Annotated in this window: 45 protein-coding genes and 1 pseudogene (2 of these 46 cut by a window edge); 29 read left to right on the forward strand and 17 right to left on the reverse strand. The window is 60.9% G+C overall.

Annotation, left to right across the window (positions count from 1 at the left end):
• Window positions 1-510, forward strand: the end of a protein-coding gene (locus CD175_RS08400) for an alpha/beta hydrolase family protein (RefSeq protein WP_104448493.1). 543 nt of this gene lie to the left of the window's left edge; 510 of the gene's 1,053 nt are visible here — the last part of the coding sequence; its start codon lies off the left edge, out of view; the stop codon is at window positions 508-510.
• 142 nt (window positions 511-652) lie between these two features.
• Here CD175_RS08400 and CD175_RS08405 read toward each other — a convergent pair whose 3' ends face one another.
• Window positions 653-1,453, reverse strand: a complete 801-nt coding sequence (locus CD175_RS08405) for a GNAT family N-acetyltransferase (RefSeq protein ID WP_104448494.1) — start codon at window positions 1,451-1,453, stop codon at window positions 653-655.
• A 141-nt stretch (window positions 1,454-1,594) separates the two neighbouring features.
• The gene (locus CD175_RS08410; protein WP_104448495.1) at window positions 1,595-3,025 is read right to left on the reverse strand and encodes an aldehyde dehydrogenase family protein; all 1,431 of its coding nucleotides are present in this window, start codon (window positions 3,023-3,025) and stop codon (window positions 1,595-1,597) included.
• A gap of 124 nt (window positions 3,026-3,149) precedes the next feature.
• On the opposite strand from CD175_RS08410, the gene CD175_RS08415 reads away from it, so the two are divergent.
• Window positions 3,150-4,052 (forward strand): LysR family transcriptional regulator, encoded by a 903-nt coding sequence (locus CD175_RS08415; RefSeq protein ID WP_167399508.1) that lies wholly within the window; start codon window positions 3,150-3,152, stop codon window positions 4,050-4,052.
• An 831-nt stretch (window positions 4,053-4,883) separates the two neighbouring features.
• Window positions 4,884-5,372, forward strand: coding sequence for a GNAT family N-acetyltransferase (locus CD175_RS08425; RefSeq protein ID WP_104448498.1), 489 nt, complete (start codon window positions 4,884-4,886; stop codon window positions 5,370-5,372).
• 162 nt (window positions 5,373-5,534) lie between these two features.
• Here CD175_RS08425 and CD175_RS08430 read toward each other — a convergent pair whose 3' ends face one another.
• A complete protein-coding gene (locus CD175_RS08430) occupies window positions 5,535-5,885 on the reverse strand; it encodes a BON domain-containing protein (protein WP_104448499.1) in 351 nt (116 codons plus the stop codon).
• Between the two features lie 387 nt (window positions 5,886-6,272).
• On the opposite strand from CD175_RS08430, the gene CD175_RS08435 reads away from it, so the two are divergent.
• The 4 genes from CD175_RS08435 (at window position 6,273) to CD175_RS08450 (ending at window position 10,265) form a co-directional block, all read left to right on the forward strand.
• Window positions 6,273-6,731, forward strand: coding sequence for a hypothetical protein (locus CD175_RS08435; RefSeq protein ID WP_104448500.1), 459 nt, complete (start codon window positions 6,273-6,275; stop codon window positions 6,729-6,731).
• A 316-nt stretch (window positions 6,732-7,047) separates the two neighbouring features.
• A complete protein-coding gene (locus tag CD175_RS08440; protein ID WP_104448501.1) occupies window positions 7,048-8,670 on the forward strand; it encodes a DUF1254 domain-containing protein in 1,623 nt (540 codons plus the stop codon).
• 644 nt (window positions 8,671-9,314) lie between these two features.
• Entirely contained in the window at window positions 9,315-9,968 is a 654-nt protein-coding gene (locus tag CD175_RS08445; RefSeq protein WP_104448502.1) for a hypothetical protein, read from the forward strand.
• 90 nt (window positions 9,969-10,058) lie between these two features.
• A complete protein-coding gene (locus CD175_RS08450; protein ID WP_007971248.1) occupies window positions 10,059-10,265 on the forward strand; it encodes a co-regulatory protein PtrA N-terminal domain-containing protein in 207 nt (68 codons plus the stop codon).
• A 589-nt stretch (window positions 10,266-10,854) separates the two neighbouring features.
• On the opposite strand, the gene CD175_RS31875 is transcribed toward CD175_RS08450, so the two are convergent.
• The 7 genes from CD175_RS31875 to CD175_RS08490 all read right to left on the reverse strand — a co-directional run bounded on the left by CD175_RS31875 (window position 10,855) and on the right by CD175_RS08490 (window position 17,602).
• Window positions 10,855-11,484, reverse strand: a complete 630-nt coding sequence (locus CD175_RS31875; protein WP_167399509.1) for a hypothetical protein — start codon at window positions 11,482-11,484, stop codon at window positions 10,855-10,857.
• A gap of 400 nt (window positions 11,485-11,884) precedes the next feature.
• Entirely contained in the window at window positions 11,885-12,634 is a 750-nt protein-coding gene (locus CD175_RS08465; protein WP_104448504.1) for a hypothetical protein, read from the reverse strand.
• Between the two features lie 102 nt (window positions 12,635-12,736).
• Entirely contained in the window at window positions 12,737-14,374 is a 1,638-nt protein-coding gene (locus CD175_RS08470) for a DUF5666 domain-containing protein (protein ID WP_104448505.1), read from the reverse strand.
• Window positions 14,371-15,213, reverse strand: coding sequence for a DUF6502 family protein (locus tag CD175_RS08475; protein ID WP_104448506.1), 843 nt, complete (start codon window positions 15,211-15,213; stop codon window positions 14,371-14,373). The genes CD175_RS08470 and CD175_RS08475 overlap by 4 nt, the downstream gene beginning before the upstream one ends.
• A 130-nt stretch (window positions 15,214-15,343) precedes the next feature.
• Window positions 15,344-16,054 carry a hypothetical protein gene (locus CD175_RS31880; protein WP_276309732.1) on the reverse strand — a complete coding sequence of 237 codons (711 nt, stop codon included), beginning with the start codon at window positions 16,052-16,054 and terminating at the stop codon, window positions 15,344-15,346.
• A gap of 423 nt (window positions 16,055-16,477) precedes the next feature.
• A complete protein-coding gene (locus tag CD175_RS08485; RefSeq protein ID WP_104448507.1) occupies window positions 16,478-16,912 on the reverse strand; it encodes a YMGG-like glycine zipper-containing protein in 435 nt (144 codons plus the stop codon).
• Window positions 16,913-17,011: 99 nt separating this feature from the next.
• Window positions 17,012-17,602, reverse strand: a complete 591-nt coding sequence (locus CD175_RS08490) for a CGNR zinc finger domain-containing protein (RefSeq protein ID WP_104448508.1) — start codon at window positions 17,600-17,602, stop codon at window positions 17,012-17,014.
• 129 nt (window positions 17,603-17,731) lie between these two features.
• Between CD175_RS08490 and CD175_RS08495 the strand changes: the two genes are divergently transcribed.
• From CD175_RS08495 to CD175_RS08510, 4 genes and pseudogenes are all read left to right on the forward strand, one after another.
• Window positions 17,732-18,613 carry an alpha/beta fold hydrolase gene (locus CD175_RS08495; RefSeq protein WP_104448509.1) on the forward strand — a complete coding sequence of 294 codons (882 nt, stop codon included), beginning with the start codon at window positions 17,732-17,734 and terminating at the stop codon, window positions 18,611-18,613.
• 15 nt (window positions 18,614-18,628) lie between these two features.
• Window positions 18,629-18,824 (forward strand): annotated as a pseudogene (locus tag CD175_RS08500) (aldolase); the annotation flags it as partial.
• A gap of 37 nt (window positions 18,825-18,861) precedes the next feature.
• On the forward strand, window positions 18,862-19,665 hold the full coding sequence (otnI, locus tag CD175_RS08505; RefSeq protein ID WP_104448510.1) for a 2-oxo-tetronate isomerase: 804 nt from the start codon (window positions 18,862-18,864) through the stop codon (window positions 19,663-19,665).
• A gap of 36 nt (window positions 19,666-19,701) precedes the next feature.
• Window positions 19,702-20,157: a VOC family protein gene (locus CD175_RS08510; protein ID WP_104448511.1), complete on the forward strand. Its 456-nt coding sequence runs from the start codon at window positions 19,702-19,704 to the stop codon at window positions 20,155-20,157.
• A gap of 116 nt (window positions 20,158-20,273) precedes the next feature.
• On the opposite strand, the gene CD175_RS08515 is transcribed toward CD175_RS08510, so the two are convergent.
• The gene (locus CD175_RS08515; protein ID WP_205886327.1) at window positions 20,274-21,224 is read right to left on the reverse strand and encodes a LysR family transcriptional regulator; all 951 of its coding nucleotides are present in this window, start codon (window positions 21,222-21,224) and stop codon (window positions 20,274-20,276) included.
• 406 nt (window positions 21,225-21,630) lie between these two features.
• Here CD175_RS08515 and CD175_RS08520 point away from each other — a divergent pair, with 406 nt between their 5' ends.
• The 12 genes from CD175_RS08520 (at window position 21,631) to CD175_RS08575 (ending at window position 36,652) form a co-directional block, all read left to right on the forward strand.
• Entirely contained in the window at window positions 21,631-21,960 is a 330-nt protein-coding gene (locus tag CD175_RS08520; RefSeq protein WP_008050941.1) for a DUF485 domain-containing protein, read from the forward strand.
• Complete coding sequence (locus tag CD175_RS08525; RefSeq protein WP_104448513.1) at window positions 21,957-23,606, forward strand: cation acetate symporter; 1,650 nt, start codon at window positions 21,957-21,959, stop codon at window positions 23,604-23,606. The genes CD175_RS08520 and CD175_RS08525 overlap by 4 nt, the downstream gene beginning before the upstream one ends.
• 173 nt (window positions 23,607-23,779) lie before the next feature.
• On the forward strand, window positions 23,780-25,030 hold the full coding sequence (locus tag CD175_RS08530; protein ID WP_104448514.1) for an OprD family porin: 1,251 nt from the start codon (window positions 23,780-23,782) through the stop codon (window positions 25,028-25,030).
• Window positions 25,031-25,316: 286 nt separating this feature from the next.
• Complete coding sequence (locus tag CD175_RS08535; RefSeq protein WP_104448515.1) at window positions 25,317-27,020, forward strand: AMP-binding protein; 1,704 nt, start codon at window positions 25,317-25,319, stop codon at window positions 27,018-27,020.
• Between the two features lie 103 nt (window positions 27,021-27,123).
• Window positions 27,124-28,632, forward strand: coding sequence for a CoA-acylating methylmalonate-semialdehyde dehydrogenase (locus tag CD175_RS08540; RefSeq protein WP_104448516.1), 1,509 nt, complete (start codon window positions 27,124-27,126; stop codon window positions 28,630-28,632).
• A gap of 89 nt (window positions 28,633-28,721) precedes the next feature.
• The gene (gene mmsB / locus CD175_RS08545; RefSeq protein ID WP_104448517.1) at window positions 28,722-29,612 is read left to right on the forward strand and encodes a 3-hydroxyisobutyrate dehydrogenase; all 891 of its coding nucleotides are present in this window, start codon (window positions 28,722-28,724) and stop codon (window positions 29,610-29,612) included.
• Window positions 29,613-29,614: 2 nt separating this feature from the next.
• On the forward strand, window positions 29,615-30,703 hold the full coding sequence (locus CD175_RS08550) for an enoyl-CoA hydratase/isomerase family protein (protein ID WP_104448518.1): 1,089 nt from the start codon (window positions 29,615-29,617) through the stop codon (window positions 30,701-30,703).
• 18 nt (window positions 30,704-30,721) lie between these two features.
• Entirely contained in the window at window positions 30,722-31,873 is a 1,152-nt protein-coding gene (locus CD175_RS08555; protein WP_104448519.1) for an acyl-CoA dehydrogenase family protein, read from the forward strand.
• 66 nt (window positions 31,874-31,939) lie between these two features.
• Window positions 31,940-33,568 carry a methyl-accepting chemotaxis protein gene (locus tag CD175_RS08560; protein ID WP_104448520.1) on the forward strand — a complete coding sequence of 543 codons (1,629 nt, stop codon included), beginning with the start codon at window positions 31,940-31,942 and terminating at the stop codon, window positions 33,566-33,568.
• Complete coding sequence (locus CD175_RS08565; RefSeq protein ID WP_104448521.1) at window positions 33,565-34,257, forward strand: TetR/AcrR family transcriptional regulator; 693 nt, start codon at window positions 33,565-33,567, stop codon at window positions 34,255-34,257. The genes CD175_RS08560 and CD175_RS08565 overlap by 4 nt, the downstream gene beginning before the upstream one ends.
• Window positions 34,258-34,435: 178 nt before the next feature.
• A complete protein-coding gene (gene acmB / locus CD175_RS08570; RefSeq protein ID WP_104448522.1) occupies window positions 34,436-35,620 on the forward strand; it encodes a methyl acetate hydrolase AcmB in 1,185 nt (394 codons plus the stop codon).
• 108 nt (window positions 35,621-35,728) lie between these two features.
• On the forward strand, window positions 35,729-36,652 hold the full coding sequence (locus CD175_RS08575; RefSeq protein ID WP_104448523.1) for a transporter: 924 nt from the start codon (window positions 35,729-35,731) through the stop codon (window positions 36,650-36,652).
• 68 nt (window positions 36,653-36,720) lie between these two features.
• On the opposite strand, the gene CD175_RS08580 is transcribed toward CD175_RS08575, so the two are convergent.
• From CD175_RS08580 to CD175_RS08595, 4 genes are all read right to left on the reverse strand, one after another.
• The gene (locus CD175_RS08580) at window positions 36,721-37,749 is read right to left on the reverse strand and encodes an AraC family transcriptional regulator (RefSeq protein ID WP_104448524.1); all 1,029 of its coding nucleotides are present in this window, start codon (window positions 37,747-37,749) and stop codon (window positions 36,721-36,723) included.
• A 54-nt stretch (window positions 37,750-37,803) separates the two neighbouring features.
• Window positions 37,804-38,760 carry a LysR family transcriptional regulator gene (locus CD175_RS08585; protein WP_104448525.1) on the reverse strand — a complete coding sequence of 319 codons (957 nt, stop codon included), beginning with the start codon at window positions 38,758-38,760 and terminating at the stop codon, window positions 37,804-37,806.
• An 85-nt stretch (window positions 38,761-38,845) separates the two neighbouring features.
• Window positions 38,846-40,618 (reverse strand): acyl-CoA dehydrogenase C-terminal domain-containing protein, encoded by a 1,773-nt coding sequence (locus CD175_RS08590; protein ID WP_104448526.1) that lies wholly within the window; start codon window positions 40,616-40,618, stop codon window positions 38,846-38,848.
• A 118-nt stretch (window positions 40,619-40,736) separates the two neighbouring features.
• The gene (locus CD175_RS08595) at window positions 40,737-42,359 is read right to left on the reverse strand and encodes an acyl-CoA synthetase (RefSeq protein ID WP_104448527.1); all 1,623 of its coding nucleotides are present in this window, start codon (window positions 42,357-42,359) and stop codon (window positions 40,737-40,739) included.
• Window positions 42,360-42,589: 230 nt separating this feature from the next.
• Here CD175_RS08595 and CD175_RS08600 point away from each other — a divergent pair, with 230 nt between their 5' ends.
• The 3 genes from CD175_RS08600 (at window position 42,590) to CD175_RS08610 (ending at window position 54,629) form a co-directional block, all read left to right on the forward strand.
• Window positions 42,590-44,860, forward strand: a complete 2,271-nt coding sequence (locus CD175_RS08600) for a PAS domain-containing sensor histidine kinase (RefSeq protein WP_104448528.1) — start codon at window positions 42,590-42,592, stop codon at window positions 44,858-44,860.
• 10 nt (window positions 44,861-44,870) lie between these two features.
• On the forward strand, window positions 44,871-45,506 hold the full coding sequence (locus CD175_RS08605) for a response regulator transcription factor (protein WP_104448529.1): 636 nt from the start codon (window positions 44,871-44,873) through the stop codon (window positions 45,504-45,506).
• Between the two features lie 450 nt (window positions 45,507-45,956).
• Window positions 45,957-54,629, forward strand: a complete 8,673-nt coding sequence (locus CD175_RS08610; RefSeq protein WP_104448530.1) for a glycoside hydrolase family 94 protein — start codon at window positions 45,957-45,959, stop codon at window positions 54,627-54,629.
• Between the two features lie 27 nt (window positions 54,630-54,656).
• On the opposite strand, the gene CD175_RS08615 is transcribed toward CD175_RS08610, so the two are convergent.
• Entirely contained in the window at window positions 54,657-54,836 is a 180-nt protein-coding gene (locus tag CD175_RS08615) for a hypothetical protein (RefSeq protein WP_104448844.1), read from the reverse strand.
• Between the two features lie 148 nt (window positions 54,837-54,984).
• Between CD175_RS08615 and CD175_RS08620 the strand changes: the two genes are divergently transcribed.
• Window positions 54,985-55,707 (forward strand): Crp/Fnr family transcriptional regulator, encoded by a 723-nt coding sequence (locus CD175_RS08620; RefSeq protein ID WP_104448531.1) that lies wholly within the window; start codon window positions 54,985-54,987, stop codon window positions 55,705-55,707.
• 132 nt (window positions 55,708-55,839) lie between these two features.
• Here CD175_RS08620 and CD175_RS08625 read toward each other — a convergent pair whose 3' ends face one another.
• On the reverse strand, window positions 55,840-56,487 hold the full coding sequence (locus CD175_RS08625) for a glutathione S-transferase family protein (protein WP_205886324.1): 648 nt from the start codon (window positions 56,485-56,487) through the stop codon (window positions 55,840-55,842).
• 113 nt (window positions 56,488-56,600) lie between these two features.
• Here CD175_RS08625 and CD175_RS08630 point away from each other — a divergent pair, with 113 nt between their 5' ends.
• Together CD175_RS08630 and CD175_RS08635 are read left to right on the forward strand one after the other, a co-directional pair.
• Window positions 56,601-57,167, forward strand: a complete 567-nt coding sequence (locus tag CD175_RS08630; RefSeq protein WP_104448533.1) for a TetR/AcrR family transcriptional regulator — start codon at window positions 56,601-56,603, stop codon at window positions 57,165-57,167.
• Window positions 57,168-57,521: 354 nt separating this feature from the next.
• Window positions 57,522-57,671 carry the 5' portion of a sensor histidine kinase gene (locus CD175_RS08635; protein WP_104448534.1) on the forward strand. Its footprint extends 975 nt past the window's final position, so only the first 150 of its 1,125 coding nucleotides appear in the window; the start codon lies at window positions 57,522-57,524; the stop codon falls past the right edge of the window.

A 57,671-nucleotide genomic window follows, 5' to 3' on the forward strand; every position in this document is an offset into this window, starting at 1 on the left:
GACCTGTTTGCCCGTGACTGCAAACTCCATCCGCAGTTATCCAGTTGCACCAATTATCAAAAGATCAACCCTGAGAGTACTCCGGCATTAAAGGCTGGTCTGGCCGGCGATTTGCGCGATCAACGCGTCACCGCTGTGGTTTCTCTGGACCTGGGACTCTCGCGCGGGATGACAGATGAGAGCCTTGCGGCACTGCCGGTGCCGGTGCTGGTTATCGCTGCCGGCGCACCATCGGTGGAACTGCCTGCTCAGTTGGAGTCCGCCAACCTGGCCACACGCCTGCCCCAAGCGTCCAGCCGCTATGTCGAGATCAGTGACGCCAGCCATTTCAGCTTCTTGCCGATTTGCAAACCAGGTGCAGTGGCATTGCTCGAAGAGGACATTCCTGGCGATGGCATCATTTGCGGGGATGGCGACAATGCTCGCCCGCGCGAAGTAATCCAACAGCAGGTTACGTCACTGATCACCGAGTTTTTGACGCAGTCCGCGAACAACAAAGTGGAGCTCTAGGATGGCTGGCACTCGGCAACTCAGCAGACCTGAAATTTGCGTAGGAACGCAATTTTTGTGTCGAATCCAGCCACCTATTACGATCAAAAACGTTTTTACACAGCCTCGGCCAGAATCGGACGGTCATACTCAGCCGTTTATCTCAGCTATCGGTCAGGCGGTATAGTGCTTGGGCATGGGATGCCGTTAACCCGGCACGTTCCAGATTTCGGCGGCTTTGGGAGTTGGCCAGCGCGGTCGAAGCGACCCAGTGGCAGCCATGCTTCTTAGCTTGCTCTACTCGGTGAGAAATCAGTCCTCCGTGGTAGCCATAGCCCCGGGCATCCTTTCGGGTTGCAGCCGTTCCAAGGTAGGCAATGCCATTGCTGGCCAAGTACATCGAAGCCCCTGCTACCACTGTCCCTTCCGCTTTCAAGACGTAGATTTTCAGACGTCCGTTAGGCGTCTGCCCTGCAAAGGAAGCCTGATTCAGCAGCCGATGTTCCGGCTTGGTATGAAAGCCGCCCGCGTGCACATCTGCGAATAAAGCCAGAGTTTTCGACGTGACCTCTTCAATTTCGAATGAGTGACGACTCAAAACCACCTTTTCAATGGCACAAGCGAATTGCAAGTGAGTCCACCCCCTCAAACGCTCAAGCCGTGCTTCGCCCACAAAAGCGTATTGCTCCAGCGCCGAAGGTTTTCCGATAAGAGGGGTTACGGTCGAATGCTCCGCTGACTCAGTCAGCAATTTCAACACTGCTAGCGGATCGCCGACGATGTCACCGTAGATGCGGTTGAACATTGGACTTGGCGATGCGTTAACTTGAAAGCATGGAAAGTCTGCGTTGAAAAAAACACGTGCGCCATAAGGATTTCCGCTTACCCCTGCCAGGTTCTCAACACGCGAACGTAAATACTCGCTTTCTGCGGCTTCAATCTCATGAGCCAGTTCAACATCCATGTTCGTCGTCCTTTTTGAAGATTTCCGAGAGAGGTGAAGCGCATCGAACAATACGCTTGCGTCCAAGTACGCACCAGTGACTGGCTCAGCTTCACTGTCTGCCATTCCCGCCCAGTGCTCCCAGACAGGAACCCGACCCGGTCATTTCAACGGTTCATACGTGATCAACGTCTTCGGCTCCAGATATGCGCTCATCCCCCACCTCCCCATTTCGCGCCCAAGGCCTGAATGCTTGAATCCACCGAAAGGGGCACGCGGTTCGTGGGTCAGGGTGTTGATGAGCACGCGTCCCGAATCGATCTGACGGGCGACGTTCATACAGCGTTCGGAACTCTTTCCCAGCACCAGGGCGCTCAGCCCATAGTCCGTGTCGTTGGCAATGCGGATCGCATCAGCATCACCCTCGTAGGGGATGATAGTCAGCACGGGGCCGAAGATTTCCTCACGCGCGATGCGCATCCGGTTGTTGGCATCAGTGAAGATCGTGGGCTTCACGAACCATCCGGCGTGCAAGCCTTCCGGGCGACCTTCGCCACCCGCCAGCAACCTTGCGCCTTCTTCCTGGCCGATACGGATGTAGCGCTGCACCCGTTCCCATTGTTTCTGGCTCACCATCGGGCCGATGTCGGTGTCGGCGTTGCGCGGATCGCCCGATTGAACCTGTGAGACGCTCTCCTTCGCAATCCGCTCGAACTCTGCCAGCCGGCTGCGCGGCACAAGGATGCGAGTACCCGCAATGCAAGCCTGGCCGCTGTTGAGAAATCCGGCTTGCAGCACCAACGGCATGACCGCCTGGAAATCCGCATCGTCAAGCACCACGGTGGGCGACTTGCCGCCGAGTTCGAGCGTCACGCGCTTCATGGTGTCGGCACCGGTTTTTACCAGATGCTGGCCGACAGCGGACGAACCCGTGAAAGAGATCTTGGCAACGTCAGGATGACGGGCGATTTCCTCGCCGACCACATCGCCCCGTCCGTTGACGATATTGAATACACCCGGTGGCAGCCCCGCCTCGTGCAACGCCCTGACCACGACCTGCGTCTGCAACGCGCTTATCTCACTTGGCTTGATGACGGCGGTGCAGCCTGCCGCCAGCGCGGTGGCCAGCTTGTTACAGATGAAGCCCGCATTGCTGTTCCAGGGTGTGATCAGACCGCTAACGCCCACGGGCGTCAGAATGACCCTGGCAATGCCGACCTGTTCCTCGAAATCGAACGCCTCCAGTGCATCGATTGCTTGCGCAATCACGTCAGCCGGATAAGTCGCCATCCAGCGGCCGCGGACCGCAGGTGCGCCGTACTCCACGAGGATGGCTTCCAGCAGTTCTTCCTCCCTGGCCGCCACGGCCCGGTGCACGCGTTGCAGTGCCGCTATACGCTCCTCCCGACTGCTACGAGACCACGCCGGGAACGCAGCCTTGGCGGCTGCGATGGCACGCTGTGCGTCCAGTGCATCGCCCAGCCGAACCTGACCGATGACTTCCTCGGTGCTCGGGTTATGAAGGTCGAACCATTCCTGACCGTGTGGAATGACGAACTCGCCGTTGATGTAGATGTGTTCAATGCGTTGCATGGCGACTCCTCGCTCAAAATGACTCGCCTGAATCGAGCCTCTGTGATGCGAAGTCTAAGAGGGGATCATTGTTCCGATAAGCTATCCTTTGGCTTATGAAACATCCGTATTTTTAGGACAATCCATGCACAGAACAGGAATGACCGAGCTGGAAGTGGTTCTGGCCGTTGCGCGCCGCAGCAGTTTTCGTGGCGCAGCACAGGAGTTGGGCATGTCCACCACCGCCGTGAGCAGCGCGGTGGCCGGCCTGGAAGCGCGCCTGAAGGTGCGCCTGTTCAATCGCTCCACGCGCAGCGTTGCCCTCACCGACATCGGGCAACGCTATGTGGAACGCATCGCCCCTGCGTTGGCACAGATCAAAAGTGCCGGCGAAGAGGCCAGCGTCGGCCCCGACGAACCCAGCGGCACACTGCGCATCAATGCACCGCATGGCGCGGCCTGCCTGCTGCTGGAGCCGCTCTTCAAGCAGTACGCTCAGCGCTATCCCGAGGTGCGCATCGACATCGTCAGCGAATCAAGCATGATCGACATCGTCGCCGGAGGCTTCGACGCAGGGATTCGCCTGGCAGAGTCCGTGCCGCAAGACATGATTGCCGTGGCACTGTCAGGTGACATCCGGATGCTCGTGGTGGCAACGCCCGAGTACCTCGAACGCCACGGCGTGCCCGAGCACCCGCGAGACCTACTGACCCACCAGAGCATCGGCATGCGCATGGCCCACGGAGGCCTCTACCATTGGGAATTGGAGCGCGACGGCCAGAAGCTGCAGATGGATCTGCCGGTGCGCTTGGCCTCCAACGAGCTGCCGGCCATCAAACAGGCCGTGTTGTTGGGCCTTGGCATCGGTTTCATTTCCGAGTGGTTCATCCACGAAGAACTGGCAAGCGGCGCCCTGGTGCCAGTGCTGATGCCGTGGTGCCCGTCGTTTGGCGGATTGAGGCTTTACTACTCGGGCCATCGCTTCGTGCCGGCGCGATTGCGCGCGCTGATTGAACTGGTGCACGAGTTGCGGCCCACTGTGGTTTGATCATGTTTCGCCCCTTATATCGTCGAAATCGTATCTGGAATACCCCGTGGAAACACGCCACCTGTGTCGCTTGCTCCAGGGAACAGCCGAGTGTGATTTCGCAGTCGAGCCACTCATTCTCATACTTGAGGCCGCCGTCGAACTGGCGCCGATTCCGGGGAATGATTTCTGCTGGTCGTATTGGGCTGATGAGTTCAAGACGAAAAGGGGGACAGCACACCGTTGTGGCGTTCATTCGTCCCGGTTTTATGGTGGTTATGCACAAGGGGCGTTCGAGCCTGCCGGGCTCCTCGCGTCCTGGTCTACCAACCTGTGAATGCTGCCACCCTTCGGCCAAAAGTTGCCCATTAGAATGGACCGCTTCCGGCCAATAACAGTCGTTCGGCAGTTGAATCAAGGATGCTTGCCCATCAAATGCCCACGCGCTTCGGGGCTCTCGTTCGGTTGCAGTCATCACTTTTAGACAAAAAAATCCCGCACCAGTCGGGACTCATGGCTAAGCTGCACGCTCTACGCATGGAGGCATTTATGAAGTACACAACAGTTTTACTGGCTGTCGCTTTGCTCGGTGGCTGCTCTTCGTACAATGAGCGCGGCACCGGCGAAGGCGGGAGAGAAATGAGCAACAAGGGCTACACCGTCCGCTGTGACGCGACACCCGCCAATCAGCCAGGCTGCTACACGCCGCCGCCATCGTGGACCTGGTGGCCCTCAGACAGTATCAAATTCAAGTTGGGCGCGAACTGACACGCCCCTTCGCAACTCAGGATGACCCTGCGCCAGCCTTGGGGCTCAGCTAGAGTACTGATTCATGGAGCTTAGAGACGAGCAATGAAACTGAACCACAGGCCAGTGAAGGCTAGCGACGTAAAAATGATCTGCGGCTTTCCTCAGAACGCTCAAGAGTTGTATTTCATGTTTCCGAAGGCGCACTTCCCGCTAACGGAAACGCAGTTGAATACCGCGATCTCCCAACGCTTCGACTCTACCGTCGTGGAGATCAATGGGACTGTCGTTGGGTTTGCCAATTTCTATCGAGCTGAACGCAATGGCGTTTGCTGTATCGGCAATGTCATCGTCTCGCCGAGCGCCCGGGGCGAAGGAGTGGCCACGTTTATCGTGGAAACGATGACCGGTTTGGCATTCGAGCGTTACGCAGCCAACGAGGTGCAGATTTCCTGTTTCAACGAAAACACGGCAGGGCTGCTGCTCTACCCCAAGCTTGGATTTGTGCCTTATGCCATTGAGGAGCGACCTGCTTTGGGAAACGGCCGATCGGCCCTCATACACATGACGCGCAGCAGAAGCTCGATCGGTTGAATACACGGTCGTTACCCTGGATGACAGGCAGAAAACGGCCTAAGCAGCCAGTCGGAAATGTCCACGAAACCATGGGCGTTTCACTCTGGGGCACACAGGCATTCAGCTTCCCTGCGCTCTCGGTTCCCGACTGGGAGCGCGGCGCCTACAAAGTTGCCATTGTCATTTGTCGTCCATCTTTGTTGACGATTGTGGACGGCGCTCAGTGCTCTCTTCGGCGTTGGGTGCTTCTGGAAAACTCCCTGGCGTGAACACATGGGTCTGCAGGTCGCTGGCATCGACTTCGGCGACACCATGAACCGAACGGGCCAGATCCATGACCTGTTCACACTGTCTATGAGTGTTGACGCGGCCGCTTAACCCCACTATGCCCGCATGGGTCTTGACATTGATATGCAGGCTAAGGGTCGGATCGGAAAATGCCAGGGTCGACTTCACCTTGGCGGTAATCCATGCATCGTGAACGGCCATTTCCAGACCATGAGAGTAATGCTGGAAGGAGTGAATTTTCATGGCTGAACCCTCTCTCGAGTAATCAGACGTATTGTCCATCCCTTTTGCTGTGCTGCCCTCTGCCTGTCAGGTGAACGCTAACTATGGATACCTGATTCGTCTTGGAGCGCTCGCCACACAAACATTGACAGACATTAATTATAGTACGGCCGTTGCCTGCGGTCAGAGCGCTGTCCCCGTGAACGTCCGCCCTGGTCGCTTTGTGCCAGGCGCAATACCTGCAGAGCCTCCAGACAGTCCGTGCTTGGCCGATTACTACCTGTCACCACCTTCGGCTTTGGGTCCATTTCAGCCGGTGGAACATTTGAGTGGCCGGGCCAGCCAATCATGCGTTCTATTCAGGCCCCTGCTAGCATCCCCCCTCCAAAAACGATTGAGCTACTCCTCATGCTACGGATTGCAGCCACGTCTTTATTTGCCATGCTCATCTCCCAGCCGGTCCTGGCGAAACAAGTCTTCCAATGTGCAGGCGCGACCGTGACCATTGCCGTCGATGCAACCACACCCCGGCGTTCCACAGAGGGTGCTGACGTCATACTGAGTGTGGAAAAAGGTCCCCGGTCAACGCTTCTGCGTTACAGCAACTTCGATTTCATTGGCGGAACATGCGACACGGACAGGAACGGTTCTCCCCGAATCGTCTATCAGGCTGTCTGTAGCGGTTCCGGTTGCTTTGATTTGTCGAACTGGGGTGTCATCGACCCGGACACTCTGCAGGCATTGCTCGTTCCCGCAAATGACAGCCTGGAGGCTGCTGAACGTTTACTCGGCCACCCTCCCGTTCTCGCTGGCGACAAGATGAGCGTCAGCCGTGAAGCCCATGAACCGGGATTACCCACACCCTAGAATGATTCTGTCTGGCGGCTATCGGCCGGTTGCCCCCCTTCGAGACAGGCAACAATCGACCAACAGTTGACGCTGGCTGGAGCGATGGCAAATGTGCACCTATGCTTGGGTCGGCTGGAAGAACTGATCGAGCATTCCGTGCTGCTCCGTCACCTGCGCGCAATATCCGCCAAAGGTCATCCGGGCGTATCAGTTTCAGCAGACCTCCGATGATCTGGAACCAGGCTGTGGTTTGCCTGGCTTTCGAAAGTCTTTGCGCCATGCCCTTCCTCAGTTTGAGTCATCAATACTTCAAACTTCCCCCCGGGAGACACCCATGGCGCACCTTCTCAAACCCATCGCCGTACTCACGTCCTTTTTTACCCTGATGTTGCCGGTGCTGACCTCGGCGCAGGCGGCCACCGACATTCCACCCGCCGTCAAGACGCCGGACCGTGTAGAGACCCGAATCGGCGTGCTGGAATTCAAGGATGGCGCGCCCAGCGCCGAAACCGCTCGGAATGTCTACGACACACTGGCGTTCACACGGGGTGTCGATGCCTTCGTGAACAGTTTTTCCGGCGCCTCGGCCTATGCGATTCGCGAGGGTTTCCACAGCATTGGCGCTGAAGACAACTCGGTGGTGATCTTCTCCGAGCTGATGGACTCCAACTCGCTCTTTCTCACGGCCAACGCCGATACTATCTACACGGTAGCCACGCTCGACCTGACGAAAGGACCACTGGTGGTTGAGGTGCCACCCAAGGCCCTCGGCACGCTCAATGACATGTGGTTTGGCTGGATCATCGACATCGGCGCGCCCGGACCTGATCGCGGTGAAGGGGGTAAATACCTGATTCTGCCGCCCGACTACGAGGGTCCTGTTCCTGATGGCGGTTACTTTGTCGGCCGCTCCAAAACCAACCATGTCCTCTACGCCGTTCGCGCCTTTATGGAGAACAACGACCCGAAACCTGCCGTTGATCTCATCAAGGAGAAACTGAAGATCTACCCCTACACACCGGGTGGCCACGGCACCAGCATTGCCACGGCACTCGAAGGCAAAATCCGCTTGGAGCCCATCCCCCCGATACCGCCAACGAAATTCATCGAGGGCAGTGGCAAGTCCTTCAACACCATCCCGCCTAACGATTTCTCCTACTTCGAGATGCTCGACAAGCTTGTACAGCTGGAACCCGCCACCTCGTTCAGCCCGGAGCTCATGGGGCAATTGGCGGCCATTGGTATCGTAAAGGGCAAACCCTTTGCTCCGGACGAGCGAATGAAGAAAATCCTCAGCGACGCGGCAGCCGTGGGTAACGCCGCTGGACGAGCGCTGAACTGGCGTGGCGCCGAGTATCCCGGCTGGGCCTATTACCCGAACTCGATGTGGGCCAACATGTTGTGGCAAGGCGGTTTCAATTTTGAAACACCGCCGCCGTTGATCACCAAGGAAGGCTTGTTCAAGGCATTGCCACCGACTGGCGCGCGCACGCTTGATTCGCGCACGGCCTTCTACTACGGCTACACCATGGATTCGCCGGGCATGATCATGCGCCTGCCCAACGTGGGCTCGCAGTACCTCATGGGTTTCACTGACGCCGACAAGAATCCCTTCGATGGCGCAAAGACCTATAAGGTGACCCTGCCACCCAAGATCCCTGCGGCGAAATTCTGGTCCTTCACCGTCTACGACAACCAGACGCGCTCCATGCTCCAGACACCACAGCGCTACCCCCGTGCCGGCAGTCAAACCTACCCGTCACCGGCGGCCGTCGAAAACGCGGATGGCTCCATGACCATCTACTTCGGCCCTTCCAAACCTGCGGACGCCAAAGCCGGCAACTGGATACAAACCATGCCGGACAAGGGCTGGTTCATGCTCCTGCGCCTCTACAGCCCCCTTGAGTCGTTCTTCACGAAAGAGTGGCGCCCGAGCGAGGTCGAACTGGTTCGGTGAGATAAACACAGTACGGTCAGCACTACTTCCCAGTCGGTGCTGACCGCCCTGTTAATGCCGACGCAATCAACTGTCCGGAATGTGCTTTTTTCGAGGGAAAAATGGCAGTGCATTGACCTGGTTTTTTACCCCGACCAGGGCTTTTTTGATGGCCGATTGGCTTATAACCCCCGATTTTTACCCTGGAATATGGAAAAAAAGACGAAAAAATCGACGGGGCTTTCATACGCCTCCCGACTCGCCGAAAGCCAGTCATGGTGCTGGCTGCGCCCTCCAGTGATGGCAATGTGCGACCAGTTTCGGCACTGCCGTTGGTCAGCAAAATTGATCAAAAAATGAACGCAGACGGCTTTTTTCGTTCAGAATACGCAACAAGTCACACGGGCTCCGATGCTCAGCTGACTCAAGAAGCGGAAGTTAAACCTCATATAGACGCCCAGTGCGAATGAGGTTTTTTGTTACCTGAAAATGGAACTAACCGAATGATCAAAAGTTCATTCGCTAAACTCGCTTTTTTCTTCGCAGCAAAATGCCGCAAGATTAAATAATAGAAATTGCTGGATCCTGACTGCAGTCAGCAACGGATAAATTCAACTAGCCGTGCTGAAGTCATGTTGATCCACTAAGAGTACAAAGAGGTAATCATGGAACTTGGTATACTGACTTCGCCAGCCGCGGAATATATTCGCTTGGGCGTTGTTTATTTCCATCTTATCGCCTGCTGCGTTGCAATCGGGCTTGTGTTGACCAGTGACATTGCAATGGTCAAGCAACTCCTGAAGGGGGATGTGTCGGGTCACCATGATGACGCGCATATGGAAAGCCTTCAAAAAACCGTATCGCTTGCACTTGTAGCGCTTTGGATTACAGGCATTGCTATTGTCGGAATAGATTATGCCGGCAAGGGGATGGAATATTTCCTCAATCCAAAGTTGCAAGCCAAAATCGGCATCGTTGTGCTGTTGACCTTTAACGGTTTCCTGTTGCATAGCGCTGTATTGCCGGCACTGAAGAAAGCCGGTTCGATACTCAAACTCTCCTTCAACCTGCGCATGCTGGCGCTGTTCTCAGGCGCGCTCTCCGGTGTGTCGTGGTTCTATGCCGCCATGCTCGGTGTCGGTCGTCCGCTGGCCTGGAAATACTCGCTGGTCGAGTTACTGGCGGCCTATCCGGTTCTCATCGTCGGTGGCTTTGGAATGATGGTGCTGCTCACCGTCTGGGCGAAAAACAAAAACGCTGAAGGCCGTATGGAGCAAGGCACCTGGGGAACCAGAAACGCCGCTCTGGCTGGCTGGTGAAGTCAGGTTGAACAAGCCCGTTCAGCCTCAGCCAATGAATTCCGTTTTTAACTATTTACCTATCTCACTTTCTCACTTGAGGATATCCAAATGAAATCCATGAAAGCTCTGTTCGTAATCGCCGCGCTGACCGCTTCTTCTCTGGCGATGGCCACCGGTGGTGGTGACAAGACATTCAATCGCATGGAGTCTGCCCGCAAGGTCTCGATGGAAGCCTTCCAGGTTGCGCAGAAGCAGAAGGCTGAAGCCGCTGTAGCTCAAAGCAAGGCCAAGGCAAGCAATCGCAGCAACGGCTGATCCGTGTAGCGCGACCGCGCAACACGATGGCAAAAAAGGGACTTCACGGAATCCCGGGGCACACAAATAACGAAATATCCGTGTAGGAGCTGCCGCAGGCTGCGATCTTTTGATCTTGCTTTTGCGATCTGAAAATTGCTGAAGATCAAAAGATCGCAGCCTGCGGCAGCTCCTACAGGTATCGGTGTTCCCCGCCATTACGTGAATAACCAAAAAAAGTCGCAAACCCTGCAGGGTTTGCGACTTTTTTTCGATACGACCTTCAACTTCCCGGGACGTTTTCTACGGGTATGCCTGCCGTTGCGTAGCGTGCAGGCCTAGTTCTGTACCTCAACCGCGTCGACATCCGGCGCGTCTGGAGCATCCTCGGCATCTGGTGCGTCCGGGGCATCCGCCACATCCTCTCTGGCTTCCCTCGCCTTGGCCTTGGCCGCCTCTCTGGCCGCGTTCGCATCAGCTTTGGCGTCGTTCCGGGCAGCATCTGCCGCAGCCCGGGCTGCATCTCTGGCTGCATCTGCGTCTGCCTTGGCAGCGTCCCTGGCGGCATCTGCAGCGGCCCTCGCAGCATCTCTGGTTGCATCTGCACCCGCTACACCTGCGGCTTTTGCAGCGTCACGGGCAGCATCCGCCGCAGCTCTGGCGGCATCTCTGGTTGCATCTGCATCCGCTTTCGCAGCATCCCGGGCCGCGTCTGCATCAGCTCTGGCAGCGTCTCTGGCTGCATCTGCGTCATTTTTGGCAGCGTCCCTGGCTGCATCTGCGGCATTGTTGTCAGCCCTGTCAACCTTATCGGCCTTGTCAGCCTTGTCAGCCCTATCGGCCTTGTCAGCTCTATCAGCCTTGTCAGCTCTATCAGCCTTGTCAGCCTTATCGGCCTTATCACCACGTGCATTGCCTGGGCCTGCGTTTCCGGCCATACCACCATGGTCAGCATCGCCGCGCCCCATGCCGCCATGTCCTGCACCACCATCACCGCCACCATCGCCATGGCCACCGCCAGCGTTACCGCCTGCGCCATTACCACCGTGACCACCGCCTCCGGAGCCTCCATTGCCGGAGCCACCGCCGCCGCTACCACCAGCACCGCTGCCACCGTGGCCACCTCCGCCGTCACCACCATGACCGCCGCCTCCGGAGCCTCCGGAGCCACCGCCGCCACCACCGTGACCGCCACCGCCTCCGTTACCGCCCCCACCACCGCTGCCGCCATCTTTGGCATACACGCTGGAGAAGCTACCGACGTAATCGGGCACCAGCACAGTCGATGCAGACAGGACTGCGCCAATTGCCAGGGCCAACAAACATTTTTTGAGAAGCATGATGCACCTCCGCTTGGAGTTGCGTAGTCATGTCCGTATCGAACGCAATGTCCAGTGAGTTCCCGGCCGCCCATTGGAGCGGCCAGCCAACCGGCACGGCCATTAATTTGCAGCAAAAACAAGCAACTGCGGTTCCGAACGATCCTTCAGAGCCAGTCGGCATCCGTACGTGGGAAATTTTCCCACACCTTTAGATTAGGCCTGTCAGCCCCTGTGTCAACGACCGACCATCCGGACTGAAGCAGGCGCAGGCTGGGGTTGAGACGAAGAAACGCCTCCGGGCCGGGAAACAGGTGGGTATCAGTAGGTGTGGGTGAACACCAGTCCAGCCTCGCCATCCGGGCTGGCGTCGGAAAACCCCTTGACGGCATATAACTGAAATTTCCAGTTCTGATTGAGCTTGTGGGTGAGGAAGAGAGTGAGTTCCTTGATCTGGTCGCCCGTGGAGACAACCTTCTGCCGCCAGTCGTAGGACACCCCCGCTGTGGTGCGCGCGAATACGGGCATGGCGAAGCCCAGGCCGGCAAATATCGGGTTGTCGAAGTCGGAGCCCGACGGATCGCCGTATTTTTTCCAGCCCAGCGTGGCGAACCCGGTCACCCGGCCGAAGGCTTTGGCGACATCGACCTGGGCGGAATAGTCGGTTTTGCCGGTGCCCAGGCACTTGTCTTCGTCGGCGGTGGGCAACTTGACCTTGCCGATCAGGTCTACGAACAGCCCGCCAATATTGCCGTCAAGCACGGCATAGTCGGCACCGGCGACAGTGTCGCCCAAACCGCTTTCCACTTTGCCGCAGCCGCCGGGCAATGGCTCGCCGTCAGGGCCCACCGAAGGATTGGTGATGCGCAGCCAGGGCACAGTGAGCTTGTAGGTCATGGGACCGGTTTCGTATTTGCCCACCAGCGGGACGTACCAGGTTTCGGAAGTAGTGCCGGTGCCATAATCGCCCCGGGAGTAGTCGGTTCCGATCGAGGTCGAGAAGGTATCGGCCAGGGCCGGCAAGGCCAGGCTGGCCAGCCAACCGACGAGCAGGATGCGCTTGGGGTCCATGTTCACCTCGTGTCTTGCGTCATCGAAGTCCACACGCAGGCTTTGTTGCGTGACTTACACAGCCTAGTGACTTATGGCGCAAGTGCATCATGCCTTTACGGTTTAACCCGACTTGCCAGAGCGGTCGACTTTTTCAACTTTCTCCACTTTTTCAACTTTTTCGACCTTCTCGACTTTCTCCGGACGATCAACTTTGTCGACCTTCTCAACCTTTTCTGGCCGATCAACTTTTTCGACTTTCTCCGGACGTTCGACCTTTTCGACTTTCTCTACCTTCTCTACCCTCTCCACTCTCTCGACCTTGCCGGATTGCTCGACCTTCTCGACACGCTCTGACTTGCCGGACTTGTCCACGTTCACGTCCACGCGTTCGATATTGTCGCCACCGCCATGACTGTCATTGCCCCCGTGGCGAGTATCGTCGACAACGCTCTCGGAGCGGCCGCTCCGGTCACTGCCCGAGTTCCCCGAATCCCCCGAGTGACCGGAGCCGCTGGAGCCGCTGGAGTCGCTTGAGCCGCTCGAGTCGCCGGAGTTGTTGAAATCGTCCGAGCTGCCCGAATGGCCCGAACCACTTGAATCGTCCGTGTTTTGCTCACTGTTTCGAACCCGCCCGTGCTGGTTGCTGGCGGGTGAATCGGAGCGCTCGCGAGGCAATTCGATACGCGTGGCCTGTACCTCCCGTGCGCCGCTGAACACGCCGGTGACCCGCACACGTCGATCCAGCGTCAGCTGCGAAGACTGCACACCGACAAACACGGTGTCGCTCGCCATCGTCACATTAAAGCCACCCACCACCAGGCGACGGTCCTGCCGGCCCTGTACCAGGCCCTCGATCACCGCATTGTGTGCCCGGCCAATGAAAGGCAGGCTCGGGTCGGGGCGACTCTGGCTCACCTCCAGTTCGCGGCCCGACCACTGGCCGCGCACCAGCATTTCCTGCGCCGGTCCCGGACGGTTGCCGAGTTTGAGCCCCAGCAGATAACCGCTGCGATCGACCGGGCCGATGGCGCTGGCCTCCTTGAGGCCGGGAGCGCGGTCGATGCGGCTGGCCACCACTTCACCCCGGGCATCGCGCAGCCCGCTGACCCGTACGGGATCACCCGCACGCAGGCCGGGAGCGACTTGAGCACCGTTGGCCAGGCGTACCGGTTGGCCCATGACGCGCATGGGCATGGAGTCTCTGGGCAGGGCTGTCAGAGGGCCTTCGTAGGCATGCAGGATAGCAATGCGCCCGGCCTCCAGACCGCGCCGGGAATTGAACGCTTCCACGGCAACCACCTGACCTACTGCCAGGCGGGTGCTGGTGGCGGCAATGCCGTTCTCGCTGACAGGCACGTTTTTGTTGAAGTGCACTTCCACGCCATTGACGCAGATCGAGGCGAACCCGGTGATGGTGCCGACAATGCCGGTGCCACCGATCCCGCCGTTGTCGTTGCTGATGCCCGTGCCGCCCACGCCGCCGGCGACGGCACCGGTACCGCCAATGCCGCCTGGGCGCTTGTTCAGGGGTGCGCCGGTACCGCCCACTCCGCCGTTGTCGGTGTCGATGCCAGTACCGCCCATGCCGCCAGGCGCCGCGCCCGTGCCGCCGGTGCCACCCGGAGCCTCTATGAGCGGCACTTCACTGTTGCCCGCCTCATTCTGGCTGACACAGGCCGGCGCGGCTTGCAACACAATCGGAAGCCCGAGGCCCAGAGCGAGGGCGGCTGCTCGAATCAGGCGCAGATTGACGGTCATGGCTTGGGAGCCGGCGGTGAGTTGGGATCGGAAGCTTCAGTGTAGAAGTACAGGCCGACCGTGATGCGCTGACGCGGTTCGGGGCTGGGCAGGTCGCGAAATTCCAGCTCGGCGGCGAGTCGGTTGAAGCTCAACAGAGCCTGCATCCCCTCGCTGGCAACGGCCTCGCGCAGCGCCTCGACGCTCATCGGGGCCAGTGCGTCATAGTGGACGCTGCGTTCAAAAAAGGCCGGACCTTCGCCGCTCAAGTTGTGTACTGCTGCGCAGGCATGATCGTGCAGGTTATGCCCCAGGTAAGCCGCTTTCTCATCGAAGCCCTTTTGCGGCACGAAGGCCTGGGCTTCGAGGTGCACACGCTCTTGCTCGTCAAGGCGCACGACGCCCAGGCGCAGCCATTCGTCCAGCACCACCCGCGCCCGGATGTCCGTACTGACCTTCGCCACCAGGGCATCAAAGGAGCGGTCGCCGCCGACGCTGGCCAAACGAGGCAGCGGCAATGGCTGGCCGGCGTCGTCGCAGAAGGGTGCGCGGGTCCAGGCATTGACCAGTTGCGCACCGAAGGTGATGTTTTCCGGAAGCGTGGAAGTGGCGGGGTCGCCGCTGTTGCGCAAACGCCGCACGTCCTTGCGGTGCACGCCGGTGAGCAGGCTGATGCGGCTGTCGGTTGGCGCCTTGTCGTCCAGACGGAACTCACGGTCCGCCACATCGACGAAAACCTCCTTGAGCAGGTCGGCGAAAACCAGGTACGTGACGCCTTTGCGCAGCATCAGGCGTACCAACGGCCGCATGACATGGCGCAGGGCTTTGAGGAGCGAGGTGGGCAAGGTAGATGATTGCATTCAGCGCATTCCCGGACAGTTAACCCCAGTATAGCTGCGTGGGAAATAATCCCATGAATGCAGGCCGTATTTTTTGCGTGCCCCCATGCAAAACCGGTTTCCCGGGTTTTGCATGGGGTATCAGGCCGCTTCAGGTCCGGCTGTTGTCGTCGCCGGGTTCGCCGCCGGTGTGGACGCCATTGTCGTCACCCGGCTCGCCGCCCGCGTGAACACCCTTGTCGTCACCCGGCTCGCCGCGGGCGTGAACACCCTTGTCGTCACCTGGCTCGCCGCCGACGTGAACGCCATGGTCATCGCCTGGCTCGCCGCCGACGTGAACGCCATGGTCATCACCTGGCTCGCCGCCGACGTGGACACCATGGTCGTCACCCGCTTCTGCATGGGTGCCACTGCGACCGGAGTTCGAGTTTCCAGTACCGGCATGGCCTGAATTCCCATTGCCATTCCCATGGTCGCTGCCGCTATGGCCACTGTTGCCGCCATTGCCGCCATTGCCGCCATTGCCGCCGCTGTTACCACCGTGGCCGCCACTGCCGCTACCGCCACCGCTGTTGCCACCGTGGCCGCCACTGCCGCTACCGCCACCGCCGTTGCCACCGTGGCTTCCACCACCGCCACCGCCGTTTCCGCCGCCACCGCCGTTGCCGCCACCGCCACCGCCATTACCACCACCACCACCACCACCACCACCACCACCACCACCACCACCACCACCACCATCCTTGGCATAGGCAGTCGCGTCATGGGAAATGGAGTCCGGTACCAAAACGACGGAGGCCGACAGGACGCCACCGATTGCCAGCGCCAATAAACCTTTCTTGAAAAGCAGGTAAGTGTTCATCGTGCATTCTCCTGGTGATTTACCGCGAGCAGTGTCAACGCGATCCGCGTTGCAATCCGGGAGCGGCATGGGAGTAAGCTTTGTTGTTTATCCTGAAATCTTGGCGTGGGATTTTTTCCCACTCGATGAAAGCTAGCCCTTTCTGGCTCCGGGTCAACCCGCGCAGCAGAAAGCCGACCGACGGTGGGACGCATCAGCACCCGGCGTAAATGGATAACGCTGTGTGAAAGCAATCGAATCATCGGCAGAACGCCAATGGCTCATGGATAAGGGGCAAATGGGCGAGAGGCCTCTACCCCGGGGATCACCGAGACGTCAAGGCGGCTCGGGCATGACCTGAAAGAACACCCATAGGGGGGAGCGCCATGCCCGCTCCCCCTTTTGAAACAAAGCATTCCAGATGCTCTGTCTCGGCACACGCGATCAGTCGTGATGTTTGTGTTTATGTTTATTCTTGTGTTTATTCTTTTGCTTGTAGCCCGAATCGTGGTGGTCGTCGCCATCATCGGCCATATTGTTGCCGATCGCACCACCTGCTGCGCCGCCCAGACCCGCGCCGATCAGGCCACCGGTGGAACCACCGACACTGTTGCCGATGACCTGGCCACCCGCTGCACCGAGACCTCCGCCAATAGCGGACTCGGTCTTCTTGCCACTCTTGGCGGTCATTGCGCCCCCGGCCGCGCCACCGACGCCGGCTCCGATTGCAGCGCCAGTGCTACCTCCCATAGCCTGACCGACCACGCTGCCAAGAGCGCCGCCGACACCGCCACCGATAGCCGTGTTGGTGGCTTCGCCAGCGAGGGAGTACTGCGATACAAGAAGACTTAATGCAACAACAGTGAATGACTTACGCATCAGACAGACCTTTAGGAACACACAAAAGGAGAAAGTCTGTTGGTACGAAACAGTCTGGTCAACAGATATTCGGCCGTATTCCGCGCAGCGTCATGGCCTTCAGTCCGCGACACCCTGGCGTCGCTTGCGGAATTCGGCGACCTTATGCCGGTTTCCGCACAGCGCCATGCTGCACCAGCGTCGTTTGTGCGATTTGGTGCGGTCGTAAAACATCAGTGAACATTCGGCGCTTTCGCATTTGCGTACCAGGCTGAAATCGCCTTCGGCCAGCAACTCCGCGGCGGCGTAAGCGAGCCTGCCCAGACGCTGGTGGCCGGCATCCCCCTGGTGCAAGCGATCCAGCACCGGCGCGCCCGCCTCCTCCCACACCAGTTGCGGCACGACCCGCAGCAGAAAGGCATTGAGCGCTGCCGGATCCGCCACGCGGTTCTCTCGACGGGCGGCGAGCAGGCTCTCGATGCAGTCGCGCAGCTTGCGCAATCGGGCAAGCAACTGCCCGTCACCCACCGCCACTTCCGTCGCCAGACCGAAACCGATCTGCTCCAGCCAGCGCGCCGCGTCGGCATCGCTGTTGAGCAGGTCGCGCCGCTGGCCTTCGACCACCATTCGAGTGTTCAGCAGATCCAGCGCCGGGTGGTCGGCCAGCACCAGCGGTACGGGCAAGTCAGGTGTGGTGACGGCGTCAGTCATGGAAATTTCCCGGGTATCAATGCACGGATTGTAACCTACAAAAACTATTTGACCAGTTACAAAGTTCGTGCAAAATAAAGACAGGTAACCTGTATAAATAACTTTAACAAGTTACATTGGAGATCCATCATGACCACGCTCCCGCACACCACCATTGCCTGCAAATTCGTCGACGCCGACGGCATCCGGGTTTTCTACCGCGAGGCCGGTGCTGCCGACGCTCCCGTACTCTTGCTGCTGCACGGCTTTCCCAGCTCGTCGCACCAGTTCCGGGGCCTGATCCCGCTGCTCGCGCACAAGTACCGCTTGATTGCACCGGATCTGCCCGGGTTCGGTTTCACCGAAGTGTCCGCCGAACGCAACTATGTCTACACCTTCGATGCCCTCGGCGAGACGATCCGCCAGTTCGTCGATGTGCTGGGCCTCAAGCGTTATGCGATGTACTTCTTCGACTATGGGGCGCCGGTCGGCCTGCGCCTGGCGCTGGCGTACCCGGAGCGGATCAGCGCGATCGTTTCGCAGAACGGCAATGCCTATCTCGAAGGTCTGGGAGATGCCTGGGCGCCGATCCGCCAGTACTGGGACGAGCCGTCGCCCGCCAATCGCCAGGTGATCAACGATGCCATCCTGCACCTGGAAGGCACGCGCTGGCAGTATGTGGAAGGCGTGAGCAACCCCGATCTCATTGCACCCGAGGGTTATCATCTGGACGCGCTATTGCTGGAACGGCCCGGTAACAAGGACATCCAGCTCGATCTGTTTTATGACTATCGGAACAACCTCAAGCTGTACCCGGCGTTCCAGCAATTCTTGCGCGATGCCCAAATGCCGACGCTGGCGATCTGGGGCAAGGGCGATCCGTTTTTCATTCCGCCAGGTGCCGAGGCGTACAAGCGTGACAACCCCAATGCGGTGGTCGAGATGCTCGATACCGGCCACTTCGCGCTGGAGACCCACGCCGTGCAGATTGCTCAACGGATAGTCGACGTGGTGGGCAGCCATCTCGACTGAGAGGTGCGGAGACGAGGCGTGGTACACACCCACTCGACCCACCTGGTGGCATTGACGCTGGCCGGTGTCTGGCACGAGGATGACATCCTGCCACCGTTGATCGCCTATGAGCGTCCCGGCTCACCGACGGCTGATGAGCAATCCGATACCGGCTCCTATGCACCAGGCGGCGCTGGATGAATTGCACGAAGCCTTTGGTGTGCAGTGGTAATAACCCACCGATTGATTTTTTGACCGCAGGAGTCTTCATGCCTCGTTTCGCTGCCAACCTCAGCATGCTCTACCCCGAACATGACTTTCTCGACCGTTTCGCCGCTGCCGCCGCCGATGGTTTTCAGGCAGTGGAATACATGTCCCCCTACGACTACAGCCCACAGCAATTGAAACAGCGGCTCGACGACAATGGCCTGGTCCAGGCCCTGTTCAACGCACCACCGGGCAATATCGCGGCGGGCGAAAAAGGCACCGTGTCCTTGCCAGGCCGTGAATCGGAGTTCCGTGCCGGTTTCGACCAGGCCCTGGAATACGCCGCAGTACTGGGCAACGACCGCATCCATGTCATGGCCGGGCTGCTGGCCAACGAAGCGGATCGCGCCAGGCACCAGCAAACCTACCTGGAAAACCTCAGCCACGCAGCGACACAAGCCGCCAAAGCTGGCATCACCGTATTGCTGGAGCCGATCAACACCCGCGACATGCCGGGTTTTTTCCTCAACCACCAACATCAGGCCCAGGCCATCTGCAAAGCAGTCGGCCAGGCCAACCTCAAAGTCCAGTTCGACGTCTACCATTGCCAGATCGTCGAGGGTGACGTGGCGACGAAGCTGCGACGGGATTTCGCCAACATCGGCCATATCCAGATCGCAGGCGTGCCGGATCGCCACGAACCGGACATGAACAACGAGCTGAACTATCCCTACCTGTTCGAGCTGATCGATCAACTGGGGTACACCGGTTGGGTGGGTTGCGAGTACCGGCCACGCGGCGACACCTCCAAGGGCTTGCAATGGCTGCGCGATTGGCAGGGTCGGTCAAGCCAAGGCCAGGCATAGACGGCTTTTCATCCAAGGGACAGCAGGAGGCATGCAATGGAACTGAAGTTCAGTCACATCGATGTACTGGTCAATAATCTCGACGAAGCCTGTGCCTACTACGCACAGATACTGAACGCCAGGATCTCCAGAACGCTCGTCTGGGAACGAGGTGGCCTGCACGTGCGCTACGCGATCGCGCTGATCGGCCAAGAGCGTTTCATGTTGGTACAGCCACTGGCCGGGAACCTGAGGGAGCTGCTGGACTCCTCGGGTGAAGGGATGATTTATCGCCACTGCTATTCGACGCCGGACATCGAGAAGGCCTATGACGAACTGATGGTCGCCGGTGTTCAGCCAGAAGATGAAAACGGAAAGCCATTAGCCCGCGCGAACCTGCAATCCCCGTCCGGGACACGCATCATCTGGTTGCCCAAACGCTTCGGGCACTTCTCTATCGAAATACTGGAAGAAAAGGCGCTAGAGGCATTTGTAGAGGCTGCATTTGCCTGAGTGATGGATCGCCCCTGATTGCCTGGTGTATTCGGACCGGAGCAATGCCTTAACTCTTTGGTCTTTTCGCCAACCAGCACCTCGCTCTACTTCTGGCTGCACAACTCCCCCTCCCCTCAGGGTGACGGCAGATAGCTCATCACACGTGACTCGCCCATCAGCAGCGGACGATTGAGTTCCGCGCAGGCGCGCAGGTACTCGGCCACCAGGGTGATCCGTTTCAGCTTGCGCAGATCTTCGCTGTAGTACATCCAGAATTGCCGCGTGATCTCCACTTCACCGGGCAACACTTCGCACAGGCGGGGATCGGGGCCGGCGAGGAAGCAAGGCAGGATCGCCAGCGCCCGTCCTTCCAGGGCTGCGTGGTAATGGGCCACCACGCTGGTGCTGCGCAGGCGGCTGTTGGCTCCGGGCATCAGGTCGTTCAGGTAGAGCAGTTTGAAGCTGAAGGCCAGGTCCTCGACGTAGGTCACGAACGGGTGGCCGTCCAGGTCCTCGCGGCAACCGATCGGCGGATGGTTCGCCAGGTACTCCGGCGTCGCATAAAGGCGCAGGCGGTAGTCGCACAATCGCGAGCACACGTAGGGACCGCGCTCGGGCCGCTCCAGGGTGATGGCGATATCCGCCTCGCGCCGTGACAGGTTGATGAAATGCGGGACCGGCAAAATGTCCGCCGAGATGTTCGGGTAGTGCTCAAGGAAGTGGCTCATCTGCGCAGTGATGAAACAGGTTCCGAAGGCTTCGGTACAGCCGATGCGCAGATGCCCGGCGAGCCCCCCGGTGGTGCCGAAAACCTGCTCGCAGGCGACCAGCAGCGTACTTTCCAGGGATTCGGCGTGGCCGACCAGACGCTGCCCCTCCACGGTCAGGACAAAACCGGACGTTCGCGACTTCTCGAACAGCAGGGCACCCAGGCACTGCTCCAGGGCGCGGATACGCCGCGACACCGTGGTGTAGTCCACTCCCAGGCGGCGGGCCGCACCGCTGGCAGTGCGAGCACGGGCCACTTCGAGGAAGAAACGCAAGTCGTCCCAGTTCAGTGGAGGCTGCGTTGTGCATTTTTGCATATCCATCGGGCTTTTCCGCCAATACATATGGGAAATATGCACTTATATACTCGCATCTCACCCAACTTGACCAGTGTCGTTTTCAGGTCAGGAAAGCCCCCCACCCGAATAATAAATATCGAGGGCTGGCAGCATGAGCGCACGGATAAACATCGGCTTGAACGCCGGACACAAGCAGCTGCGCAACAGCGCAATCGCGGCCACGGTTCTCGTCCGCCGTTGGCCCGATCCGTGGCACCCCGCTTCCCTCCCGCACCGCCCCCTCACCACTGGAAGGTCATCCGGGCGGCAATAACTCCAGCACATCAGCATTCAGGTGGCGTCCCGCATCGGGTCGCTGCCCGGGTACCCGTACGCCCCTCAAAAGGCCGAACAACAAAAACAACTAGAAAAACGGAGCCTCACCATGACGACTGACCATCCGAACCACGTCCAGACCTGCGCACGGGTCAGGGCCAACCCCAAGTTCCAACGCCTCGCGCGTCAACGTGCACTGCTGGCCTGGACACTGAGCGGCGCGGTCCTGGCGATCTATTACAGTTTCATCATGGTGGTGGCGTTCGCTCCCGCCTGGCTGCACCTGCCGCTGTACGACGGCAGCCACCTCAGCCTCGGCATGCCAATCGGCGTGACGATCATCCTGTTGTCCTGGCTACTCACCGCCTGGTACGTGCACAGCGCCAACACCCGCTTCGACGTGCTCAGCTCGCAGATCCTCCAGGAGTCCCGCGCATGAAACGCCTGCTCGCCCTTCTCGCCCTCAGCCCTGTGCTGGCCCATGCCGACCCCATCATTGCGCAGAAGCAACCGCTCAACCTGCACGCCATCGGCATGTTTTTCGTCTTCGTCCTCGCCACCCTGCTGATCACCTGGTGGGCGGCACGACGCACCCGCTCCGCCGCCGATTTCTACAGCGCCGGCGGCGGCATCACCGGCTTCCAGAATGGCCTGGCCATCGCCGGTGACTACATGTCGGCGGCCACTCTGCTGGGCCTGTCGAGCCTGGTCTTCGCCAAGGGCTACGACGGCTTCGTCTACATCATCGGCTTCTTCGTCGGCTGGCCGATCGTCACCTTCCTGATGGCCGAGCGCTTGCGCAACCTGGGGCGCTACACCTTCGCCGACATCGTCTCCTACCGGCTCGATCAGACCCGCGTGCGCAGCTTCGCCGCCCTCGGATCGCTGACCGTGGTGTGCTGCTATCTGGTGGTGCAGATGGTCGGTGCCGGTCAACTGATCAAACTGTTGTTCGGTCTCGACTACCGCACGGCGGTGGTGGTCGTCGGACTGTTGATGCTGGTCTATGTGATCTTCGGCGGCATGCTCGCCACCACCTGGGTGCAGATCACCAAGGCGGTCCTGCTCTTGGCGGGCGGCACCACCCTGGTGCTGATGGCCCTGAGTCGCTTCGACTTCAGCTTCGAGACGCTGGCCGCCCAGGCGGTGGCCGTGCATGCCAGCGGCGTGCAGATCATGGGCCCGGGCACCTTGCTGGCCGACCCGATCAACGCGGTGTCCTTATCCCTCGGCCTGGTCTTCGGCATTGCTGGCCTGCCGCACATCCTGATGCGTTTCTTCACGGTGCCCAATGCCAAGGAGGCGCGTAAATCGGTGCTGTTCGCCACGGTGTTCATCGGCTTCTTCTTCCTGGTGGTCTGCGTCCTGGGCTATACCGCCATCGTCATCGTCGGCACGGATCCGCAGTACTACGTCGACGGCAAGCTTGGCGGGGCCATGATCGGCGGCGGCAACATGGTGGCCATGCACCTGGCGAAGGCGGTGGGTGGCAACCTGTTTCTCGGGTTCCTCTCTGCCGTGGCTTTCGCCACCATTCTCGCGGTGGTTGCGGGCCTGGCCCTGGCCGGTGCCTCGGCCATCTCCCATGACCTTTACGCCTCGGTGTTGAAGAAGGGCTGCGCCGACGAGAAACAGGAAATGCGCGTGTCGCGCATCGCCACCGTCTGCCTGGGCATCGTTGCGATTGCCCTCGGCATTCTGTTCGAGGGCCAGAACATCGCCTTCCTGGTCGGCCTGACGTTCGGCATCGCCGCCTCGGCGAATTTCCCGGTACTGATCATGGCCATGTACTGGGGAGGCCTGACCACACGCGGCGCCCTCTACGGTGGCCTGACCGGCCTGCTCAGCGCACTGGCCCTGGTGATCGGCTCGCCGTCGGTGTGGGTCGGCGTACTGGGGCATGCCCAGGCACTCTTCCCTTACGACCAGCCGGCGCTGTTTTCCATGCCACTGGCCTTCCTGGTCATCGTGGTCGCTTCCAGGCTTGACCGCAGCGAACGCGCCGACCGCGAGCGCGCTGCCTATGCCGACCAGTTCGTCCGTGCCCAGACCGGCCTTGGAGCCGCCATGGCCAGCAGTCACTGACGCTGAGTTTTCCGGGGCTGACGCCCCGAGCGCGAGTCCGCTCCTTTGCTTCGCGCTTTTTTACGCCCGTCCTGCGCCGCTCGGCGCAGGACACCCCGAAAGCGCCCTTCCCTCGCCAACCCGAAACGGCGCGGTAGCGGCTTGTCGACAACAAAAACAACAAAAGGCCTCCAATGAAACCCACCACCCTCACCCTGTTCCTGGCCGGCAGCGGCCTCGCCGCACAGGCTCACGCCGACTTCCTGGCAGACAGCACGGCCAGACTGGAAACGCGCAACTTCTACTTCAACCGCGACTTCCGCCAGGCCAATGCCGCGCAGTCCAAGCAAGAAGAATGGGCCCAGGGTTTCCTGCTGCGCTACGAATCCGGTTATACCGACGGCATGATCGGCGTCGGTATCGATGCACTCGGCCAGCTCGGCGTCAAACTCGATTCCAGTCCCGATCGCGCCGGCTCCGGCCTGCTCAAGCGCGACAGCCAGCCGCCCAGGCGCGCCAAGGACGAGTATGGCGAACTGGGCCTGACGGCCAAGTTCAAAGCGTCCAACAGCGTGCTCAAGCTCGGCACCCTGACCCCGAAGTTGCCGGTGCTGCTGGCCAATGACTCGCGCCTGTTGCCGCAAACATTCCGCGGTGGCCAGTTGAACGTTCAGGAGATCAAAGGCCTGAGCGTCGATGCGGGGCGCGTGGATCGGGTCAACCAGCGCGACTCCTCGGACTACGAGAAAATGACGATCACCACCACCGGCGCCAAGGGCATTGTCAGTGGCCAGGCCCGCAGCGACGCCTTCAATTTCGCCGGCCTGACCTACCAGTGGACCGACCGGCTGAACACGGGCTACAACTACGGCGGCCTGGACGACTTCTACCACCAACACCAGTTCAGTCTGGTCCACGTGCTGCCGCTGGGCGCAGGCCAGACGCTCAAGAGTGACCTGCGCTACGCCCGCTCCACCGACGATGGCAACAGCAACATCGACAACAACGCCTTCGGCGCCATGTTCACCTATACCCTCGGCGGCCATGCCTTCGGTCTCGGTTACCAACGCATGAGCGGCGACACCGGCTTTGCCTACGTCAATGGCAGCGACGCCTTCCTGGTCAACTTCGTGCAGATCAACGACTTCGCCAACAAGGACGAGCGTTCCTGGCAGGCGCGCTACGACTACAACTTCGCGGCCCTCGGCATTCCCGGCCTGACCTTCATGACCCGCTACCTATCAGGCGACAGCATCGACCTGGGCGTCGGCAAGCCCGACGGTCGCGAATGGGAACGCGACACCGACATCGGCTACGTGGTGCAAAGCGGCCCGCTGAAAAACCTCGGTCTCAAGTGGCGCAACGCTTCGGTGCGCACCGCCCACTTCGGTAACGATCTCGACGAGAACCGCCTGATCCTCAGCTATACCCTGGCGCTCTGGTAAGCCCCGTACAAGGCGGGTGCCGCTTACATCGCATGTCGGTGCGAGCAGCACCCGCCTTGTGCATTTCTGGCGCATCCGGGATGCCGCAGGCTGTGCTTTTTTGCACAACGCACGGGACTTTTTGAGCATTCTTATTTGATTTATGCCTGCCTATACTCGATTCAACCGCTTGGTCATGAACCAGGTCAGTCCCAATAAAAATAAACAGGGCACCCATCGTGAAGCCATCCTTGCTTGCCGTCGTCTCCCCACTTTCAGGTACCCGCGCGCGCCTCGGGAGACTCCAATGAACAACAACTGCCAACCCTTCCTGGCCGCTCGTGACTTCCTGCTGGCCCACCGTACCGACTACGTCACCGCCGTGCGTGACTTCCGCTGGCCGCAACTGAACGAATTCAACTGGGCGCTGGATTACTTTGACGCCATGGCCGAGGGCAACCAGGCCAATGCCCTGTGGATCGTCGAAGAGGACGGCAGCGAACAACGCTACAGCTTCCAGCAACTGGCCGCGCGCTCCAACCAGGTGGCCAATCACCTGCGTGCCCTCGGCGTGCGCCGCGGCGAACGCATCCTGCTGATGCTCGGCAACGACGTCGCCCTGTGGGAAACCATGCTGGCCGCCTTCAAACTCGGTGCCGTGGTCATTCCCGCCACCGCCCTGCTGACCCCCGATGACCTGAGCGACCGCATCGAGCGTGGCCATGTTCGCCATCTGGTGGTCGGTAGCGCCCATGTCGACAAGTTCGTCGGGCTGGGTGAAGGCTGCACCCGCATCTGCGTCGGTCCGTCCCCCGCCGGCTGGACCCCGCACAGCGCCGCCAGCGAGCATTCCGAGCAGTTCGAAACAGAGGGTCGCACGCTGGCCAACGACCCGATGCTGCTGTACTTCACCTCTGGCACCACCTCCAAGCCGAAGATGGTGTTGCACAGTCACCAGAGTTACCCGGTTGGCCACCTCTCGACCATGTACTGGATTGGCCTGCAGCCGGGCGACCTGCACCTGAACATTTCGTCCCCGGGCTGGGCCAAGCACGCCTGGAGCTGCCTCTTTGCACCGTGGAATGCCGGTGCCTGCATCTTTATCCACAACACCGCACGCTTCAGCGCGCCAGCCCTGCTCGGCGTGCTCGAGCGCTACGGCGTCACCAGCCTGTGCGCGCCACCTACCGTGTGGCGCATGCTGATCCAGGAAGACCTGGCCAGTTACAAGACTCGCCTGCGCCTGCGCGAACTGGTGGGCGCCGGTGAGCCGCTCAACCCGGAGATCATCGAGCAAGTTCAGCACGCCTGGGGCCTATTGCTGCGCGACGGCTTCGGCCAGTCGGAAACCACCGCACTGGTCGGCAACACGCCTGGCCAGCGGCTCAAGCCGGGCTCCATGGGCCGTCCGTTGCCGGGCTACCGGGTGACCATGCTCGATCCTGATGGCGTACCGGGTAACGAAGGCGAAGTGGCCCTGCCGCTGGACGTACGCCCGCTTGGCCTGATGCTGTGCTACGAGGACAGCCCGGAAAAGACCGCCGAAGTGATGCGCGACGGCTTTTACCGCACAGGGGACACCGCGCAGATCGACGAAGAGGGCTACATCACTTTCGTCGGCCGTGCCGATGATGTGTTCAAGGCCTCCGACTACCGCATCAGCCCCTTCGAGCTGGAAAGCGCGCTGATCGAGCATCCGGCGGTGATGGAAGTGGCCGTGGTGCCAAGCCCGGACCCACTGCGCCTTGCCGTGCCCAAGGCGTTTTTGATCCTGGCCCATGATGAACCCGGCAGCCACGAACTGGCCGGCAGCATCCTCGCGTTCGCCCGCGAGCACCTGGCGCCCTACAAGCGGGTACGGCGCATCGAATTTGTCAGCGAGCTGCCCAAGACCATCTCCGGAAAAATCCGCCGGGTGGAACTGCGGCAAATGGAAGTGCAGCGTCGCCAGGGCGACGCACGTGGCCCGCAGGAATACTTCGAAGAAGACTTCCCGCAACTCAAAGGCTGAACCCCGGGCCGGCACGCCGGCCCTCCCGAATCCAAACCCGACCGCTCGGCCAATCACGCCGAGGGGACTCATTCGACCCAAAGAAAGCAGGCAGGCCCCGTAAATGACCTCTTCCATCGTTCCCAGCGTCAAGCTTCTCATCAACGGCGAATTCGTCGAATCGCGCACCACCCAGTGGCGCGACGTGGTCAACCCGGCCACCCAGGAAGTCCTGGCCCGTGTCCCCTTCGCCACTGCCGAGGAAATGAACGCCGCCGTTGCCAGCGCCAAGCAAGCCTTCAAGACCTGGCGCAAGACCCCGATCGGTGCCCGTGCCCGTGTCTTCCTCAAGTACCAGCAGCTGATCCGCGAGAACATCAAGGAATTGGCCGCCCTGCTCACCGCCGAGCAGGGCAAGACCCTGCCTGATGCCGAAGGTGACGTGTTCCGCGGCCTGGAAGTGGTCGAGCACGCCGCCAGCATCGGCAACCTGCAGATGGGCGAGTTGGCCAACAACGTGGCCAATGGCGTCGACACCTACACCCTGCTGCAGCCGCTGGGCGTGTGCGCAGGCATCACCCCGTTCAACTTCCCGGCAATGATCCCGCTGTGGATGTTCCCGATGGCCATTGCCACCGGCAACACTTTCGTCCTCAAGCCGTCCGAGCAGGACCCACTGGTGACCATGCGCCTGGTGGAACTGGCGCTGGAGGCTGGTGTGCCCAAGGGTGTGCTCAACGTCATCCACGGTGGTGTCGACGCGGTGAACCTGATCTGCGACCACCCGGACATCAAGGCCGTGTCCTTCGTCGGCTCGACCAAGGTCGGCACCCACGTCTACAACCGTGCCACCCAGAACGGCAAGCGCGCGCAGTGCATGATGGGTGCGAAAAACCATGCCATCGTCCTGCCCGATGCCAACCGGCAGCAGACCCTGAACAACCTGCTGGGTGCCTCCTTCGGCGCTGCCGGCCAGCGCTGCATGGCTCTGCCGGTGGTGATCCTGGTCGGTGAAGCGCAGACCTGGCTCCCGGACCTGATCGAACGAACCAAGACTCTCAAGATCAATGGCGGCACCGAGCCAGGCACCGACATCGGCCCGGTGATTTCCTGCGCCGCCCTGGAGCGCGTCAACGGCCTGATCGCCAGTGGCATCGAAGAAGGCGCAAAGCTTGAACTGGATGGGCGCAACCCGAACGTGCCGGGCTATCAGGACGGCAACTTCGTCGGCCCGACCATTTTCTCCGGCGTCACCGCGCAAATGTCGGTGTACCGCGAAGAGATCTTCGGCCCGGTGCTGTGCGTCATGCACGCCGCCAACCTGGACGAGGCGATCGAGATCATCAACGCCAACCCGAACGGCAACGGCACTGCCCTGTTCACCCGTTCCGGCGCTGCCGCGCGGCACTTCCAGGAAGAGATCGACGTCGGCCAGGTCGGCATCAACGTGCCAATCCCGGTACCGGTCCCGCTGTTCTCCTTCTCCGGTTCGCGCGCCTCCAAGCTAGGCGACCTGGGTCCCTACGGCAAGCAAGTGGTGACCTTCTACACCCAGACCAAGACGATCACCCAGCGCTGGTTCGACGAAGATGACACCGGCGGCGCGGTGAACACCACCATCACCCTGAAATGACCTTTGCCGGCCGGCGCCTTGCGTCGGCCGACGACAAGCGCGCGCAGGATTTCCCGCGCCACTGCCCCCTATCGTAAAAGGTAGCCAACATGCATATCGGATTTCTCGGCCTCGGCAACATGGGCGGCCCAATGGCCCGCAACCTGCTCAAGGCCGGCCACAGCCTGACCGTCTTTGACCCCTTCCCGCAGGCGGTCGCCGCCCTGGTGGAGGCCGGCGCCAGCGCCGCCGACTCACCCGCCGCCGTGGCCAAGGCCAGGGTTGAGGTGATCATCACCATGTTGCCGACCGCCGAGCACGTGAAGCAGGTCTATCGCGGCAAGGATGGTCTGCTGGCCAATATCGGCCCGGGCGTGCTGTTGATCGACAGTTCGACCATCGACCCGCTGAGCACCCGCGAGGTGGCCAAATACGCCCTTGCCCAAGGCAACCCGATGCTCGACGCGCCGGTATCCGGCGGCACCGGAGGCGCGGCCGCAGGCACCCTGACCTTTATGGTCGGTGGCCCGGACAGTGTGTTCGACCAGGCCCTGCCGATCCTCTCGGCCATGGGCAAGAACATCGTGCACTGCGGCGCAGCAGGCAACGGCCAAGTGGCCAAGATCGCCAACAACATGCTGCTCGGCATCTCCATGGTCGGCGTCGCCGAAGCCATGGCCCTGGGGGTGGCCCTGGGCATGGAAGCCAAGGTGCTGGCCGGGATCATCAATACCTCCAGCGGTCGCTGCTGGAGCTCGGAGGTCAACAACCCGTTCCCGGGCGTACTGGAAAACGCTCCGGCTTCGCGTGGCTACAGCGGCGGGTTTGGCAGTGACCTGATGCTCAAGGATTTGGGCCTGGCCACCGAAGCGGCCAGGCACGCGCGTCAGCCGGTCGCGCTCGGTGCGGTAGCCCAGCAGCTGTACCAGACCTTCAGTTTGCAAGGTCATGGCGGCCTGGATTTCTCCGCCATCATCAACCTGTTCCGCGGAGAAGCCTGAGCATGAGCGAGCAGCAAGCCCCGGTGCTGGCCAGCGTACGCAACCGTGTCGGCCACCTGACACTGAATCGGCCAAGCGCGTTGAACACCCTGGACCTGCCCATGGTGCGCCTGCTCTGCCGGCACCTGTGGGCTTGGGAGCAGGACCCGGAGATCGTCGCCGTGACCCTTCGCGGTGCCGGTGAAAAGGCCTTCTGCGCCGGCGGCGACATTCGAATGCTGTACGACAGCTACAAGGCCGGCGACAACCAGCACGAACTGTTCCTCGAGGAAGAGTACGCCCTCGACGAATACCTGCATGGCTACACCAAGCCAGTGTTGGCGCTGCTGGATGGTTTCGTCCTGGGCGGCGGCATGGGCCTGGCCCAGGCCGCCTCGCTACGCTTGATCACCGAGCGCACGCGGATGGGCATGCCGGAAGTCGGCATCGGCTTTTTCCCCGATGTCGGTGGCAGCTATTTCCTGCCGCGCCTGCCGGGTGAACTGGGAACCTATCTGGGTATTACCGGCTGCCAGGTGCGTGCCGCCGATGCCCTCTATGCGAACCTTGCCGACTACTACCTGCCCAGCGAGCGGCTGGCCGAGCTGGATGCCTGTCTCGACCACCTGAACTGGACCGCTGCGCCCGCTGAAGACTTGCAGGACCTGCTCGCCGACATGGCCACCGAGCGACTTGCCGGTTCCGAGCTCAAGGCCTGTCGCCAGGCGATCGACGAATATTTCGCCTTGCCCGATGTCCCGGCCATTTACGCCGCGCTGCAGCGCGAACAACGCCCCGAGCTGCAAGACTGGGCCGAGCAGACGGTGAAGCTGCTCGACAGCCGCTCGCCATTGGCGATGGCCACGACGCTCGAGTTGTTGCGCCGTGGTCGTTACCTGAGCCTGGCCGAGTGCTTCGCCCTTGAATTGCATCTGGACTACCAGTGGTTCGACAAGGGCGACCTGATGGAGGGTGTGCGCGCCCTGATCATCGACAAGGACAAGTGCCCACGCTGGAGCCCGCCAACCCTGACAGAACTGGCACCTGCCCGGGTGCAGGCCTTCTTCAACGACTTTGAACGCGCCTCCGGCAAGCCCGTTCGCACCGCCTGATTGGCAGGAGACTTTGCAATGCACGATATCGAATTGACCGAAGAACAACGCATGATCCGCGACATGGCGCGCGACTTCGCCCGCAGCGAAGTCGCGCCACATGCCCAGGCCTGGGAGAAGGCCGGCTGGATCGATGACGCCGTGGTGGCGCAGATGGGCGAGCTGGGTCTGCTGGGCATGGTCGTCCCGGACACCTGGGGCGGCAGCTATACCGACTATGTGGCCTACGCCCTGGCCGTGGAAGAAATCTCGGCCGGTGACGGTGCCCTCGGCGCGCTGATGAGCATCCACAATTCGGTGGGCTGCGGCCCCCTGCTGAAATACGGCACCCCTGCGCAGCAGGACAACTGGCTGCCGCTACTGGTCAGTGGTCAGGCGATCGGCTGCTTCTGCCTGACCGAGCCACAGGCCGGCTCCGAGGCGCACAACCTGCGTACCCGTGCCGAACTGCGCGACGGTCAGTGGATTCTCAACGGTGCCAAGCAGTTCGTCAGCAACGGGGAGCGGGCCAAGCTGGCCATTGTCTTCGCCGTCACTGATGCGGAACTGGGCAAGAAAGGTCTGTCGGCCTTCCTGGTCCCCACTGACAACGCCGGATTCGTGGTCGACCGACGCGAACACAAGATGGGGATCAAGGCCTCCGATACCTGCGCGGTGACCCTGAACAACTGCACCATTCCCGAAGCGAACCTGCTGGGTGAACGCGGCAAAGGCCTGGCCATTGCCCTGTCGAACCTGGAAGGCGGCCGCATCGGCATCGCCGCCCAGGCCCTGGGTATCGCCCGCGCCGCCTTCGAGGCCGCCCTGGGCTATGCACGCGAACGCGTCCAGTTCGGCAAGCCGATCATCGAGCACCAGAGCGTGTCCAACCTGCTCGCCGACATGCACACCCGGCTCAACGCCACCCGCCTGCTGATCCTGCATGCGGCGCGCCTGAAAAGCGCCGGGCAACCGTGCCTGTCCGAAGCCTCCCAGGCCAAGCTGTTTGCCTCGGAAATGGCCGAGCGCGTGTGCTCCAGCGCCATGCAGATCCATGGCGGCTACGGTTACCTGGAAGACTACCCGGTAGAGCGCTACTACCGCGACGCGCGCATCACCCAGATCTACGAAGGCACCAGCGAGGTCCAGCGCCTGCTGATCGCCCGCGAACTGAGCCACTACGCGCTCTGACCTCCTCCAGCCGGGCACGACTGCCGCGTCCGGCTTTTCCCTGTCTTGCCCGTTGTGGAGTTGCTCATGCTCGGCTTGCGCAATATTTCCATCAGCCGCCGTCTGTGGCTGATTTTGCTGACCTCCATTCTGATGCTGCTGATTCTCGCCGGCCTGATGCTCAAGCAGAGCCATGACGACCTTTATACCGCCAAGGCGTTGAAAACCCGCCACGTGGTCGAGACCGCCGGCAGCATCCTGCGCCACTTCCAAGGCCTGGAAGGCCAGGGTCTCAGTCGTGAGCAGGCGCAGCAGCAGGCCATCGCTGTCATGCGCGACTTGCGCTACGACCGCGAGGATTACTTCTGGCTCGAAGACCTCGACACGCGAATGGTCATGCACCCCAATGCCAAGCTCGAGGGCAAGCGCATGGCCGGTACCCTCGATCCGGACGGCAAGGCGCTGTTCGACGAAATGGTCGCCACGGCCAAACTCGATGGCGCCGGACTGGTGCGCTACCGCTGGCCCAAGCCAGGTTCCGACGCGCCGGTGGAGAAGGTTTCCTACGTCGAATTGTTCAAGCCCTGGGGCTGGATTGTCGGCTCGGGCATCTACATAGACGACGTGCAAGTCGAGTTCCGCCGCCAGCTGATTCAGGCCTTCGTCATAGTGCTGACGATCGCCCTGCTGCTCAGTGCGCTGATCCTGCTGATTGCCCGCAGCATCGCCTCGCCACTGGCGCGGGTGGTCGAAGCGATGGAGAACATCGCCAGCGGCGAGGCCGACCTGACCCGCAATCTGGATAACCGCTGGCGCGATGAACTGACCGAATTGAGCGGCCATTTCAACGTGTTCACCAACAAGCTGCGTGGCGTGATCGGTCAGTCCATACAGTCCGCCGACAGCCTGGACAAGGCTTCGAAGTCGCTCAGCGAAATCGCCACCGAGAGCCAGAACCACAGCCAGCAGCAATCGCAGCAGATGGAGCTGGTAGCCGCCGCCATCCACGAAGTCTCCTACGCCGTGCAGGATGTGGCCAGGAACGCCGAACACGCTGCCAACGAAGTTAGCCAGGCCGAAGAGCAGGCACGTCGGGGCCAGAACAACATCGACACCAGCCTGCGCCAGATCGATCAGTTGTCCGATACCATCGGCCAGGCCGTCGAGGTAATCCAGAGCCTGGCCCGGGAAAGTACCCAGATTGGCAGCGTGCTGGAAGTGATCCGCGCCATCGCCGAACAGACCAATCTGCTCGCGCTGAACGCCGCCATCGAGGCGGCGCGCGCAGGCGAACAGGGTCGCGGCTTCGCTGTGGTAGCAGACGAAGTGCGCCTGCTGGCGCAGCGCACCCAGCAGTCCACCGCGCAAATCCAGGACATGATCGAGCGCCTGCACGGCAACTCGGAAGCCGCGGTGAATGTCATCAATGCCAGCAGCCAGGCCGCCCGACAAACCGTGGAGCAGGCCCACCAAACGGCTGAAAGCCTGCACCAGGTACTCGGCGCACTGCGCAATGTCACTGAACTGAACGCCTCGATCGCCAGCGCCACCCTGGAGCAGTCACACGTGGTCGAAGACATCAACCAGAATGTGTCCCGCGCAGCCTCTCTGGCTCACGAAAATGCCCAGGCAGCAGACCGGTCCAGCGAGGCGAGCCAGGAACTGGGTCAACTGGCGGGTCGGCTCAATCGGCTATTGGGCCAGTTTCGCGTATGAGGTGGATGAGCAACATGCAGCCCTCCAAAACCCTTTTTGCCGTGCCTGTCGACGAAGCGCGCAACACGCGTTACCTGGAAACGCGGCACAAGGCTGTCGAGCTGTTCGCCCGGCATGGTTTCAGCCGAGTCAGCATGCGCGACTTGGCCACTTGCCTGGGGATCACGGCCGGCTCCCTCTACAACCACATCGATAGCAAAGAGGCACTGCTGTGTGAATTGATCGAAGAGCTCTACGAAGCGTTGCTGGACGGCGCCAGCCTGGTGACCCGTCGCAAATCTGCCCCCGCTGTACGAATGCAGGGCCTGCTTGAGGCGCACCTGCGGCTGCACGAGCGTATGGCCGCACATTTCCGCCTGGCTGAGTACGACCTTCATTGTTTGAGCGACGAACAGCAAGACTCGATTCTGGTCCTGCGCCGACGCTACGAGCAGCACCTGGTGGAGACCATAGAGCAACTCACCGGTAAACCGGCTGGCGCCACCCGACGCGCAACCGTTAGCGGCATCGTTTCCCTGCTCAATCAACTACCGGCCTGGGTTGGGCAGCCCAAGGCCGGCATTGGAGCACGCCGCAAGCTGCTGCATGAGATGGTGATGAGTACGCTGCAGGGCGCATTGCGGGCAACTGAGGCCGCAGACCTGGCGGCAGTCGTTCACGCATCGCCCTCCTCCTTGGCACTTAAATAAGTACCTGATTCCGATACCCTCTGCCGGCAGCCGACAAACCCTCGGATCTTATTTTCTTACTCTCCACTGGCCCCGATGTGAATCGCTTCACGTCGGGCCAATCAGTCCTGCCACTGCACACCCCACCATAAGCTCCAGCCCTGCGGGCTTTGGGTCGGGTGCAAGGAGAATAAAAATAATGAATCCAGGTTTTACATCATCACTCAACCACTTGCTCGATGCTGCCACGGTTGGATCGCAGCGCGTCCCAGGCGTAGTCGCGGCAATAGTCGGGCGTGACGGTCTGGTCTATGAGGGTGCATCAGGTCAAAGGACGCTCGGTCAAGCCCCTGCCATGACCACCGACAGCGTTTTCGCCCTGTTTTCCACGACCAAAGCGATAACCGCCACGGCGGTATTGCAGTTGGTCGAGGAGGGCCGACTGGATCTCGACGCGCCTGCCAGAAACTATGTGCCGATGATCGGCGAACTGAAGGTACTCGAAGGGTTTGATAGCGACGGAACGCCTCGCCTTCGCGCCCCCAAAAAGCACATCACCACCCGAATGCTTCTGCTTCATACGGCAGGCCTGGGTTACGAGTTCTTCAATGAAGACTACAACAGACTCGCCCAGGAACAAGGACAGCCCAGCGTCATCAGCGGGTCGTTGGCGGCGCTTGTAACACCCTTGCTGTTTGAGCCTGGTGAACAGTGGGAATACGGCTCCAACATGGATTGGGCTGGCCTGGTGGTCGAGGCCATCACCGGCAAACGTCTGGGTGAAGTCATGCAACAGCGTATTTTCGAGCCGCTGGGCATGACCGATACCGCCTTTACCATGACCCCGTCGATGCTCCAGCGCCGAGCCAGCATCCACCAGCGCGCAGAGGATGGATCGCTGAGCGCACTCGAGGATTTCATCCTCCCACAAGCGCCCGAAGTGCACATGGGAGGCCATGGCCTGTATTCGACCGTGAAGGATTACTGTCAGTTTATCCGTGCCTGGCTTAACGATGGACAAGGTGAACACGGACGGATCCTCAAACCGGAAACGATCCGGTTCGCGGAGAAAAATGGTCTCGAAAACCTGAAGGTAAAAGCCCTTCCCAGCGTTATCCCCAGTCTCTCCAACGCCGCAGAGTTCTTCCCGGGCATGCCCAAGTCGTGGGCCATGAGTTTCATGGTCAACGATCAAGACGCCCCCACCGGTCGCCCTGCAGGTTCCCTGGCGTGGGCCGGGTTGGCCAATCTTTTCTATTGGATCGACCGCAAGAACGGCATCGGTGGTTTTTGGGCCACCCAGATATTGCCGTTCGCCGATCCCGTTTCGGTCAATGCGTATCTGGATTTCGAAACGGCGGCCTACCGCCATCTGACCCGCTGACCCACCACCGATTCGATTCGGATCGCATGGAAGCCCCCCGGGGCTCCAGGCGACGGTGCAAGAAAACAATCCCTCTCCAAAAACCAACAAAAACAAAACAGGTGACTCATGGAGATCTCCACACGTACCCCTGCGCGCGTTCGGCCCCTGGTACGCGCACTCGACACTTCAACGATCGGTGCCGGCCTCGCGCTGGCGATTCTGGCGGGCAACGCCCAGGCCATTGATGTGGACGCCGGCGAATACACCGCTGCGCTTCCAGCCGGCAGCAATATCGGTTTGCTTTACCTGCAGCATGCCCAGCGGCGGTCGCTTTACAGCGACGGCCACAAGGTTGCGATCAAAGCGGGGCTCGACTCGGATATCGGCATACTGCGCGCCGCGCATTACCAGCAACTGGGCGACTACACGCTCAATACGCAGTTTCTGTTGCCCTTCGGTCGCCTGGAAGGAACACGCGACAACGACTCGCTGGGACAAACCAGTGGCGTCGGCGATCTGATTCTGGCGTCCACTCTGTGGCTCGTGAATGACCCGGCAAAAAACCGCTACTGGGGCATTGCACCCTACCTGCACGTGCCGACCGGCAACTATGACCGCAACGATGCACTCAACCTTGGCGAAAACCGTTGGAAGTTGACGTTGCAGACCGGCTATGTAACCGGTCTCACTGAAAATTTTTCCCTGGACCTCACCGCAGACGTGACCTTCTTTGACAAAAATGACGACCTCACGAGTCAAGGCCTGACGTTGCGCCAGAAGCCGTTGTGGCAAGGTCAGACCTACCTGAGGTACGCGGTGACACCCAAGCTTTCGGTGCATGTCGGTGCGTCCCGACTCTGGGGTGGTGAGACGCGCATTGACGGTCAGGATCAGAACGATGAACCCAACACCAGTAAATACCGTGTCGGCTCGTCCTACTGGATAACCCCGACCTTCCAGGCCCTGCTCAACTACGGGCAGGATGTCTCGGTCGACAACGGCTTCAAGGAAAACCAGCGGGTCAACCTAAGGCTGTTGTGGGTGTTCTGACCCACAGTGAATGGCACCGGGAGCGGGCTGAACACCGCTCCCCGGTGCACTCGTACCGCCTCGAATCGCTAGCGCAGCCGGCGGTGCAAGGTCTGGGAGGGTAATTCACTGAAACGCTTGCGATAGATCCCGGCAAATTCACCCAGGTTCAGATACCCCCAGCGAAAGGCGACGGCCGAAACGGTGGTTCCCGATTGCGGATCCGCCGCCAGCAAATCGCGGTGCACGCCCTGCAATCGCTGCTCGCGCAGGAACGCACCGGGCGTCATGCCGCGAAAGCGCGCGAAGGCACCACTCAATGTCCGCACACTGGTCCCTACCGCACTGGCCACCTCACCCATGGTCGGCAGGCACGCCGCATTGGCACTCATGAACTCTTCGGCAGCCCTGACATAACGGGGTGCAATCCGGTTCAGTGGACTATTCAAATCAAGCCCTGCCCGCCCGGCGCGGCCAGCCCATTCCTGCAGCATATGAACGCAAAGGCTTTGCTCCAGGTGAGTGCCCATACGCCCTTCAGCCATGTGTTCGGGCGCCTCGGCAATACAACGAACCGTATACTCCAGCAGACTCAGCCAGCTCGAACCCACTCCGCCGATGACGCACTTGTGTCTCCAGAACTGATCATCGGGCACGAACCCGAACCACTGCTGTGCCATCCGCTCCAGGACGGCATGAGGAATGGTCAGATTCAGTTGCAGGTGATCAGGGTCGAGGTCGACCCGGTAATCGACACGACTGCAATCGGCAACGAATGACTCACCCACTGCCGTATCTTCAGTGACCGAACGCCGACTCCAGTGCCGGGCATTGCCGCGAATGGTGGTAAGCAGCAGCGCATTCCCCGCTTCGGGCGAAAATTCATCGACGCTCACCGGCACGCCGTAGGCAAAACGAGTCAGCGTCAGCTCGCCAATCCTGGACGAATGCATGGTGGCGTGCGGCTTGATGGCCTGCCCTTTGGGTACCACACGGTAGGGCATATACATGCGATCCGACCAGTCGCTGATTTCATCCCACTCGGTTGAAAAACATTTGTGATGCGGGTGAATCGGCTTGCCGCTGGCATCGGCTAACAACGCATGTTCGAGAAGCATGGAGACACCTGTTTTTTATTTTTTTAGGGTCCAATTGATGCCCAGGCCTGCCACTCAGATCGACGGCAGGTAGGCCATCTCGTGTGACTCGCCCATCAGCAGCGGACGATTGAGTTTCGCACAGCTGCGCAGGTAGTCGGCCACCAGGGTAATCCGCTTGAGGTTGCGCAGGTCCTCACAATAGTACAACCAGAATTGCCGGGTGACCTCCACCTGATCCGGCAGCACCTCGCACAGGCGCGGGTCGGGTCCGGCGAGGAAGCAAGGCAGGATCGCCAGCGCACGCCCTTCCAGTGCCGCATGGTACTGGGCGACCACGCTGGTGCTGCGCAGGCGGCTGTGCGCGCCGAGCATCAGGTCGCTCAGGTAGAGCAGCTTGAAGCTGAAGGCCAGATCCTCGACGTAGGTCACGAACGGGTGGCCGGCCAGGTCCTCGCGACAGCCGATCGGCGGATGATTGGCCAGGTACTCCGGCGTCGCATACAGGCGCAGGCGAAAGTCGCACAGCCGCGAGCACACATAGGGACCGCGCTCGGGCCGTTCCAGGGTGATGGCGATGTCCGCCTCACGCCGTGACAGGTTGACGAAGTGCGGGACCGGCAGAATATCCGCCGAGATATGCGGGTAGTGCTCGAGGAAGTGGCTCATCTGCGCCGCGATGAAACAGGAACCGAAGGCTTCGGTACAGCCGATGCGCAGGTGCCCGGCGTGCCCCCCGGTGGTGCCGAAAACCTGCTCGCAGGCTACCAGCAACGTACTTTCCAGGGATTCGGCGTGGCCGACCAGACGCTGCCCCTCCACGGTCAGGACGAAGCCTGCGGTGCGCGATTTCTCGAACAACATGGCGCCCAGGCTCTGCTCCAGGGCGCGGATACGTCGCGCTACCGTGGTGTAGTCCACCCCCAGGCGGCGGGCTGCACCGCTGGCGGTACGGGCACGGGCGACCTCGAGGAAGAAGCGCATGTCGTCCCAGTTCAAGTGACCTTGCGTTGTACTGATTTGCATATTCATCAGGCTTTCCTGCCGTACTTTGAGAGGGCCAGTGAATAAAAAGCGCGGGCCAGGTAGCGGGCAGGCGCCGCGCAACGCTCAATCGTCAGAACTGTTCGTCAGCAAGGCCATACAGCGGCGCACTGCCGGCGCGGATGCTGGCTTCCAGACTCAGCGTCCGTGGCAGCAGGCGGGCGAAGTAGAACTCGGCGGTGGCCAGTTTGGCAGCGTAGAACGACGGGTCCTGGTCGCGTCTGGACCGGGCCACGGCGGCCATGCGCGACCACATGTAGGCATAGGCGACATAGCCGAACAGGTGCAGGTACTCCACGGAGGCTGCGCCGACTTCGTTGGCATTGGCTTTGGCCCGCTCCATCAGCCAGCTGCTCAGGCCCTCAAGACGCACCAGGGCTTGCAGCAGCTCGCCGCCATAGGCGCTTTCGTGGTGCAGGGCGAAGTGGCGGACTTCCCGGGCGAACAGGTGCAGCGCAGCGCCTTCGTTGGCCAGCACTTTGCGTCCGAGCAGGTCCAATGCCTGGATGCCATTGGTGCCTTCGTAGATCTGTGCAATGCGCACATCACGGACCAATTGTTCCTGGCCCCATTCGCGTATGTAGCCATGGCCGCCGAAAACCTGCTGGCCGTTGATGCAGCTTTCCAGGCCGGTGTCGGTAAAAAACGCCTTGGCCACTGGCGTCAGCAGCGCAACCAGGATCTGCGCGCTATCGCGCTCGCGGGCATCGTCGGAAAACTTCGCCAGATCCAGTTGTTGCCCGACATAGCTGGCGAACGCGCGACCGCCTTCGGTCATGGCTTTCATGCCGAGCAACATACGCCGCACATCCGGGTGAGCGATGATCGGGTCGGCCGGTTTGTCCGGGGCCAAGGCACCGGTGGGAGCCCGACCCTGGATGCGGTCGCGGGCATAGGCGACGGCGCTCTGGTAGGACGCCTCGGCGCAGCCGATGCCCTGAATGCCAATCGACAGGCGTTCGTAGTTCATCATGGTGAACATCGCCGCCAAGCCTTTGTTCTCCTCACCGACCAGCCAGCCACTGGCGCCGTCGAAGTTCATCACACAGGTGGCCGAGGCCTTGATGCCCATCTTGTGCTCGATCGAACCGCAACTCACGGCGTTGGCCGCGCCGAGGGAACCGTCGGTATTGACCAGGACTTTCGGCACGACAAACAGCGAAATGCCTTTCGGGCCCGCAGGCGCGTTCGGCAGTTTGGCCAGTACCAGATGCACGATGTTCTCGGTCAGGTCCTGATCGCCCCCGGTGATGAAAATCTTGCTGCCGGTGATCTTGTAGCTGCCGTCAGCCTCAGGTTCGGCGCGGGTGCGGATGAGCCCGAGGTCGGTACCGGCATGGGCCTCGGTGATGCACATGGAGCCGGCCCAGCGGCCTTCATACATCGGTGGCAGATAAAGGTTTTTCAGGGCGTCGCTGGCGTGGGCGTCCAGCGCCAGGCAGGCACCGGAACTCAATGCCGAGTACAGTGCAAAACTTGAGTTGGCGCCGTAGAGCATCTCATCGAACTGCACGCCCAGCATTTTCGGCATGCCCATGCCACCGAACACAGTGTTGCCGGACAGTCCCACCCAACCGCCTTCGATGTAGGTCGCGTAAGCCTGTTTGAAACCGATGGGGGTGGTGACCCGGCCCTCATGCCACTGCGCGCCTTCTTCGTCGCCGCTGCGATTGAGGGGCGCAATCAGGTGCGAGGTGACTTTTGCCGCCTCCTCAAGAATGGCGTCTGCCGTATCGGTGTCGATGCTGTCGGCCAACGCCGGCAGGCGCGCCCACATGGCCGGCGCATCGAACACTTCGTGCAGCACAAAGCGCATGTCGCGCAGCGGGGCTTTGAATTCGGGCATAACGTAAACCTCGTTGGGACGGTTGTGTCATGGGCAGGGCATAGCCGAATTCGGCCTGCACGAACCCGCAGCAGCAGGTCAAACACCTGCTGCTCGATGGATGCAATGTCAGATGGGGTTAGAGCGCCTTGGCCCGGTCGCGCAACACATACTTCTGGATCTTGCCTGTGGAAGTCTTTGGCAAGAGCGTGAAGATCACTGTGCGCGGGACTTTGAATCCGGCCAGGTGCTCACGGCAGAAGCTGATGATGTCAGCCTCGCGAACGCCCTGGTGATCAGCCTTCAAGGTGACGAAGGCGCAGGGCGTTTCGCCCCATTTCTCATCGGGACGGGCGACCACGGCAGCTTCCATCACACCCGGGTGGCGATAGAGCACCCCTTCAAGCTCGATGGTGGAAATGTTCTCGCCGCCCGAGATGATGATGTCCTTGAGCCGGTCCTTGATTTCGACGTAACCGTCAGGATGCCAGACTGCCAGGTCACCGGTGTGGAACCAGCCGCCTTCGAACGCTTCGGCAGTGGCGGTCGGGTTCTTCAGGTAGCCCTTCATGACGGTGTTACCGCGCAGGAAGATCTCGCCGATAGTCTGGCCGTCACGCGGGGTGGGCTCCAGCGTTGTGCAATCGCCGACCATCAAGCCCTCCAGCGTCGGGTAGCGCACGCCCTGTCGCGACTTGATCTGCGCCCTCTCCTCCAGAGAAAAACCATCCCATTCGGCGTGCCAGGCGCAGACCGTCACTGGGCCATAGGTTTCGGTCAGGCCAAACACGTGAGTGACCTTGATGCCCATCTCTTCGACGGCACCGATGACTTTGGCCGGTGGAGCAGCGCCCGCGACCAAGGCATTGACCGGGTGATCGATGGCCGCTTTCGCCGATTCTGGCATGTTCACCAGTGCATTGAGCACGATCGGTGCGCCGCACAGGTGAGTGACCTGATGCTCGCGGATCAGCGTGAGGATTTTCTGCGGATCGACCCGGCGCAGAAAAACGTGCACACCCGCCAGCGCGGTGATGGTCCATGGGTAGCACCAGCCATTGCAATGGAACATCGGCAGGGTCCAGAGGTACACCGGATGGTTGCCTATGGCCCAGGTCATCTGGTTGCCCAATGCGCTCAGGTAAGCGCCGCGATGGTGGTAAACCACGCCCTTGGGGTTGCCGGTGGTGCCTGAAGTGTAATTCAGCGAAATGGCCTGCCACTCGTCGCCCGGCCATTGCCAGTCGAATGCCGGGTCGCCTTCGGCCAACAGCGCTTCGTAGTCCAGGTCGCTCGCGGCCTGGCCTTCACCGTATTCCGGGTCATTGACGTCGATCACCAAAGGCGGGTGATCGAGCATGCCAAGCGCCGCCTGGATCACATCATGGAACTCGCGGTCGGTAATCAACACCTTGGCTTCGCCATGCTGCAGCATGAATGCGATCGCCTCGGCATCGAGGCGGACGTTGAGCGGGTTGAGCACGGCGCCGATCATTGGCACACCGAAATGCACTTCAAGCATCTCGGGAATGTTGGGCAGCATCACCGCCACCGTGTCGTCCTTGCCGATACCGCGACCGGCCAACGCCGAGGCCAGGCGTCGGCAACGGGTGTAGGTCTGCACCCAGGTACGGCGAATCGAACCGTGGATTACGGCGAGGTGATCGGGGTAAGTGCTGGCGGTGCGCTCGATGAAACTCAGCGGAGACAAGGCAATGTGGTTAACAGCCGAAGGGCCTAGGCCTTGGTCATAGATAGACATGTGCGGGTACTCGATGGCTGATTGTTAGCTCTATGGTTGACCTTCCAGCGTTGTCGCCGGGGTCACCTTCAAAGTCCGGATGACTTTATATAACATCTCGCCTTTGATATGGAAGTAAAACCTATCAGATATAGTATTTGTTCTATATCAACTTCTTTTAACTCTGAATCAATGCCGCCAACGCTCCAAGGCTGGTATATGCTTGGTTTCCCTGAAAAAGTGGACCCGCAATGACCCTGACGCCCGTTCGATTGCACAGCTGGTTGCGCCTGCAGCGCGAGGGTGTGCCTCTGGCCGCCCGGGCCGATGCGTTGTGTCGGGCACTGCAGGATTGCCCTGAAGTGCAGCGGGCGGTTTACCTGAGCTGGCAGCCCAATGCGCGGATCTACAGCCATGAAGGTGCCGCCCAGCATTTACCGCCGGGACTTGGCGACCCAGCGCTGGCCAGTGACCAATTGCTCTTCGAGCACCTGGTCGAGACAGGCCGCCTGGACCTGGCTCAAGTCCGTCAACTCGATTGCTGGTTGTCCGGCCGGTTGCGCCGGGCCGCGATCAGCCATGGCCAGGTATTTGATCTGGCCTTGCAGCCGGGGCAGCCGGGCTTGTTGCTGGTGGAAGTGCGCGAGGGCGTGAGTCTCGACTGGCTGGGCTGGGTGCAGGATTTGCTGACGACGCTGCTGAGCAGCGTCAACGGCCTGCTGCGGGGTTCGCCACTGCTGGGTCACGATCCGCAACCGAGCCTGCTGCTCGATGCGCAAGGTCGACCGCTGGAGTTCAACGCGGCACTGATGGCGCTGCTCGCCGAGAAGTCACTGACCGATGTGTTGGGCTTTTTACCGGTCAATCATCGGGTGCTGGTTCGTGCTTGCCTGGACCAGCAACGCGCCGTCGAAGGCGTCGAGGCTCAGTTTGAAACGCAGATCCTGATCTGGACGTTCATTCCCGATCCCCTGGACAACCGGGTGCTCGCCCGTTGCCGCGACGCCACGGCTCAAGTGCTGGCGGAGCGTGAAGCGAGCACCGCACGACGTCTGTACCGTTTGATCATCGAAAACACGACCGACCTGATTTCCCGTCATACACCGCAAGGGCGCGTTATCGATGCGTCACCGGCCTCCTGGACCTTGCTCGGTTACTGGCCCGAAGAGTTGCGCGGGCAAATGGCCCAGGGCCTATTTCACGGCCAGGATCTGGCCGCTCTCGTGCAGCGCGCGCGCGACGCGCTGGAGCAGGATGGTTATCACACCATGACGTATCGCATTCGCCATCGCGACGGCCATTACCTGTGGTTCGAAACGGCCAGCCGGGCGATCCGGGAAACCTACACCGGGGCGGTGGTCGAAATCGTCAGTGTATCCCGGGACATCACGGCTCGAGTGCAGGCCGAGGAGAACAAGCGACGTCTGGCCGAAGTGGTCGAGGCCAACATCGATCCGGTGTTGTTCATCGCTCCCGAGGGCCAGGTCACTTACCTCAATCCAGCCGCGCGACACATCCTCGGGATTGATGAGCAACAACCCATGCCGGCCCTGACCGCGTTGTTCGCAAGCGGCGACCTTGCGCGCCTGCAACGCGATGGCTGGAGGCGCGCCGAGCGCGACGGCGTCTGGAGCACCGATGCGCGGTTGCAACCGCCGGGCGGCGGCACATCGGTGCCGGTGTCGCTGGTACTGTTGGCGCACCGCTCCACTGGCGGCGAGCGTTATTACTCATTGGTCGCCCGCGACATGACCGAGCGCGAGCTGCGGGAAGTGCAACAGCGCCGTCATCAGGACGAACTGGCACACACTGCACGGCTGGTCACACTCGGTGAGCTGGCCTCGGGGATCGCCCACGAAATCAACCAGCCGCTGGCTGCCGTGGTCAATTATGCGAATGCAAGCCAGCGCTATCTACAGACACTGGATTCCAATCCCCAGGCCGCGGCAAGAGTGACCCAGGGTCTGGAACGCATTACCCATCACGCCACCCACGCCTCCGAAGTGATCCGGCGCTTACGCTCCTTTTTGCGCAAGGGACAGCGTCGCATGCAGGCGCTGAACTTGACCGACGTCGCCCGCGAAGCCGTGCGTTTGTGTGCCTGGGAAGCAAGCAATTGCCAAGTGACAATCGAGGATCGACTACCGGATAATCTGACTCCCGTTTATGCCGACCGCGTGTTGCTGGAACAGGTGCTGCTCAATTTGTTGCGCAACGCCATCGACGCCAACCGTGAGCAACATCCCGGGCAACCCTCTCTGATCGTGATGGCCGTGGAGCATGGCAGTGGCGCCTGCGTGGAAATCAGTGTGCGAGACCAGGGGCCGGGCGTCAGCGAGCCGGAACTGGAGCAGATATTTACCCCGTTTTACACCAGCAAGGCCGATGGCCTGGGGCTCGGTCTGTCCATGAGCCGTAGCATCATCGAGGGTTTCGGTGGCGAATTGAATGCCCGGCGTCAACCTGTCGGGCTACTGATGTGTTGCCGCTTGCCGCTTGCCGGCCCAACAAAACAACAATAGGAATCAGGTAATGGCAGGTGTAACGGAGCACGTTGTGTACGTGGTCGATGATGACCAGGGCATGCTCGAATCGACGGTCTGGTTATTGGAGTCAGTCGGGCTCAAGGCCTTGCCGTTTACCAGTGGTGTCGCATTCCTCGATGCCTGCGATGCAAGCCTCGATGCCTGTGTGCTGCTGGACGTTCGCATGCCCGGTATGGGCGGGTTGAACGTGCAGGAAGAAATGCGTGTGCGCCAACTGAACCTGCCGATCATCTTCGTCAGCGGGCATGCGGATGTGCCGATCGTGGTGCGCGCGTTCAAGGCCGGTGCCCATGACTTTATCGAGAAGCCCTACAACGAACAGCTGTTGCTGGACAGCGTGCAACAGGCGCTCAGCAACTGTGCCGCCAACCGTTCGGGCAACCAGGGCCACGAAGCCTTGCAGGCGCGCTTGCTGACCTTGACCCCGCGGGAGCGCGATATCCTGTTACCGCTGGTGCAGGGTTACACCACCCGCGAAATCGCGGAGCAACTGGGTGTGAGTGCAAAAACCATCGATCTGTACCGCGCGCGCGTCATGAAACGCATGCAGGCCAACACGTTGCCGGACCTGGTGGGCATGGCCATCGCGGCACAGATGGTCGATCCGCTGAAGTTGCGTTGACCGGTTGAATCCACAATCAAAAGCAGTCGTTTGGCAGTTGACTCAAGGATGCTTGCCCATCAAAAGCCCACGGGCTTCGGGGCCTCGCTCGGTTGCAGTCATCACTTTTTCTCCAGACAAAAAAAAGGTTCTTCACGCAATCCCGGGAAACTGTAGGAGCAAAAAAGCCCTGGAAAACATACCCAGGTTCTTGCAGGCCGTAGGAGGCTTAGCGCAAGAGTTCTGAGCGACTGAGTGCGGTCGGACAGCGACTGTACACCGTGATTGACCCAACCCCCGCGTTTGACATGGCCTATGTTCGCTAGCGAACAGACTACGCCGCGATGAATCATCCACACTCGTCGGTGGAATGCAGCGCCCGGCGGCGCAATGCCCCGCACACCTGGCCTGGCGTAGAACCGCCATCATTCCACAAGCGACCTGCCCTGCGCGGGTCGTACGAAGGAATTCATGCAAAATATCCTGACTCGCACAATGTCCAGCCTTTGGCGCTCACCGGCCATCTGGCTCAGGTGGAGTGCAGCACGGCACAAGTTCGAGTACGAGCCCATCCTGCGTGCCGACCTGTTCAATGCGCAGCAGATGGCAGACCACGGCATCGTGCTGGCACGCCAGCATGTGCTTGGGCGCCTTTCAAAAAAGGATGCCTTGCTGGGCCGACTGACTGACAACCAACTGCTTCTGGAGCGTAGCTGCGCAGCGCTCAAGTCCGTACAACTGTCCAGCCGACGCCCGACCCCGGCGGCGGAATGGCTGCTGGACAACTTCTACCTGATCGAAGAGAACATCCGTACCGCCAGGACCCACCTGCCCGACGGCTATAGCCGCGAGCTGCCACGCCTGGCCGAAGGCCCTTCGGCAGGCCTGCCGCGGGTCTACGACATCGCCCTGGAAACCATCGCGCACGGCGATGGCCGGGTCGATGCGCCCAGCCTGAACTGTTTCATCGCCTCTTATCAGACCATCACGCCGCTGACCCTGGGCGAACTATGGGCAATCCCGATCATGCTGCGCCTGGCGCTGATCGAGAACTTGCGGCGCGTGGCATCCCGCGTCATGGCCAACCGGGATGACCGCAACCTTGCCGATGACTGGGCCGATCGATTGATCGAAATGGCCGAGCGCGACGCCAAGAGCGTGGTATTGACCGTTGCCGACATGGCGCGATCGGCACCGCCGATGACGCCACCCTTCGTAGCAGAACTGGCGCGCCGTCTGCACGGACAAAGCGCCGCGCTGATATTGCCCATGGCGTGGATAGAACAAACGCTCGGTGAGTCCGGCCTGACGGTCGAACGCCTGGTGCAGATGGATGCCCAGCAGCAATCCGGTGACCAGGTGTCCATCAGCAACAGCATCGCCAGCTTGCGGTTACTGGCAGCGACCGACTGGCGCGAGTTCGTCGAGTTGCTCAGCCATGTCGAGCAGGTATTGTGCACGGACCCGGCAGGCATCTACGCGAACATGGACTTTGCCACCCGTGATCGTTACCGCCATGTGGTCGAACGCCTTGCCCGGCATTGCGTGCATTCCGAAACCAGGGTGGCACAAGCCACCCTCGAACTGGCCGCGAGCACACAGCCCACGGCCGGTGTCACCGGGCACGTGGGCTATTACCTGGTGGCTGACGGGCTGCTCAGCCTGGAGCAGGCACTGCATGCCAGCGTGCCGCTGCACGATCGATGGAAACGACTGCTGCAGAGCGCCCCGCTGAAGTTCTACCTGTGCCCTTCCCTGCTGCTGACACTGCTGCTGGCCTGGCCATTTCTCGGCAGTGCCTATCACAGCGGCACGCCACTGTGGTGCCTGGCCCTGCTCGCCGTGCCCGCGTTATTGATGACCAGCCGCCTGGCGATCGGGCTGGTCAACTGGCTGGTGACGCTCACGGTAGTCCCGTCGCTGCTGCCGCGCCTGGATTACAGCAAGGGCATACCGGCCGAGGCACGAACGCTGGTGGCGGTGCCGACGATGTTTGCCAACGCCGGCGACATCGAGGCGCTGGCGGAAGGCCTGGAAGTGCGATTCCTGGCCAATCGCGATGCCAACCTGCATTTTGCGCTGCTCAGTGACTTCATGGACGCCCCTGCCGAGGTGATGCCCGAGGATGCCGAATTGCTCGCCCTGGCGCGCCAACTGATCGAGGCGCTCAACCACAAATATGCCGATGGCCAGGTCGACCGGTTTTTCCTGCTGCACAGGCCCCGGCACTGGAACGCGACCGAGCGGGTATGGATGGGACATGAACGCAAGCGCGGCAAACTCGCCGAGCTCAACGCGTTGCTGCGAGGTAAAGGACAGCAGCGCTTTGCATTGATCGTCGGTGATGTCGCGCCACTGGAATCGGTGCGCTTCGTCATCACCCTGGATACCGATACCTTGCTGCCCCGGGATGTCGCGCGTCAGTGCATCGGTGCGATGATGCACCCCCTGAACCATCCGGTATTCGATGAGCAGAGTGGCAAGATCGTCAGCGGCTACGCCATCCTCCAGCCACGCGTGGGGATCAGCCTGCCCAGCACGGCACGCTCGACCTACGCCCGCCTGTTTGGCAGCGATGCGGGTGTCGATCCCTATACCCGTGCCGTCTCCGATGTTTATCAAGACCTGTTCCAGAACGGTTCCTTCATCGGTAAGGGCATCTATGCCGTCGACGCCTTCGAACAGGCACTCGAGGGCTGTCTGCCCGACAACCGCATCCTCAGCCATGACCTGATCGAAGGCTGCTATGCCCGCTGCGGGCTGCTCAGCGATGTACAGCTGTATGAGGAATACCCGTCTCGCTACAGCGCCGATGCCAAGCGCCGACACCGCTGGATTCGCGGAGACTGGCAAGTGCTGTACTGGGCCTCGCCGTGGGCACCGAAACCTCAGGGAGGATTTGCGCCCAACCTTCTGAGCAACCTTGCCCGCTGGAAGATTTTTGACAATCTGCGCCGCAGCCTGGAGCCAGGCGCCTTCCTGGCCATGCTTGCATGGGGCTGGCTGGGTTCGAGCGAGGCCGTCTCCTGGACATTGGCGGTGGTCATCCTGGTATTTCTCCAACCCTTGCTGCAGTCGGTATTGGCACTGGTACAGAAAGCCGCCGATATTCCACTGGGGCAACACCTGAGTGCGGCATTACGGACCTCCGGCCAGCATTTCATGCGCGCGCTGTTGTCGATTGTCTGGTTACCCTCCGATGCGTTGTTGAGCCTGGATGCGATTGGCCGCTCACTGTGGCGCATGCTGATCAGCAAGCGCCGCCTGCTGCAATGGCAACCGTCTCGTGAGGTGGAGCGTTCCAGTGGCAACGCGCTGTCCGGCATGTATAAAAGCATGTGGATTGCCCCTGCGCTGGCGCTGACTCTATTCGCGGCCCTGCTCCCCTCTCCTTACGTACTCGCACTGGCCGCACCCTTGTTGCTGGTGTGGCTGGTGAGCCCGGCGATTGCCTGGTGGATCAGCCTGCCGACAACCCCGGCGGGGTTTGACCCGACAGTGCAAGACCTGCGCTTCCTGCGCATGCTGTCACGCCGGACCTGGGCGTTCTTCGATCGGTACGTGGGGCCCGAGGACAACTGGTTGCCGCCGGACAACGTCCAGGAGATACCCAAGCCAACCATTGCCCATCGCACCTCACCGACCAACATGGGCATGGCCTTGCTCTCGCACCTGGCGGCCCACGATTTCGGTTATCTGAGTAGCGGGCGCCTGCTTGAACGCGTCACGGCCACGCTTGAGTGCATGGCCGGCCTTGAGCGTCACCATGGGCACTTCTACAACTGGTACGACACCCAGTCACTCCTGCCGCTGGCGCCTCGGTATGTGTCCACCGTGGACAGCGGCAACCTGGCGGGCCTGCTGCTCACCCTGCGACCGGGGCTGCTGGGGTTGGTCGACACGCCCCTTTTCGATCAACGCCCCCTCAGCGGTCTGGGCGACACCCTCGATGTGCTGCAGCAGGCATTACAGGAAGGGCACCTCGATGACCGCGCCGTGCTTGAACTGCGCGCGAAGGTGGCGTCGGCGATTGTCCAGGACACCCCGGACAACCTCCTGCAAGTACTCGATCTGGCGGATGCCTTGGCAATCGACACGGCGGCCACCGCTGCTGAAGAAGCACACTATTGGTTGCAGGCATTGCAGGCGCAGTGTGCGGATCTGCGGGCAGAACGACTGCGTTTCGAGCTGCCGTTGGCACCCGCCCAGGCACCGACACCGACACCGACACCCGCACTCAGTCTGCGGCAAATGGCCGAGCTGGACTGCACGCTGTGGCTGCCCGCCGATCAGGCGCAAGTGCAGGCGGTACAATGCCTGGCTCGCGCACGAATCAGCCAACTTGAGCGCCTGGCCGAGTTGTCCGTGTCACTGGCGAGCATGGACTTCACCTTCCTCTACGATGCTCAACGCGACCTGTTCTCGATCGGCTACAACGCCGACGAGCGCAGGCTGGACAACGGTTATTACGACCTGCTCGCGTCAGAGGTTCGCCTGACCAATTTCGTGGTCATCGCCCAGGGCCAGCTGCCGCAACAGGCCTGGTTCACCCTCGGGCGCTTGCTCAGCAACAATCGGGGGGTACCGGTACTGCTTTCCTGGTCCGGATCGATGTTCGAGTACCTGATGCCAAACCTGGTCATGCCCAGCTATGAAGGTACGCTGCTGGAGCAGACATGCCGTGCGGCCGTGGCCTTGCAGATCGAGCATGGCAACCTGTTGGGCATCCCCTGGGGCGTGTCCGAGTCGGGTTACAACACCCTGGATGCCCACTTCAATTATCAGTATCGGGCGTTCGGTGTTCCAGGCCTTGGTCTCAAGCGCGGGTTGGCCGAAGATACCGTGATTGCGCCGTACGCCAGCGCCCTGGCGCTGATGGTCGAGCCGCAAGCCGCCTGCCGCAACCTGCAACGCCTGGCGGCCCAAGGGTCGGCCGGTCGCTATGGCCTGTACGAAGCAGTCGACTACACCGAGGCACGCCTGCCACGCGGCCAGCGCTATGCGATCGTGCGCTCGTTCATGGCGCACCATCAGGGCATGAGCCTGCTGGCCTTGACCAGCCTGCTGCTGGACCGGCCCATGCAGCGACGCTTCGAGTCGATCCCGGCCTTCCAGGCGACCATCCTGTTGCTGCAGGAGCGCGTCCCGAAAACCGCCGCACCTTACCTGCATGCAACCCTGGCACCTGCCACAGATGAAAGCGGACGCGCGCAGGAAACCAGGCTGCGAGTGTTCGCCGATCCCGGGCGCAAGCGCCCCGCCGTCCAGCTACTGTCCAACGGCCGTTACCACGTCATGCTCAGCAGTGCCGGCGGCGGTTACAGCCGCTGCAACGACATCGCCGTGACCCGCTGGCATGAAGACGCGACCTGCGACAACTGGGGCATGTTCTGCTACCTGCGCGATGTCAGCAGCGGCGTATTCTGGTCCTCGGCCCATCAGCCGACCCGGCACCGGCCAGAAAGCCATGAAGCGATTTTCAGCGATGCCCGGGCCGAGTTTCGGGTTCGCGAGCTCGACTTCGATACCCACACCGAGATCGTCGTGTCCCCCGAAGACGATATCGAACTGCGCAGGCTGCACATCACCAACCGCGGTCGCGTGCGCCGTAGCGTGGAGATCACCACCTACGCCGAGGTGGTCCTGGCGCCGGCAATCAGTGATGCCATGCACCCGGCCTTCAGCAACCTGTTCGTGCAGACCGAATTGTTGCCGGCGCTGCAGGCCATCGTCTGCACCCGCAGGCGCCGCTCCAGTGAGGAAGCCGTCCCCTGGATGTGCCACCTGCTGGCCGCCCATGGCGTGGACATCGACGCCATTTCCTACGAGACCGATCGAGCGCGATTCATCGGCCGCGGACGCAACGTTTCAGCACCGGCGGCGCTCGATGGCAATGTCGAGCAGTTGTCCGGCACCGCAGGCTCGGTGCTGGACCCGATCGTGGCCATCCGCTGCCGTATCACCCTGGAACCCGGACAAACGGCGACCATTGACCTGGTGACCGGCATCGCGGACAGCCGTGAGGACTGTCTGTACCTGATCAATAAATACCGCGACCGGCACCTCGCCGACCGCGTCTTCGACCTGGCATGGACCCACAGCCAGGTGTTGCTACGCCAACTCAATGTCTCGCTGGAAGATGGGCGCCTGTTCGAACAGATGGCCTCTTCGATCCTCTACGCCAATGCCTCGTTGCGCGCGGAAAACAGCGTCCTGATGGCCAACCGACGCAATCAATCGAGCCTCTGGGGCCAGGCGATCTCCGGCGACCTGCCCATCGTTCTGCTGCAGATCGCAACCGTCGACAACATCGAACTCGTGCACCAGATGGTCAAGGCCCATGCCTACTGGCGGCAAAAGGGGCTGATGGTGGACCTGGTCATCTGGAACGAAGACCAGGCCGGCTATCGCCAGCAACTCCAGGACTTGATCATGGGGGTGGTGACGTCCGGCAGCGAAGCTTCGCTGATCGACCGTCCCGGGGGCATTTTCGTGCGTCCCGCCCAGCAGTTGTCGAACGAGGACCGTACGCTGATCCTGTCGGTGGCGCGCCTGGTGCTGAGCGAAGGCAACGGCAGCATTGCCGAACAGGTACATCGGCGTCACGCAAGCCCGGCCTACTCGGCATTCGTGCCCACGCTCAAGCGCCAGGCAAAGGCAACGGCGGCCGCTGCCCTCCCCGCCATCGAAGGTTTGCTCCTGGGCAACGCCTATGGCGGCTTCGGTGCCGATGGCAGCGAGTATGTCATGACCTTGCAGCCGGGAAGGCCGACGCCGGCGCCATGGGCCAACGTGTTGGCCAACCCGCACTTCGGTACGGTAATTTCTGAAAGTGGGGGCGCTTACACCTGGATGGAAAACGCTCACGAATTTCGCCTGAGCCCTTGGCATAACGACCCGCTCACCGACGCCAGCGGCGAGGCGATCTATGTGCGCGATGAAGAGACCGGGCATTTCTGGTCGGTGACGCCACAGCCTTGTCCCGGTACTGGCGCGTACCGCACCCGGCACGGCTTCGGCTACAGCGTCTTCGAGCACGATGAAGACGGTATCCACACCGAGTTGTGGGTGTACGTGGCGCTGGATGCTTCGATCAAGTTCTCGCACTTGCAGATTCGCAACCGTTCAGGCCGCGCCCGGCGCCTGTCGACGACCTGCTATGTCGAGTGGGTGCTGGGCGACTTGCGCAGCAAATCGGCGATGCATGTGGTGACGGAAGCCGACCCCAGCAGCGGCGCATTCTTCGCCAGGAACGCCTATTCGATCGAGTTTTGCGAACGGGTGGCGTTCCTCGATACCGACTCGACCGCCACCAGCATCAGCGGCGATCGCACCGAGTTCATCGGCCGCAATGGCAGCCTCAAGGCACCTGCCGGTCTACAGCAGGCACGCCTGTCGGGCCGAACCGGCGGCGGCATGGATCCCTGTGCGGCGATTCAGGTGGCCCTCGACCTCGACAACGGTGACGACCAGGACGTGGTCTTCCGCCTCGGTGCCGCCAGGGATACGACCTCGGCCCTGCGCCTGGTTCAACAGTACCGTGGCCTGGGGGCGGCCACCGCAGAACTCGAGGCGGTACGCGAGCAGTGGCGTTCGCAGCTGGGCGTGATTCAGGTCCAGACCCCCGACCCGAGCATCGATGTCATGGTCAATGGCTGGCTGATGTACCAGGTGATCGCCTGTCGCTTCCAGGCCCGCAGTGGTTATTATCAGTCCGGTGGGGCCATCGGCTTTCGCGATCAACTGCAAGACAGCATGGCGATGATCCATGCCGATCCCGCCAGCGTACGTGGCCATTTGTTGCTGTGCGCAGCCCATCAATATGCCGAAGGCGACGTGCAACATTGGTGGCACCCGCCGCTCGATCGGGGTGTGCGCAGTGGCTGCTCGGACGATTACCTGTGGCTGGCGCTAGCGACCAGCCACTATGTCAGCGTCACCGGCGACCTCAGCGTGCTGGCCGAACCCGCGGGTTACCTTGAAGGCCGACCGCTCAATGTCGGGGAAGAGTCCTATTACGACCTGCCGGGCAAGTCGCACCTCGAAGAAAGCCTTTATCAGCATTGTGTACGCGCCATCGAACACGGCCTGCAGCGCGGCAGCCACGGCCTGCCCTTGATGGGCACGGGCGACTGGAACGACGGAATGAACCGGGTCGGCCATCTGGGCCAAGGGGAAAGCGTGTGGCTGGGCTTCTTCAGCTTTGACGTGTTGCAGCAGTTTGCCATCACTGCCCAATTGCATGGCGACCCTATCTTCGCACAGCGTTGTACCCGGCAGGCCGCCTTGCTGCAGGCCAGTCTGGAGGAGCATGCCTGGGACGGTTCATGGTACCGGCGCGCCTGGTTCGACGACGGCCAGGTCCTGGGCTCGGCCCACAATGACGAATGCCGCATCGACTCGATCTCGCAAAGCTGGTCGGTACTGTCGGGGGCCGCCTCGCCAACGCGGCGCCGCACAGCCATGGCGTCACTCGAGAAGCATCTGGTACGGCCCGACACAGGCGCGGTCCTGCTGCTCGATCCGCCCTTCGACACAGGCTCGCTCGAGCCCGGCTATATCAAGGGCTATGTGCCGGGCGTACGGGAAAATGGCGGCCAGTACACCCATGCCGCCGTCTGGGCCGGCATGGCGTTTGCCGAGCTTGGCGACAATGTCAGGGCCTGGCGGTTGCTCAACATGATCAACCCCGCCGGCCATGAAGTCGCCAAGCGGCTCGAAACCTACAAGGTCGAGCCCTATGTCATGGCTGCCGACGTCTACGGCACACCGCCCCATGCGGGCCGTGGGGGCTGGACCTGGTACACCGGGTCGGCTGGCTGGACGTACCGGTTCATCGTCGAGTCATTGCTCGGCGTGCGGCGGGTCGGGACTGCATTGCATATCGTACCGCTGCTGGCGCAGGGCTGGCTTGGCTACACGCTGCGCTACCGCTATGGGGCGACGCATTACCAGATCCATGTACGCCCCGGCACGAGTACCACGGCTTCGATCACGCTGGACGGCGAGCTGCTGGGCAATGACGCGCTGGAATTGCTCGATGACGGCACAGAACATCAGGTCGTGGTGACATGCCCGGTAAAAGCGCACCAACCCGAAACCCCTGGGTGGGACAGAACCGTCGAAGCCGATCTTGAGCGCTGAGAGACAGCGCTCCTGGCGGGCCTGGATTCAGAGTGGATGACTCGGGCCCTGGTGGTGCGGCTGCACGGCCTCGCCCAGTTTGATGTGTACGGGCGGGTTGGCAGCCTGCCCGGGCTTGTCATGCCGGGGGATCGGCGTGCTCTGTGGCTGTTTCGCAGTGGGCTTGCCTGGCCCCTGGCGAAGATTCGGGTCAATGTGCTTGCTCATGACAACCTCCAACGTTCGGCGCTGCAGATGCAGCGTCGCTCCCTTGAGCATGGCAGATGGCAGCAACTGCTTCGGTGCGCTGCCCCGCATAGCGCGCTTTGGAGTAACCTGTCCCCCTCAGGGAATTCTCCCTCGAAGGGTGGCTGATATGTTTGCTGTACCCAAGCCACAACAGAACTACCTGCTGGCAGCGCTTCCGGCGCCGGCGCTGGATCGCCTGCTCCCCCACCTCGAACTGGTCGAGCTGCCACTGGGCAAAGTGCTCTATGAGTCCGGCGGCGCCCTGCGGCATGTCTACTTCCCCACCGACTCCATCGTGTCGCTGTTGTATGTGATGGAGAACGGCGCCTCGGCCGAGATTTCGGTGGTCGGCAATGAAGGCCTGATCGGCGTTGCAGTCTTCATGGGCGGCGAAAGCACACCCAGCCGCGCCGTTGTGCAAAGTGCCGGGCATGCTTACCGGTTACCCGGCCAACAACTCAAGGACGAGTTCAACCGCCATGAAGAAATGCTGCTGCTGATGCTGCGCTACACCCAGGCCCTGATCACGCAAATGGCCCAGACGGCGGTGTGCAACCGCCACCACTCCATCGACCAGCAGCTGTGCCGCTGGTTGCTGTTGTCACTCGATCGCCTGCAAGGCAATGAACTGACCATGACCCAGGAGTTGATCGCCAACATGCTGGGTGTACGCCGCGAAGGCGTGACCGACGCCGCCGGCAAGCTCCAGCGCCTGGGTGTCATCGAATACAGTCGGGGACACATCAAGATCCTGGACAGGGCCCGGCTCGAGGCGCTGAGTTGCGAATGCTACGCCGTGGTCAGAAGGGAAACAGAACGATTGCTGCCCTACTTTCCCTGGCCGACGTGACTCGTGAAGGCCTGTCGGGACGCCCCGGTCAGGCCACAACGACCGCTTTTTGTTTGATTTCTGCCAGGTGTAACGGGCAGAAATCGGCCAGGGGCGGCCCTTGGGCGACCTATAAGCCCATCAATTTCTGCATTAACTGAAGTTCGGCTCAGTCAACACATTGAGCCCTGACGGACGCAATCGCATGCGAAAAAGATAATCACGAAGATTTGATGTTTTTTTCAGCCATTGCGCACTTTCGGGCACGCGTTCCAAATAATCGAGCATAGGCGTCAGGATGGCGTCCGCCATGCTGTAGTCCGCCCCGCAGAAAAATTGCTGACCGTCCAATTGCTTCGCCAACAGCCCAAGTGTCTGGATAACCATTGGCTCAGCGATAGCCACGGCGTCTCTATCGATAGGACGTGCCGGCTGCGCAGGAGTAACCAGCAATAAAAGATAACGACGTATCAGTCGATCATCGGCATACATCGCCAAGGTAGCGGACCACTGATCGACCTTCACCTTCTGGGCCAAGTCAGCGGGCCTTGGAGAAGTATGCGCAAAGGCTTCATCCAGGTAGCGGCAAATGGTGGTTGTTTCAATGACGCTCCGCTCTCCATGCAGCAATACCGGGACCTTGCCAAAAGGATGCAGTGCCATGTGTTCAGGGCTGTGGAACCTGATCGTATTACCATCCACGTGCATCCCGTGTGTGTAATCCAGCGCTTTCTCTTCGCAGTAAAGTCTGACACTACGTAGGAAGGTGCTGAATCCAGGTCCCAGTATGTGCAATCTCATGTGTAGCTCCTTGAGGGAAGAGTCGGCAATTCTGGTCGGTATGACTTTATGATCAAGAACATAAAGTCCCGTTTTGTCATACTCCATCTCACGCTTTACTGAGGAGAAGACGTATGCCCTGGCCTGCTACACAGCGCGCAACCACTCGACAGATGATTCTGGATAGCGCAGCGCGACTCTTCGCACTGCAGGGTTTCGAAAAAGTTAGTATCGACTCAATAATGGAGAGTGCGGGATTGACCCGGGGGGCCTTCTATAGTCACTTCGCATCCAAAACGGAGCTTTACACCGAAGCTGTCAGAAATGCCGCGAACGCGGGGGGCGCGATACTCGAAGAGGCTGGTAAAGATGGTTTGCAGCAGGTAGTGAAAGACTATCTGCGCATGGACCATCGGGATGCAAGCCGCATGCACTGTCCGTTAGCCTTCATGGTCAATGATGCTGCTCAGCAGGACGGAGCCATCAAGGAGAGCTACACCCAAGTGCTCGCAGCTTTCATCACACGTCTAGAATCCGGACTGAAATCGACGATAGAGACGAATACACGCCAACATGCCCTGCAAATTGCCGTAGGGATGATTGGTGGCTTGGCACTGGCTCGAGCGGTGGCCGATGACCAATTAGCGCAAGAGATTCTCACAGCCTGTCAACAGGGATGTTTGCAACTCGTTGAGCCATGACATGCCATAACAAACGTCATTACCAAGACTATTGAAGATGAGCCTTCCAGCATGGGAAGAGCATCATCTGCGGATGCACAACCAATCACACAGATACCTGGCAGTGAAATCGCGTCCCCTGTCATTGAACGTAATATTTCATCATCTTCTACGACGAGCACTGTGGGAGGCATGGTTAAGATTCCTAAACCTTCAACGTTCGTGTTGTCACAGAAAGTAATCGCTTCGGGCACCTGACAAGGGGTATTTCGCGCCGGATCCATTGCCGATCTTCGGCATTCCGCTAGCCTGACTCTATCGAACAAATTTTTCTGACTGATGCCTTCATCATCAATGGGACGCTCGAGGATTGCTATGCGACTTTCAGATTTCATCCTCGAAAACCAGGAGCCTATTCTGCAAGCGTGGGAGGAGTTCGCCAGGTCCGTGGACACCCCGATGCCAGCTATGGGGCCGCTAGGTCTCAGAGACCATGCCGAGTTCATTTTGAGGAGTGTGGCACTC

The sequence above is a fragment of the Pseudomonas laurylsulfatiphila genome, from assembly GCF_002934665.1.
Classification (GTDB): Bacteria; Pseudomonadota; Gammaproteobacteria; order Pseudomonadales; family Pseudomonadaceae; genus Aquipseudomonas; species Aquipseudomonas laurylsulfatiphila.

Excerpts from the sequence above, each read along its gene's own strand:
- CD175_RS08495 (WP_104448509.1), top strand. The coding sequence starts at position 17,732 with ATGACCACGCTCCCGCACACCACCATTGCCTGCAAATTCGTCGACGCC.
- CD175_RS08485 (WP_104448507.1), bottom strand. The coding sequence starts at position 16,912 with ATGCGTAAGTCATTCACTGTTGTTGCATTAAGTCTTCTTGTATCGCAG.
- CD175_RS08450 (WP_007971248.1), top strand. The coding sequence starts at position 10,059 with ATGAAATCCATGAAAGCTCTGTTCGTAATCGCCGCGCTGACCGCTTCT.
- acmB (WP_104448522.1), top strand. The coding sequence starts at position 34,436 with ATGAATCCAGGTTTTACATCATCACTCAACCACTTGCTCGATGCTGCC.
- CD175_RS08515 (WP_205886327.1), bottom strand. The coding sequence starts at position 21,224 with ATGCAAAAATGCACAACGCAGCCTCCACTGAACTGGGACGACTTGCGT.
- CD175_RS08590 (WP_104448526.1), bottom strand. The coding sequence starts at position 40,618 with ATGCCCGAATTCAAAGCCCCGCTGCGCGACATGCGCTTTGTGCTGCAC.
- CD175_RS08555 (WP_104448519.1), top strand. The coding sequence starts at position 30,722 with ATGCACGATATCGAATTGACCGAAGAACAACGCATGATCCGCGACATG.
- CD175_RS08575 (WP_104448523.1), top strand. The coding sequence starts at position 35,729 with ATGGAGATCTCCACACGTACCCCTGCGCGCGTTCGGCCCCTGGTACGC.
- CD175_RS08440 (WP_104448501.1), top strand. The coding sequence starts at position 7,048 with ATGGCGCACCTTCTCAAACCCATCGCCGTACTCACGTCCTTTTTTACC.
- CD175_RS08620 (WP_104448531.1), top strand. The coding sequence starts at position 54,985 with ATGTTTGCTGTACCCAAGCCACAACAGAACTACCTGCTGGCAGCGCTT.
- CD175_RS08580 (WP_104448524.1), bottom strand. The coding sequence starts at position 37,749 with ATGCTTCTCGAACATGCGTTGTTAGCCGATGCCAGCGGCAAGCCGATT.
- CD175_RS08445 (WP_104448502.1), top strand. The coding sequence starts at position 9,315 with ATGGAACTTGGTATACTGACTTCGCCAGCCGCGGAATATATTCGCTTG.
- CD175_RS08550 (WP_104448518.1), top strand. The coding sequence starts at position 29,615 with ATGAGCGAGCAGCAAGCCCCGGTGCTGGCCAGCGTACGCAACCGTGTC.
- CD175_RS08595 (WP_104448527.1), bottom strand. The coding sequence starts at position 42,359 with ATGTCTATCTATGACCAAGGCCTAGGCCCTTCGGCTGTTAACCACATT.
- CD175_RS08605 (WP_104448529.1), top strand. The coding sequence starts at position 44,871 with ATGGCAGGTGTAACGGAGCACGTTGTGTACGTGGTCGATGATGACCAG.
- CD175_RS08470 (WP_104448505.1), bottom strand. The coding sequence starts at position 14,374 with ATGACCGTCAATCTGCGCCTGATTCGAGCAGCCGCCCTCGCTCTGGGC.
- CD175_RS08625 (WP_205886324.1), bottom strand. The coding sequence starts at position 56,487 with ATGAGATTGCACATACTGGGACCTGGATTCAGCACCTTCCTACGTAGT.
- CD175_RS08405 (WP_104448494.1), bottom strand. The coding sequence starts at position 1,453 with ATGGATGTTGAACTGGCTCATGAGATTGAAGCCGCAGAAAGCGAGTAT.
- CD175_RS08415 (WP_167399508.1), top strand. The coding sequence starts at position 3,150 with ATGCACAGAACAGGAATGACCGAGCTGGAAGTGGTTCTGGCCGTTGCG.
- CD175_RS08490 (WP_104448508.1), bottom strand. The coding sequence starts at position 17,602 with ATGACTGACGCCGTCACCACACCTGACTTGCCCGTACCGCTGGTGCTG.
- CD175_RS08540 (WP_104448516.1), top strand. The coding sequence starts at position 27,124 with ATGACCTCTTCCATCGTTCCCAGCGTCAAGCTTCTCATCAACGGCGAA.
- CD175_RS08410 (WP_104448495.1), bottom strand. The coding sequence starts at position 3,025 with ATGCAACGCATTGAACACATCTACATCAACGGCGAGTTCGTCATTCCA.
- CD175_RS08425 (WP_104448498.1), top strand. The coding sequence starts at position 4,884 with ATGAAACTGAACCACAGGCCAGTGAAGGCTAGCGACGTAAAAATGATC.
- CD175_RS31880 (WP_276309732.1), bottom strand. The coding sequence starts at position 16,054 with ATGAACACTTACCTGCTTTTCAAGAAAGGTTTATTGGCGCTGGCAATC.
- CD175_RS31875 (WP_167399509.1), bottom strand. The coding sequence starts at position 11,484 with ATGCCAAAGATGGCGGCAGCGGTGGTGGGGGCGGTAACGGAGGCGGTG.
- CD175_RS08600 (WP_104448528.1), top strand. The coding sequence starts at position 42,590 with ATGACCCTGACGCCCGTTCGATTGCACAGCTGGTTGCGCCTGCAGCGC.
- CD175_RS08465 (WP_104448504.1), bottom strand. The coding sequence starts at position 12,634 with ATGGACCCCAAGCGCATCCTGCTCGTCGGTTGGCTGGCCAGCCTGGCC.
- CD175_RS08630 (WP_104448533.1), top strand. The coding sequence starts at position 56,601 with ATGCCCTGGCCTGCTACACAGCGCGCAACCACTCGACAGATGATTCTG.
- CD175_RS08565 (WP_104448521.1), top strand. The coding sequence starts at position 33,565 with ATGAGGTGGATGAGCAACATGCAGCCCTCCAAAACCCTTTTTGCCGTG.
- CD175_RS08525 (WP_104448513.1), top strand. The coding sequence starts at position 21,957 with ATGAAACGCCTGCTCGCCCTTCTCGCCCTCAGCCCTGTGCTGGCCCAT.
- CD175_RS08430 (WP_104448499.1), bottom strand. The coding sequence starts at position 5,885 with ATGAAAATTCACTCCTTCCAGCATTACTCTCATGGTCTGGAAATGGCC.
- mmsB (WP_104448517.1), top strand. The coding sequence starts at position 28,722 with ATGCATATCGGATTTCTCGGCCTCGGCAACATGGGCGGCCCAATGGCC.
- otnI (WP_104448510.1), top strand. The coding sequence starts at position 18,862 with ATGCCTCGTTTCGCTGCCAACCTCAGCATGCTCTACCCCGAACATGAC.
- CD175_RS08475 (WP_104448506.1), bottom strand. The coding sequence starts at position 15,213 with ATGCAATCATCTACCTTGCCCACCTCGCTCCTCAAAGCCCTGCGCCAT.
- CD175_RS08560 (WP_104448520.1), top strand. The coding sequence starts at position 31,940 with ATGCTCGGCTTGCGCAATATTTCCATCAGCCGCCGTCTGTGGCTGATT.
- CD175_RS08585 (WP_104448525.1), bottom strand. The coding sequence starts at position 38,760 with ATGAATATGCAAATCAGTACAACGCAAGGTCACTTGAACTGGGACGAC.
- CD175_RS08510 (WP_104448511.1), top strand. The coding sequence starts at position 19,702 with ATGGAACTGAAGTTCAGTCACATCGATGTACTGGTCAATAATCTCGAC.
- CD175_RS08435 (WP_104448500.1), top strand. The coding sequence starts at position 6,273 with ATGCTACGGATTGCAGCCACGTCTTTATTTGCCATGCTCATCTCCCAG.
- CD175_RS08520 (WP_008050941.1), top strand. The coding sequence starts at position 21,631 with ATGACGACTGACCATCCGAACCACGTCCAGACCTGCGCACGGGTCAGG.
- CD175_RS08530 (WP_104448514.1), top strand. The coding sequence starts at position 23,780 with ATGAAACCCACCACCCTCACCCTGTTCCTGGCCGGCAGCGGCCTCGCC.
- CD175_RS08610 (WP_104448530.1), top strand. The coding sequence starts at position 45,957 with ATGCAAAATATCCTGACTCGCACAATGTCCAGCCTTTGGCGCTCACCG.
- CD175_RS08535 (WP_104448515.1), top strand. The coding sequence starts at position 25,317 with ATGAACAACAACTGCCAACCCTTCCTGGCCGCTCGTGACTTCCTGCTG.
- CD175_RS08615 (WP_104448844.1), bottom strand. The coding sequence starts at position 54,836 with ATGAGCAAGCACATTGACCCGAATCTTCGCCAGGGGCCAGGCAAGCCC.